The 57,671-nt window shown below is 47.2% G+C and carries 47 protein-coding genes and 1 pseudogene (2 of these 48 only partly in view); 33 read left to right on the forward strand and 15 right to left on the reverse strand.

Translation table 11 applies throughout. The features are described 5' to 3' along the window. The 3 genes from HGH90_RS13580 to HGH90_RS13590 form a co-directional block, all read left to right on the forward strand. Positions 1-526 carry the 3' portion of a tetratricopeptide repeat protein gene (locus HGH90_RS13580; protein WP_168761945.1) on the forward strand. The gene continues 962 nt to the left of window position 1, outside the view, so the window shows 526 of its 1,488 coding nt (coding positions 963-1,488); its start codon lies beyond the left edge, outside the window; its stop codon occupies positions 524-526. Positions 527-558: 32 nt separating this feature from the next. After that, entirely contained in the window at positions 559-2,217 is a 1,659-nt protein-coding gene (gene recN, locus HGH90_RS13585) for a DNA repair protein RecN (protein ID WP_169191317.1), read from the forward strand. A 170-nt stretch (positions 2,218-2,387) separates the two neighbouring features. Further along, entirely contained in the window at positions 2,388-3,200 is an 813-nt protein-coding gene (locus HGH90_RS13590) for an enoyl-ACP reductase (RefSeq protein ID WP_168761947.1), read from the forward strand. Between the two features lie 203 nt (positions 3,201-3,403). Here HGH90_RS13590 and HGH90_RS13595 read toward each other — a convergent pair whose 3' ends face one another. Then, entirely contained in the window at positions 3,404-3,625 is a 222-nt protein-coding gene (locus HGH90_RS13595; RefSeq protein WP_012794455.1) for a DUF2795 domain-containing protein, read from the reverse strand. A 100-nt stretch (positions 3,626-3,725) separates the two neighbouring features. Here HGH90_RS13595 and HGH90_RS13600 point away from each other — a divergent pair, with 100 nt between their 5' ends. After that, entirely contained in the window at positions 3,726-4,385 is a 660-nt protein-coding gene (locus tag HGH90_RS13600) for an ABC transporter ATP-binding protein (protein WP_168761948.1), read from the forward strand. Here the strand turns inward: HGH90_RS13600 and HGH90_RS13605 are convergent. Genes HGH90_RS13605 through HGH90_RS13615 form a run of 3 tightly spaced genes read right to left on the reverse strand, consistent with a single transcriptional unit; the run spans position 4,382 to position 8,432 of the window. After that, positions 4,382-5,284, reverse strand: a complete 903-nt coding sequence (locus HGH90_RS13605; protein ID WP_247679780.1) for a histone deacetylase — start codon at positions 5,282-5,284, stop codon at positions 4,382-4,384. The two genes, HGH90_RS13600 and HGH90_RS13605, sit on opposite strands and share 4 nt — an antisense overlap. A 9-nt stretch (positions 5,285-5,293) precedes the next feature. Continuing rightward, the gene (pdeM, locus tag HGH90_RS13610) at positions 5,294-5,950 is read right to left on the reverse strand and encodes a ligase-associated DNA damage response endonuclease PdeM (protein ID WP_168761949.1); all 657 of its coding nucleotides are present in this window, start codon (positions 5,948-5,950) and stop codon (positions 5,294-5,296) included. A gap of 28 nt (positions 5,951-5,978) precedes the next feature. Continuing rightward, positions 5,979-8,432: a ligase-associated DNA damage response DEXH box helicase gene (locus HGH90_RS13615; RefSeq protein WP_168761950.1), complete on the reverse strand. Its 2,454-nt coding sequence runs from the start codon at positions 8,430-8,432 to the stop codon at positions 5,979-5,981. A 51-nt stretch (positions 8,433-8,483) separates the two neighbouring features. Here HGH90_RS13615 and HGH90_RS13620 point away from each other — a divergent pair, with 51 nt between their 5' ends. Further along, positions 8,484-9,809 carry an NCS2 family permease gene (locus HGH90_RS13620; protein WP_169191318.1) on the forward strand — a complete coding sequence of 442 codons (1,326 nt, stop codon included), beginning with the start codon at positions 8,484-8,486 and terminating at the stop codon, positions 9,807-9,809. Here HGH90_RS13620 and HGH90_RS13625 read toward each other — a convergent pair whose 3' ends face one another. The 4 genes from HGH90_RS13625 to HGH90_RS13640 all read right to left on the reverse strand — a co-directional run bounded on the left by HGH90_RS13625 (position 9,810) and on the right by HGH90_RS13640 (position 12,870). Beyond that, positions 9,810-10,841 carry an LD-carboxypeptidase gene (locus HGH90_RS13625; RefSeq protein WP_168761952.1) on the reverse strand — a complete coding sequence of 344 codons (1,032 nt, stop codon included), beginning with the start codon at positions 10,839-10,841 and terminating at the stop codon, positions 9,810-9,812. 31 nt (positions 10,842-10,872) lie between these two features. Further along, a complete protein-coding gene (locus tag HGH90_RS13630) occupies positions 10,873-11,268 on the reverse strand; it encodes an ester cyclase (protein WP_168761953.1) in 396 nt (131 codons plus the stop codon). 60 nt (positions 11,269-11,328) lie between these two features. Beyond that, positions 11,329-12,186: a helix-turn-helix domain-containing protein gene (locus HGH90_RS13635; RefSeq protein WP_168761954.1), complete on the reverse strand. Its 858-nt coding sequence runs from the start codon at positions 12,184-12,186 to the stop codon at positions 11,329-11,331. Positions 12,187-12,285: 99 nt separating this feature from the next. After that, the gene (locus HGH90_RS13640; RefSeq protein WP_168761955.1) at positions 12,286-12,870 is read right to left on the reverse strand and encodes a porin family protein; all 585 of its coding nucleotides are present in this window, start codon (positions 12,868-12,870) and stop codon (positions 12,286-12,288) included. A gap of 190 nt (positions 12,871-13,060) precedes the next feature. Between HGH90_RS13640 and HGH90_RS13645 the strand changes: the two genes are divergently transcribed. Then, positions 13,061-13,645, forward strand: a complete 585-nt coding sequence (locus HGH90_RS13645; RefSeq protein ID WP_169191319.1) for a hypothetical protein — start codon at positions 13,061-13,063, stop codon at positions 13,643-13,645. Positions 13,646-13,711: 66 nt separating this feature from the next. Here HGH90_RS13645 and HGH90_RS13650 read toward each other — a convergent pair whose 3' ends face one another. Beyond that, the gene (locus HGH90_RS13650) at positions 13,712-14,206 is read right to left on the reverse strand and encodes an Lrp/AsnC family transcriptional regulator (protein ID WP_169191320.1); all 495 of its coding nucleotides are present in this window, start codon (positions 14,204-14,206) and stop codon (positions 13,712-13,714) included. Positions 14,207-14,317: 111 nt separating this feature from the next. Here HGH90_RS13650 and HGH90_RS13655 point away from each other — a divergent pair, with 111 nt between their 5' ends. Further along, a complete protein-coding gene (locus tag HGH90_RS13655) occupies positions 14,318-15,673 on the forward strand; it encodes an MFS transporter (RefSeq protein WP_168761959.1) in 1,356 nt (451 codons plus the stop codon). A gap of 71 nt (positions 15,674-15,744) precedes the next feature. Here HGH90_RS13655 and HGH90_RS13660 read toward each other — a convergent pair whose 3' ends face one another. Next, positions 15,745-17,058, reverse strand: a complete 1,314-nt coding sequence (locus HGH90_RS13660) for an ABC transporter substrate-binding protein (RefSeq protein ID WP_168761960.1) — start codon at positions 17,056-17,058, stop codon at positions 15,745-15,747. Between the two features lie 170 nt (positions 17,059-17,228). Beyond that, positions 17,229-18,767, reverse strand: a complete 1,539-nt coding sequence (guaA, locus tag HGH90_RS13665; RefSeq protein WP_169191321.1) for a glutamine-hydrolyzing GMP synthase — start codon at positions 18,765-18,767, stop codon at positions 17,229-17,231. 93 nt (positions 18,768-18,860) lie between these two features. On the opposite strand from guaA, the gene HGH90_RS13670 reads away from it, so the two are divergent. The 10 genes from HGH90_RS13670 (at position 18,861) to HGH90_RS13715 (ending at position 28,398) form a co-directional block, all read left to right on the forward strand. Next, positions 18,861-19,598, forward strand: coding sequence for a head GIN domain-containing protein (locus tag HGH90_RS13670; RefSeq protein ID WP_169191322.1), 738 nt, complete (start codon positions 18,861-18,863; stop codon positions 19,596-19,598). Positions 19,599-19,920: 322 nt separating this feature from the next. Beyond that, complete coding sequence (locus HGH90_RS13675; RefSeq protein ID WP_169191323.1) at positions 19,921-20,841, forward strand: dialkylrecorsinol condensing enzyme; 921 nt, start codon at positions 19,921-19,923, stop codon at positions 20,839-20,841. Positions 20,842-21,024: 183 nt separating this feature from the next. Next, entirely contained in the window at positions 21,025-22,161 is a 1,137-nt protein-coding gene (locus tag HGH90_RS13680; RefSeq protein WP_168761963.1) for a beta-ketoacyl-ACP synthase III, read from the forward strand. A gap of 24 nt (positions 22,162-22,185) precedes the next feature. After that, positions 22,186-22,584 carry a hypothetical protein gene (locus HGH90_RS13685; RefSeq protein ID WP_168761964.1) on the forward strand — a complete coding sequence of 133 codons (399 nt, stop codon included), beginning with the start codon at positions 22,186-22,188 and terminating at the stop codon, positions 22,582-22,584. 101 nt (positions 22,585-22,685) lie between these two features. Further along, positions 22,686-23,690 carry a BtrH N-terminal domain-containing protein gene (locus HGH90_RS13690; RefSeq protein WP_168761965.1) on the forward strand — a complete coding sequence of 335 codons (1,005 nt, stop codon included), beginning with the start codon at positions 22,686-22,688 and terminating at the stop codon, positions 23,688-23,690. 12 nt (positions 23,691-23,702) lie between these two features. After that, on the forward strand, positions 23,703-24,449 hold the full coding sequence (locus HGH90_RS13695; RefSeq protein ID WP_211092839.1) for an ABC transporter ATP-binding protein: 747 nt from the start codon (positions 23,703-23,705) through the stop codon (positions 24,447-24,449). 46 nt (positions 24,450-24,495) lie between these two features. Further along, complete coding sequence (locus tag HGH90_RS13700; protein WP_168761966.1) at positions 24,496-25,788, forward strand: ABC transporter permease; 1,293 nt, start codon at positions 24,496-24,498, stop codon at positions 25,786-25,788. Between the two features lie 91 nt (positions 25,789-25,879). Continuing rightward, a complete protein-coding gene (locus tag HGH90_RS13705) occupies positions 25,880-26,137 on the forward strand; it encodes a phosphopantetheine-binding protein (protein WP_145664939.1) in 258 nt (85 codons plus the stop codon). A gap of 13 nt (positions 26,138-26,150) precedes the next feature. Next, the gene (locus HGH90_RS13710; RefSeq protein WP_168761968.1) at positions 26,151-27,365 is read left to right on the forward strand and encodes a beta-ketoacyl-[acyl-carrier-protein] synthase family protein; all 1,215 of its coding nucleotides are present in this window, start codon (positions 26,151-26,153) and stop codon (positions 27,363-27,365) included. A gap of 16 nt (positions 27,366-27,381) precedes the next feature. After that, complete coding sequence (locus HGH90_RS13715) at positions 27,382-28,398, forward strand: beta-ketoacyl synthase chain length factor (RefSeq protein WP_169191324.1); 1,017 nt, start codon at positions 27,382-27,384, stop codon at positions 28,396-28,398. 3 nt (positions 28,399-28,401) lie between these two features. On the opposite strand, the gene HGH90_RS13720 is transcribed toward HGH90_RS13715, so the two are convergent. Then, positions 28,402-30,126, reverse strand: coding sequence for a M14 family metallopeptidase (locus HGH90_RS13720; protein WP_169191325.1), 1,725 nt, complete (start codon positions 30,124-30,126; stop codon positions 28,402-28,404). A gap of 73 nt (positions 30,127-30,199) precedes the next feature. Then, the gene (gene rpsT, locus HGH90_RS13725) at positions 30,200-30,454 is read right to left on the reverse strand and encodes a 30S ribosomal protein S20 (RefSeq protein ID WP_168761971.1); all 255 of its coding nucleotides are present in this window, start codon (positions 30,452-30,454) and stop codon (positions 30,200-30,202) included. Between the two features lie 241 nt (positions 30,455-30,695). On the opposite strand from rpsT, the gene HGH90_RS13730 reads away from it, so the two are divergent. The 4 genes and pseudogenes from HGH90_RS13730 (at position 30,696) to HGH90_RS13740 (ending at position 36,426) form a co-directional block, all read left to right on the forward strand. Then, entirely contained in the window at positions 30,696-33,455 is a 2,760-nt protein-coding gene (locus tag HGH90_RS13730) for a 2-oxoglutarate dehydrogenase E1 component (RefSeq protein WP_169191326.1), read from the forward strand. 93 nt (positions 33,456-33,548) lie between these two features. Next, a pseudogene (locus tag HGH90_RS32265) lies at positions 33,549-33,764 on the forward strand (biotin/lipoyl-containing protein); the annotation flags it as partial. A gap of 144 nt (positions 33,765-33,908) precedes the next feature. Beyond that, the gene (gene odhB / locus HGH90_RS13735) at positions 33,909-35,120 is read left to right on the forward strand and encodes a 2-oxoglutarate dehydrogenase complex dihydrolipoyllysine-residue succinyltransferase (protein WP_410493688.1); all 1,212 of its coding nucleotides are present in this window, start codon (positions 33,909-33,911) and stop codon (positions 35,118-35,120) included. 100 nt (positions 35,121-35,220) lie between these two features. Beyond that, positions 35,221-36,426, forward strand: a complete 1,206-nt coding sequence (locus tag HGH90_RS13740; RefSeq protein ID WP_168761974.1) for an RsmB/NOP family class I SAM-dependent RNA methyltransferase — start codon at positions 35,221-35,223, stop codon at positions 36,424-36,426. Between the two features lie 134 nt (positions 36,427-36,560). Here HGH90_RS13740 and mnmA read toward each other — a convergent pair whose 3' ends face one another. Further along, complete coding sequence (gene mnmA / locus HGH90_RS13745) at positions 36,561-37,670, reverse strand: tRNA 2-thiouridine(34) synthase MnmA (RefSeq protein ID WP_168739923.1); 1,110 nt, start codon at positions 37,668-37,670, stop codon at positions 36,561-36,563. Positions 37,671-37,866: 196 nt separating this feature from the next. Here mnmA and HGH90_RS13750 point away from each other — a divergent pair, with 196 nt between their 5' ends. Genes HGH90_RS13750 through HGH90_RS13770 form a run of 5 tightly spaced genes read left to right on the forward strand, consistent with a single transcriptional unit; the run spans position 37,867 to position 43,742 of the window. Further along, positions 37,867-39,345 (forward strand): tagaturonate reductase, encoded by a 1,479-nt coding sequence (locus HGH90_RS13750; RefSeq protein ID WP_248277006.1) that lies wholly within the window; start codon positions 37,867-37,869, stop codon positions 39,343-39,345. A 20-nt stretch (positions 39,346-39,365) separates the two neighbouring features. After that, positions 39,366-40,760 (forward strand): glucuronate isomerase, encoded by a 1,395-nt coding sequence (gene uxaC / locus HGH90_RS13755; RefSeq protein ID WP_168761975.1) that lies wholly within the window; start codon positions 39,366-39,368, stop codon positions 40,758-40,760. Next, positions 40,760-41,758 (forward strand): sugar kinase, encoded by a 999-nt coding sequence (locus HGH90_RS13760; protein ID WP_168761976.1) that lies wholly within the window; start codon positions 40,760-40,762, stop codon positions 41,756-41,758. The genes uxaC and HGH90_RS13760 overlap by 1 nt, the downstream gene beginning before the upstream one ends. Positions 41,759-41,761: 3 nt before the next feature. After that, on the forward strand, positions 41,762-42,424 hold the full coding sequence (locus HGH90_RS13765) for a bifunctional 4-hydroxy-2-oxoglutarate aldolase/2-dehydro-3-deoxy-phosphogluconate aldolase (RefSeq protein WP_168761977.1): 663 nt from the start codon (positions 41,762-41,764) through the stop codon (positions 42,422-42,424). Positions 42,425-42,452: 28 nt separating this feature from the next. Then, complete coding sequence (locus HGH90_RS13770) at positions 42,453-43,742, forward strand: MFS transporter (protein ID WP_168761978.1); 1,290 nt, start codon at positions 42,453-42,455, stop codon at positions 43,740-43,742. Between the two features lie 84 nt (positions 43,743-43,826). Here HGH90_RS13770 and HGH90_RS13775 read toward each other — a convergent pair whose 3' ends face one another. Beyond that, the gene (locus HGH90_RS13775; RefSeq protein ID WP_168761979.1) at positions 43,827-45,473 is read right to left on the reverse strand and encodes a UxaA family hydrolase; all 1,647 of its coding nucleotides are present in this window, start codon (positions 45,471-45,473) and stop codon (positions 43,827-43,829) included. 449 nt (positions 45,474-45,922) lie between these two features. On the opposite strand from HGH90_RS13775, the gene HGH90_RS13780 reads away from it, so the two are divergent. The 7 genes from HGH90_RS13780 to HGH90_RS13810 all read left to right on the forward strand — a co-directional run. Beyond that, positions 45,923-48,982, forward strand: coding sequence for a SusC/RagA family TonB-linked outer membrane protein (locus tag HGH90_RS13780; RefSeq protein WP_169191327.1), 3,060 nt, complete (start codon positions 45,923-45,925; stop codon positions 48,980-48,982). 18 nt (positions 48,983-49,000) lie between these two features. Further along, entirely contained in the window at positions 49,001-50,545 is a 1,545-nt protein-coding gene (locus tag HGH90_RS13785; protein ID WP_169191328.1) for a RagB/SusD family nutrient uptake outer membrane protein, read from the forward strand. A gap of 161 nt (positions 50,546-50,706) precedes the next feature. Next, positions 50,707-52,662, forward strand: a complete 1,956-nt coding sequence (locus HGH90_RS13790; RefSeq protein ID WP_169191329.1) for a heparinase II/III family protein — start codon at positions 50,707-50,709, stop codon at positions 52,660-52,662. Between the two features lie 119 nt (positions 52,663-52,781). Next, positions 52,782-54,047 carry a DUF2264 domain-containing protein gene (locus HGH90_RS13795; protein WP_168761983.1) on the forward strand — a complete coding sequence of 422 codons (1,266 nt, stop codon included), beginning with the start codon at positions 52,782-52,784 and terminating at the stop codon, positions 54,045-54,047. A 30-nt stretch (positions 54,048-54,077) separates the two neighbouring features. Beyond that, positions 54,078-54,920: a 5-dehydro-4-deoxy-D-glucuronate isomerase gene (kduI, locus tag HGH90_RS13800; RefSeq protein WP_168761984.1), complete on the forward strand. Its 843-nt coding sequence runs from the start codon at positions 54,078-54,080 to the stop codon at positions 54,918-54,920. An 18-nt stretch (positions 54,921-54,938) separates the two neighbouring features. Further along, the gene (locus tag HGH90_RS13805) at positions 54,939-57,155 is read left to right on the forward strand and encodes a glycoside hydrolase family 88 protein (RefSeq protein WP_169191330.1); all 2,217 of its coding nucleotides are present in this window, start codon (positions 54,939-54,941) and stop codon (positions 57,153-57,155) included. 49 nt (positions 57,156-57,204) lie between these two features. Continuing rightward, positions 57,205-57,671, forward strand: the 5' portion of a protein-coding gene (locus HGH90_RS13810; RefSeq protein WP_168761986.1) for an SDR family oxidoreductase. 295 nt of this gene lie beyond the right edge of the window; only the first 467 of its 762 coding nucleotides appear in the window; it begins with the start codon at positions 57,205-57,207; its stop codon lies beyond the right edge, outside the window.

Below are 57,671 nucleotides of genomic sequence, written 5' to 3' on the forward strand. Positions count from 1 at the left end.
ACTCAGCTGGTATTATTACCTGGAAGGCAACCAGGCGGCGGCAGATAAATACCGGGCCCTGATCCTTACGAAAGGCGGTGTGGAAACTGACGCAGACAAACAGGCGCTGAAAGAGGCCAAAGCGGGTAAATGGCCGAATCCATTTCTGCTACGAGTGCGGTTATTAAGCGATGGCGGATATTTCAGCAAAGCGTTAGGGATGTTGCTGACAAAGAAAGCAGCCGATTTTCCTGCCATGGAAGATAAGCTGGAATATGCCTACCGGCTGGGACGGATATACGATGAGAGCGGACAGGACGACCAGGCCATTGCCATGTACGATGTAACCGTAAAAGTGGGTGTTAACCGGCCGGAATATTATGCGGCCAGGGCTTCCCTCCAGATGGGTTATATTTATGAAAAAAGAAATGAAAAAGCCAAAGCACTGGAATGTTATCAGCGTTGCCTGAGCATGAAAGGGCATGATTATAAGAATTCCCTTGACCAGCGGGCCAAAGCAGGCATTCAGCGGGTAAACGGAACCTGAGCTTTCAACATCATAAAGGAATTTCCTTACTTATGTTACAGCGATTAACCATTACGAACTACGCCATTATCGATCACCTGGAAGTAGATTTTTCAGGAAACCTGAATGTGATCACCGGTGAAACCGGTGCAGGTAAATCAATATTACTGGGCGCACTCTCCCTAATCCTGGGTGAAAGGGCCGACCCTGGAGTATTGTTTGATAAAACCGGGAAATGCATTATCGAAGGCTTCTTCAAAGTAAAGAAGTCACAGGTGGCCGCTTTCTTCCAGGAACATGAACTAGACCTGGAAGACCAGTTAATCATAAGAAGAGAGATTAGTGCTACCGGTAAGTCGAGAGCTTTTGTAAATGATACCCCCGTTAATATCTCCCAGCTATCGGAACTGAGCAGCTACCTGGTGGACCTGCACCAGCAATTTGATACCCTGGCGTTGGGTAACGCCGATTTCCAACGGGAAGTGATTGATGCCCTGGTGAATAAACCGGCGGAAATGCAGCAATATCACCAGGTATATGTACAGTACGTACAGGTACAAAAGAAATACAAGCAACTGTTTGACAGCCGCGACAGCGCCAATAAAGAACTGGATTATAATCGCTTCCTGCTGGAAGAGTTAACCGATGCGGGTTTCAGCACACACGAAATAGAAGACCTGGAGTCAGAGTTGCAAACGCTGAGCCATGCAGAAGAAATAAAGAATACGCTGAACCGGGTATATTTTCAGCTGAAGGAAGATGAACAGCCTATTCTGCAACAACTAAAGCAGTTGCAGTCTTCCCTGCAGGGATTATCTGCTTTTCATAAGGAGATGCCTGCCATTGCTGAACGGTTGTTGTCGTCTTACCTGGAATTGCAGGATATTGCAGGCGAGGTGGAACAAATCAACGACCAGGTGCAGTACGATGCACAACGCATTGAGCTGGTGAATGAAAGAATGGCATTGGGATATCGCCTGTTTAAAAAGCATGGCGTACAAACCACCGATGAGTTGCTGGTCATCAAAGAGGCATTGACCGTAAAAGTGGAAAATGTACTGAACCTCGATGAACAGCTGGCGAGCCTGGAACAGGAACAGGCCCGTTTAAAAGAACAACTTCTGCAGCTGGCGGGCGTCATCAGTACCTACCGCCAGGAACAGGCCATTCCGTTCGAAAAACAGGTGAATGTACTGCTGGCACAGGTAGGCATGCCTAATGCGCGATTAAAGGTAGATATCGTAACCGGTGAGCTGAATCCATATGGGCAAGACACTATCGACTTTTTATTTGATGCCAATAAGAGTAACCAGTTTGCGCCGGTTGGGAAAGTAGCATCCGGTGGGGAGTTAAGCCGCCTGATGTTGTGTATTAAATCGTTGGTAGCTCAATCTGTTTCCTTACCTACGCTTATTTTTGATGAAATAGACACCGGTATTTCGGGAGAAGCTGCCCGCCAGGTAGGTATCATTTTGAAAGGCCTGGCTAAATCGCACCAGATTATCTGTATCACGCACCAACCGCAGATAGCCGGAAAAGCAGACGCACATTACTTTGTATACAAGGAAGCCAAAGCGGAGAAAGTAACCACCAGCGTGCGCTTACTATCGGAAGAGGAACGGGTGAACAAAATTGCCCAGATGCTGAGTGGAGAGAAGCCTACAGCAGCGGCCCTGGAGAATGCGCGGGAGATGCTGGCGATTCCTTCCTAGAGTTTAAATAGCCAAAAAGCCGTGGCAGGCTTGGGAAGCATATTTAGCTGTTAACCACTGGTAATGCGGCTTTAGCGGGTAAGTCCCCAGCTAAAACCGTTTCACCGGGAGTTAACAGCTTTTTTTTTCAACTATAACGACTATTTTTGCCGAAATTAATTTTTGACCAAATGGCTCATAACTTATTAAAAGGGAAAAAAGGTATCATCTTCGGCGCACTGGATGAAAAATCTATTGCATGGAGAACTGCCCTGCGTTGCGTGGAAGAAGGCGCTGAAATTGTGCTTACCAATGCCCCTATTGCCCTGCGTATGGGAGAGATCAACAAACTGGCCGAAACCTGCAAAGCACCTGTTATTCCGGCTGATGTTACCAACATGGATGATCTGACCAACCTGTTCAACAAATCTATGGAGCACTTTGGTGGTAAAGTGGACTTTGTTCTCCACTCTGTAGCAATGGGTATGAATATTCGTAAAGGCAGAAGCTATACCGACCTGGATTACGACTTTAATCACAAAACATTTGATATCTCTGCGATGTCATTGCACCGCGTACTGCAAACAGCTTACAAACTGGATGCATTGAACGAATGGGCCTCTGTCATTGCATTGTCTTATATCGCTGCACAACGGGTATTCCCTGACTATGGCGAAATGGCGGATGCCAAAGCCTTGCTGGAATCAATTGCCCGCAGCTTCGGTTACCACTACGGTACTGCTAAGAAAGTGCGCGTAAACACCATCTCTCAGTCTCCCGTTAAAACCACCGCAGGTGGCGGCGTGAAAGGCTTCGATGGCTTTATGACCTACGCAGATGCAATGAGCCCGCTGGGTAATGCTACCGCCGATGAATGCGCTAATTATGCAGTCGCCATGTTCTCCGACCTTACCCGGATGGTGACCATGCAGAACCTGTTCCACGACGGCGGTTTCTCTTTCACAGGCGTTTCCAAGCCAGTGATCGATCAGATGGAAAAATAAGCGTAAGCTGAAAGCATAAAGCAAAAAGCTATTGTGGAAAATAATCTTAGCGGGTACTTAAAATCGCTTTGGTTATTCTCCACAATAGCTTTTTGCTTTATGCTTTCAGCTTTACGCTATAATAAAAAAGCCGCACCCTGTCCGGGAGCGGCTCAAAAATTATGTGTCATAGTATGAACGGGAGTCGCTATCAGCAGCGCTGGTTAATATTCATCTTCATTAAAGAAGAAGTCGTCTTGCGACGGATAATCAGACCAGATATCTTCAATCCCCTCGTAAATTTCTCCCTCATCCTCCAGTTCCTGGAGGTTCTCGATTACTTCGATCGGTGCACCGGAACGAATGGCGTAGTCGATAAGTTCGTCTTTAGTAGCTGGCCATGGAGCGTCCTCCAGGTATGAAGCTAATTCTAAGGTCCAGTACATCGTATTAAAATTTTTACTTTTTAATTTTTCGCAAAAGTATTATTTAATTTGAAATAAACAACTTTTACTATTTTATCGGTTAATTACTTTTCTTTGGGTTATGCTAACCGCTCGCAATGTTACCAAAAATTATTCCAATTTACCCATATTAAAAGGGGTAGATATTACTGTCAGTAAAGGAGAGATTGTCACCATAGTAGGGTCTTCCGGAGCAGGTAAAAGTACCCTTCTGCATATACTGGGAACCCTGGATACACCTTCTGGTGGTGAAGTATGGCTGAATAATGTCAATCTGACCGGTTTGAAGGGAAACGCCCTGGCTGATTTCAGGAACCGTCATATTGGCTTTATCTTTCAGTTCCATCACCTGTTACCCGAGTTTACCGCCCTCGAGAATGTATGTATTCCTGCTTATATTGCCGGTACCCGTAAACAGGATGTCAGGAAAAGGGCGGAGTTTCTCCTGGAAACCCTGGGATTGAAAGACCGGCTCGATCATAAGCCCAATGCTCTTTCTGGCGGAGAGCAGCAAAGAGTAGCCGTAGCCCGCGCCCTGATCAATAACCCGGACGTGGTGATGGCCGATGAACCTACCGGTAACCTCGACTCCCGCAACGCCCGGGAACTGCATAACCTATTCCTGGAGCTCCGGGATAAGCTACAGCAAACCTTTATTATCGTTACTCACAATGAAGAACTGGCGCCGTTGAGCGATCGGCAGCTGGTAATGAAAGACGGCAAAATTATTTCCGGTGATTAATACCCGTAAATGCTGATACCTGCCTTGAAGGTATTACAGTGAGCATTTACAATGTCCTTTATATGCCTGGAATAGCCGCCGCCCATGGCCACGGCGCAGGGGATATCATGCTTTTTCAGCGCATGGAATACCATTTCATCCCGCTCGCGGCATCCCTGCGGCGTTACTTTCAGTTTCCCGAACTTATCAGTATTCAGTATATCTACGCCCGATAGGTAGAAAACAATATCGGGTTTTACCTGGTCGATGAGCAGGGGTAATGCCGATTCCAGTAGTTGCAGGTAAGTAGCCGTGTCCATACCATCGGCCAGGGGGATATCCCAGTCGGACGTTTCCTTATGAAAAGGATAGTTATGCGCCCCGTGCATGCTAAACGTATATACCTGCGGGGTATTGGTAAAGATAGCTGCGGTGCCATTGCCCTGGTGTACGTCGAGATCCAGTACCAGCGCCTGTTTGATCTTTTTCCAGTGCAACAGATAGTTGGCAGCGATGGCAAAATCGTTCAATAAACAGAATCCTTCCCCATGGTCAGCAAACGCGTGATGAGTGCCCCCGGCTACGTTGAACCCGATGCCATGATCCAGGGCGTGAAGGGCAATATCGATTGTACCTTGCGCAATAACGATTTCGCGGTGAGTAAGGGCAGGGGATTGTGGAAAACCTATTTTCCGCTGCTCTTTAGGTGTTAGGGTCTGGTCTTCCAGCTGCTGCCAGTAGTCGGCGGTGTGGGTAAGCAGGATCACCTCTTCGGTAGCAGGCTGCGGCTCAAATAGTTGTTCATGGGTAATAACGCCCTCCCGGAGTAGCTGTGCAGGTATGAGCTCGTATTTGAGCATCGGAAAGCGATGGTCGGCTGGTAAGGGATGCGTATAGCTATCGTGAGTGGCAATTTTCATGAGCATGGTTCATTGTGCCCGGATAATCGATTTTCCGGCGATTACGAACACCGGATCATTGGCGGCAGGGTCAAGTGTCGCGGAGCCGGTAAAGTGTCCAAAAGCGGGTAAAATGCCGCAATGGGGGCCAAAATAAAAGCAGGGTAAACGCAAGCGTTGTTTGCCAGTGCCCTGCATCACAAAAGCAGGATGAAAATGTCCTGAAAAGGTATATTGAAAACCGTTATGATCTTCACAAGGCTCATGAATGAAATGAATGCCTGAAATAGTCAGCGTGTTATTTACCTGGATCTGCAGCTGTTCATAAACTTCATCCGGCATAATATCATGATTCCCTTTTACCAGGTTGATGGAGATGTTGGCAAACTGCTGCCGCCATACGCGGAAATATTGTACGTCGTTGTTTTCGGTACTATGAAACATATCTCCCACGATGATGATGCGTTGCGGCAGGTAACGGGTAATCAGCTGTTGCAGGCGGAAAAGATCTTCCTGTTCTATCCCCGCAGGTACGGCAATACCGGCTTTCCGGAAATGCGTTGCCTTGCCCAGATGCATATCTGACACAATCAGCGTTTTTTCTTCCTCCCAAAAAATAGCCCGTTGGGGCAGTAAATGCCAATGCTGTTGTTGAAAATGAAAAATTTCCCCGACCACTGAATCCATTTTTTATGAGCTGCAAATTATTAATTTCTTAATCGTTTGTGGTGATCAATTTTTTGATGCGATCTTCCAGCTTTTCGCTGGTCATCGTATCCCGCAGACTGTCTACCTTAATAGGAAAGCAGAAAGGAGTAAGTCGCTGTGGGGCAGTGATCACAATTTTACTCACTGCAATGCGCTCCAGCGTTTCGCGCAGGCGGGCTTCTTCCATCTGGTAAAAGAAAGCTTCATTGAAAGCCTGTTTTAGCAGCAGGTTTTGCGGATCATAATCTTTAAACACATTAAACAGCAAAGAGGCCGATGATTGCAGGTGCCGGTTGGCTTTATGTTTCCCGGGGTATCCCTGGAAGATAAGCCCGGCTATCACGGCGATATCCCTGAACTTGCGCCGTGCCATTTCAGTAGCATTGACGCTGGTTTGCAGTTCTATCAGCAGGTTATCGGTGGTAAATAATTGCTTGGCATTTTCCTGGGTGAGCGGAATCGGTTGATCTGACAATAATTCAAACCCATAGTCATTCATTGCAATAGAAAAAGTAATAGGCTGAATGAGACTGAGGCGATAGGCCAGCAACGCCGCCATTACTTCGTGTACCAGCCGCCCTTCGAAAGGATATACGAAGAGATGGTAACCATCTTTGGTGTTTATTTTTTCAATCAGCAGTTCGTTGTCTTTCGGAATATGTGATAATGTTTCCTGCAACTGGAACAAGGGCTGCAGCGCTATCAGTTCGGCATCGCGGGATTTGCCCGAGAGAGCCTCATTGAATTTCTGCCGGAGCATGCGTCCCAGGTTGGATGACAATGGAATACGTCCGCCCTGGTAGCTGGGTACGATAGATCTTTTGGAATTTGACTTGCGTACCAGTACGGTCATATCTTTGATGAGCGTGAATTCCAGGTTGCGGCCGGCCAGGGTAAATGAGTCGCCGGGTTGCAGGCGGGAGATGAAGCTTTCTTCAATGACGCCGATATAGCCACCTGTCATAAACTTTACCTTGAGCATGGCATCACTGACGATGGTGCCGATATGTAAACGATGGCGCATGGCCATCATGCGGCTGCGGCAGATAAAGAAGTCGCCCTCACGTTCTACTTTGCGGAACTCATCATAACTACCCAGGGCTTCGCCGCCGGTAGTGAGGAAGGAGAGTAGCCACAGCCATTCATCTTCCGTAATATGCTGGTAGCAGAAAGTCTGTCTTACTTCCTCCCATATTTCCGCGCCGTGAAAGCCATCGGAAACGGCCAGTGTCATTAGGTATTGCAACAATACATCATAAGCGAGCAATACCGGCATGCGGCTTTCTATCAGCTCTTCTTCCATGGCTGCTTTTAGCGCTGCTGCTTCTACCAGTTCCAGGGCATGGGTGGGCAGGAAGAAAATCTTACTCACCGCGCCCGGCTGGTGTCCGCTACGGCCGGCCCTTTGTAGGAAGCGCGCTACGCCTTTTGGACTTCCCACCTGGATGACGCTGTCTACCGGGCGAAAGTCCACGCCCAGGTCCAGGCTGGCGGTACATACCACCGCTTTCAGGATGCCGTTGTGCAGTGCCTCTTCCACCCAGATGCGGAGCTCCATATCGATAGAGCCATGATGCAATGCCAGGGCGCCGGCCAGCATGGGATCTTCTTTTAACAGCGCCTGGTACCAGATTTCCGACTGGGAGCGGGTATTGGTAAATATGAGGGTAGTTTGGCTGTCATGAATCACTGGTAGCGCCTGTGGCAGCATCTTAATGCCCAGGTGTCCGGCCCAGGGATAGTTTTCGATTTCATGGGGGATCACACTTTTCAGCGCAATATTTTTTTTCAGTTTGGCGCGGATAATCAAGCCATCATTGTGATATGGGCCCAGCAGTACTTCCAGCGCTTCATCCAGGTTGCCGATGGTGGCTGATATGCCCCATATCTTCAGCTGTTTCTTACGCAAGCCTTTCAGGCGGCTGAGTCCCAGTTCCACCATTACGCCGCGTTTGCTGCCAATGAGCTCGTGCCATTCGTCCACCACTACGGTATGCAGGTGTTTAAACAAGTTGGGATATTCCTTCTGGGCGAGCAACAGGTGCAGGCTTTCAGGGGTAATGAGGAGTATTTCCGGCATCTGCTTTTTCTGTGCAGCGCGGGCGGCCAGGGAGGTATCTCCGCTGCGTATACCCACCTGCCAGGGAATGTTTAGTTCCTGGAGCACGGCTTCCATCGCCCGGGCAATATCTTTGGCCAGGGCTCGCAGCGGGGTTATCCACAGCAACTGTAAACCGTTTTTGGTTTTGCGGGTATAATCTTTCGGATGGGCGTCTATCCAGGCAATCAGTACACCGAGGAACAGGGAAAAGGTTTTACCAAAGCCGGTGGGGGCATTTACGATACCCGACTTCCCCTGCAGGTAAGCCTTCCAGGCATCTTCCTGAAATTTAAAGGGTTTAAATTCATTTCCCTCCAGCCATTGATGGATCACTTTCCAACCTCCCGAACGTTGTTGCATAACAATGAAATTAGGATAAAATGGTAAATCGCGAAACGCTATTTTTGCAGCATGCTCGCAAAATTTTTCCGGCTCTCCGAAAATAATACAACGGTTAAGAAAGAAGTACTGGCAGGGTTAACTACCTTTTCTACGATGGCGTATATACTGGCGGTAAATCCCAGTATCCTTTCGCAAACAGGAATGGATTTCCAGGCGTTGATCACGGCTACCGCCCTGGCTGCTGCTATTGGCACCCTCGTGATGGCCTTGTACGCGAGGCTGCCCATTGGCGTGGCGCCCGGCATGGGTCTCAATGCTTTCTTTGCCTATACGATTGTATCGGCCATGGGTTATAGCTGGCAGTTTGCACTGACAGCTGTTTTCCTGGAAGGACTTATTTTTATTGTGTTATCCATGTTCCGGATACGGGAGGCTATTATCAACAGCATCCCGGGTAACCTGAAATATGCCATATCAGTGGGTATTGGGTTATTGATTGCATTGATAGGCATGGCCAATGCCGGTATTATTGAAACAGGCATGCATCATGTGGGAGATGGTAAACTGGGCGGTGTGATCCTGAAAATGGGAAATATCACCAGTGTAGGACCGCTCATTGCGTTGATAGGACTGATTATCAGCGCTGTACTAATGTATAAGGGAGTGAATGCGGCCCTGTTGATAGGCATCCTGGCGGCGACTGTAATCGGTATACCCCTGGGCATTACCCATCTTCCCGAAAACGGGCACTTGGTGAGCTTACCGCCATCATTAGCGCCTGTAGCGTTTAAGCTGCAATTCGATAAAATATTTTCGCTGAATATGGTGATGATCCTGTTTACCTTGTTGATGGTAAATTTGTTTGACACCGTAGGTACCCTGATAGGACTTTGCAATAAGGCGGGATTGCTGGATGAACAGGGACGTTTGCCCCGCGCCAAGCAGGCGCTGATGGCAGATGCCATTGGTACCACCGCTGCCGGGCTGCTGGGTACCAGCGTAGTAACAGCTTATGTAGAAAGTGCCAGCGGTATTGCTGCCGGCGGCAAAACGGGATTAACCTCGTTTACCGTAGCCATCATGTTTTTGTTATCCTTGTTTTTTGCCCCGGTGTTTGCCATGATACCACAAGCTGCTACGGCGCCTGCTTTGATTATAGTAGGTATGCTCATGATGGGGGCCGTTACCAAAATAGATTTTAACGATGTAACGGAAGCTATTCCTGCTTTCCTCGCTATTGTAATGATGCCTTACAGTTATAGCATCGCAGAGGGGATTGTATTTGGTATGCTGTCTTATGTGCTACTGAAGGTATTAACCGGGCAGTATAAAAGAATCAGCCCGGTGATGTACATATTGGCGGTGCTGTTTATCATTACTTTTCTCGTAAAATAATTATTCCGCCAATGTGGTTCCGCTATCAGTAACGTTGAGCGTATGCATCATGCCACATTTGAGTGCATAGTTATTCTTCTGGTGCCCTACGGGAAAATTGAAGCAAACCGGGAAACTGGTATGCTTTATTTTTTCGAAGACCATATCATAAACGGTTCTTCCGAATTCTTCGCCGGGGTCATCTGGTTTAATCTTATTAAATCCGCCAATGACAAGGCCCGCGAGGTGGTCTAGCTTATGTGATCGCTGCAGGGTGCCCAGCATACGATCCAGGCTATACAGGTATTCTCCTACTTCTTCGAGAAACAATATTTTACCATTGGTATCTATTTCAGAATCGGTGCCACACATACTCTGGATGATCGACAGGTTGCCGCCAATAATTACGCCCCTGGCTTTCCCTTTCCTGTTTTGGGCATCGGGAGGCGCGCTGTACTGCATTCTTTTGCCGGTCAACGCCTGGTAAATAGACATGATGGTGTCTTGCACCACCGGTTCGGCTTTGCTGAATTCATCGGGGAAGCTATTGCACATTTTTGCGTGCAGGGAGGCAATCCCGAAGTGCCGGTTAATATGACAATGTAATACCGTAGCATCACTGAAGCCGATAATCCATTTTGGCTTGCGCCGAAACCGGGAAAAGTTGAGCTGGTCGATAATACGTGCGGTGCCATATCCGCCACGCCCGCACATAATGGCCTTGATGCTGTCGTCGTCCAGCATAGCCTGAAGGTCTGCCAGCCGCTCTGCATCAGTGCCACCAAAACTGAAATCGCGTGCCCCTACGGCTTTGCCTATACGAATATTAAATCCCCAGCTTTCCATAATACGGATGGCGGGTTGTATCTCTTCTCTTTGAATATAGCCTGCCGGACAGGTAATGCCGATAATGTCGCCAGGTTTCAGATAAGGAGGCGCGAGTGGCTTTTCAACATCTGAACTAGCTGGCAAATCAATTCCGGCAAGCGTTTTCAACGACGATAAGGCCGCGCCGGAGGTAATAAGGGAGGATAAAAAATGCTTACGGTTCATACGTTTAATGTAAGCATAATTTGGCAAACAATCAGGTGGTGATTAGTTCTCGTATCGACCAGTGGGCAATATATTGTTCGTTCTTCAACTGGATAATATCAATGATACGCAGGGTAGCCTTACGACCAGTAGGAGCTTGTCCCATGAACGATGCCTGCAGTGTACCGGTAAATGCTTTGTGGGTAACTACTTTATCATCTTCTGCAATCATATCAAAAATCTCCAGCTGGATATCTGGGAGCGCAGGATGCAGGAGCTGGGTAATAAAATTGCGGGTACCTATGCGATCGTTATAGCCTGGTACGCCGGTGTGATTAATGAATCCGGGCGCTACTATTTCTTCGAAGGCATCGAGGTTACCTTTAATAATAAATTCTTCATTGAAGCGTCTTACTATGGCTTTGTTTTTTTCTTGTATCGTCTGCATGTTATCTTTTTATAACTGCAAAGCTACCTGGAAGTCATACAGGCCAGTAACGGAAAAAGCTCAGATCATTGCTTTTTTGGCTCTCGTATGATTAGGGGTGACACCGTAGGTTTGTTTAAAAATCCGGATAAAATGCGAAGTGCTTTCAAATCCGCATGACAAGGCTATTTCCGCCACTTGTAATGGGGTAGTTTGTAATAAGGTGTGGGCATAAGAGAGTCGTTGTTCATTGATCCACTTGCGGGGGGAAGTATGAAATTGTTGCTGGAAATCCCGTTTAAAGGAAGCGAGGCTGCGGCCGGACAGTCTGGCCATCTCTTCCAGTGTCAGGGGTTGAAATAAATGTTGCCGTACAATAAAGGCCAGGTCCTGGGGCTGGGCATGTACAATTTGTTGCAGGAAAGCGAGTATGGCAGCGTGTTGCGGAGTAGCTAACAACAGCAGGAACAGCTCATATAATTTTACCGGTAAAAGTGCCGGTAAGGTAGCGGGTTCCTGGTGGAAATAGTGGACGTATTGTTCCCGGAATGCTTCTATTAATGGATTAACCGGTACTACCAAATGATCTGTTGCAGTAGTTTTCTGGGGAGTGATATAGTTGAATTTGTGAAGGAACCGGCGTAGCAGTTCATCAGAAAAGTAAAGCAACAGGCTTTTGAATTGCAACCCTTCTTCCACAAAGTCGGACATCACATAAAAGCCGCGTTTCATTAGCAGCAGCGAGCCGGCTTCTACTTTTATGGTTTGCTGATCAAAATGTAGCAGTTTATACCCGGAGAGTACAAAAATGATCACATTTTCTTTGAGGAAGATGGTGCGTTTATTGGCCATGCTGCGTTGTTTCAGCATAGCAAAATGGGTGTTGCCTGCTTTGAGTATTTGTTGTCCGTCCTGGTCTTTCGGGAATTTGAGTAACATGTTTCAAATGTAAGCATTCCCGGGTTTTTAAAGGCAGTGGTATAGTCAACGTGACTATACCACCGGGTGACAGTAAAAGGTTAAATGGATGCGGCCGGCTTATTTTTTCCCGAAGGTATAGTCGATACCAACTCTTAGATTTGAGTTGTATTCGGCGCCGATTGATTTCGTAATGCCATGCATATACCTGGCGGAAACACCGAGGCCGAAGGGCAGTTTATAACCAACGCCGACAGATCCAGCCAGGGTAAACCGGTTGTAATAGCTGGTATAGTGCTGCCAGTTGCCGGCGGAACCCTGTTTGGCATCCAACAACATGCTTACTTCCGGACCGGCCTCCACGTAGAGCTTGGGCGTAATATGATATTGTACCATTACGGGTATGCTGAGATATTGTTCCCTGGTTTTGAATGTCAGGGTCTGAAGTGGTTCTCCCGGATGAAGCACTATAAATTTTTGGTTTTGACCATTATAAGAATATATTACTTCGGGTTGCAGTGACCAATGGTCATTCAATTTGAAGTTGGCAAAGCCACCTCCGTAAAAAGACGGAAATACCGGGTTCAGTTTGGAGGTTTTAGACGAAAGTCCAAGTCCCCCTTTAATGCCATAGTGAATGGTTTGGGCACGGGTTGTCAGGGCTGCTGCTACGAACGGAAGCAGGAGCAATAGAATTTTCTTCATGTCTGTAAGTTCTCAGGTGATAGTTGAGTGATTTAATTAAAAGTTACTACAGTAAGGCCTTACAGGGATAAAATTAGAGTTGTAAATGTTAAGAAAATCCTTACTTTATTTTTTTTACATCACTTTAACTATCAAAATTTTCATGTAAGGATGGCAGTGTTTTTGTCTTACTTTATCAAATACTCTTGTTATGCGATATCTTATCTTATTCTTATCCACCCTGTTGTTTACACTGGAAACCAGTGCACAGCAAAGCGCCTGGACGATTGTTCCCGGACAACGCATCGGGCAAATAAAGCTGGAAGCGCCTGCACAGAGCCTGGCAGTATTAGGTAAGCCGGATGGAGGCGATGCTGCTATGATGAAAGCCTGGCGTATCTGGTATAGCCGGAAGAAAGATAACAGCATTGATTCAACGCATATGCTGGCGGTATTCACCGCTATGCGTACACAGGATACGCAGTATGTAAAGCAGATACGGGTTAATTCACCCAAGTTCAAAACTGCAAAAGGCGTGGGGGCCGGCAGCACGTTATCGGCTATCAAAAAAGCTTATCCGGGTGTTAAACTGGTACGGCTATACGAAACGGCCAATAAGGCAAAACGTATTGCTGTGTATGAAGATACCCAACAGGGTATTGCTTTTGAAACGGCTAATTCACGCAGCCGGAAGCCAATTTGCGCTATGGTAGTAGTATTTGACCCTGGCGAATCGGCCGCAGGTTATCTTGATTTTCACGTTGGCTTCGACCTGATGAACCCCGTGGAGCCTTAGTTATCTTGGTGCGCCAGGGTTAGTGTATAACAGTATGGGTAGGTACCGGAAGTTTAGCACATGCGGCTAAAAAACTACCTGGTGGGTAGCTTTGATCACTGAAATCACAAATATACTTTGCGTATGACTCAGGTTATCCAGCTCTCCTAATTTATTTACATAAAATTCACGGTATTCGTCCATGTCCTTTACCTGTACTTTTATCATGAAGTCAAATTCACCAGAGATATTAAGACATTCGGTTACTTCTGTGAAATTCAGTATTTCCTGGATAAACTTCTTGCCACATTTTTTATTATGCTCTTTGAGTGTAATATAACATAACACCGTGAGGCTTTTATTTATTTTCCGGGGATCTACAATAGCGGCGTATTGCTTAATAACTCCGGCCTGTTCCATTTTGCGGATACGTTCATATACGGGTGTGGTGCTCAGGTTAAGCTGGGCCGCGATATCGCGGATGGTCATCTTGGCATCTTTCTGTAACAGCTTCAGGATGCCCATATCTTTCTCGTCGAGGGAAAGTGGGGTGTCGGTAGTATTTTCTTTTTTGTTGACCATCTTGTTTTCTATTTTAAGACAAAATTCTATTTTACTTGTTAATTATAGTCATTTGTTCTAAAATTTTTGCAAAAAAATTACATATGAGATGATTTATTAAGTTTGCACCCAATGAAGCAACGTATTATTTTAACGGTGGCCTGTATGGCTATTTTTTTCGAAGCACTGGATGTATCTGTATTAAACATGGCAATTCCCCAGATGGAGGAGTTCTTTCATTTTGGGGCGGATGCTATTCAGTGGGTGCAAACGGTATATGTGTTGTGCTATGCGGGGTTGGTGCTGCTGGGCGGGCGCCTGGCCGATACCCGTGGCAGGAAGCGTATTTTTATTGTGGGTGCACTCATTTTTGTATTGGCGTCATTGGCGGCAGGATTTTCTTTGAGCTTTGCCTGGCTCCTGGTATGCCGTGCCTTGCAGGGGGCTGGCGTAGCATTAGCCATTCCTGCGGCTATGGCGATTATTACCAACACTTTTACCGAGGCCAGTGCCCGGAACCGGGCACTGGGAATTTTTGGTGCAATGGCGGGAATTGGGTTTGCTACTGGCCTCGCTATCGGGGGACTCATCAGCAACTACCTGGGATGGCAATGGGTATTTTTCATCAATGTACCAGTGATTAGCGTAGCCATTCTCCTGGCGGTAATATATATTCCTGCCGATAAAAAGCCCGTGGTAAAAGCCGAGAACAACGCTGTCAGTGCCTTGCTGATTACTATACTGATGATGCTGGCGGCCTGGTTGATACATGACCTGGTAAACATCGGACAGCACTATACGAAATATGGCATATGGCTGTTGTTGTTTATTGGCGCCGCCATAATTTTCGTGCGCAGGGAACTTGCTCATGAGTCGCCATTGGTCGATTTCCGTTTATTCCGGCTGCGGGGAGTCATGACCGGTAATGCCGGTGCGGCGTTGCTGGGCAGCATGTTCCTGAGCTACATATTTATGCTGACGCTATACCTGCAGCACGATCTTCACTTCAGCCCGTCGCAGGCAGGGTTGTTGCTCTTTCCTTTCAGCATTTTATCCGGCATCGTTTCAAAGTTTGTATTACCGCGGTTATTTACCCGGCTGGGAGTAGCGAAAACAGGGATTTTAGGCTATGCATGTATGTTGGGAGGAATCCTGTTTTTTGTGGCCAGTTATTTCACCGCTTATCCTTTTCTATTCATCTTAGGGGCGGTAGCCTGTATCAATTCGTTCGGGATGGCCATCACTTTCCCTTGTGTTACTATCCTGGCAGTGCAAAGTGTACCGGAGCGGCAGCAGGGGCTGGCATCAGGTATTAATGGTACGGCCAATGCGCTGGGCGGTGGCTTGGGATTGTCGTTGGTAGGGTTGGCAATGGAATTGGCTACGTTGAAAGGATGGAGTGCTTATGGTGCCGGTTTGAGTATCCTGGTGGCCATCGGCTTACTGGCTATTGGGCAGCTGTTATGGTTTTACCGGAGAATGGGTTAGTATAAAGCAAAGCGCCCCCACGCCTTGGCGTGGGAGCGCTTTGCTTTATATAAAGTACGCAGGTATTGCGTCTACTGTTTATTCATTTTGATATCCGTGCTATCTCCTTTCTGGATGATAAAGATATTTTTGTTTTCAAAATAGGAAGGGGTTTGCTCGCCTTCTTTCAGGTAAACCGGCTGAAAGTTATAGCTGGTAATTACCTTAGGGGCTGTTTCTACCATACCATTGAAATAAACGCCGTTACTGTGCAGCAGCCTCACAAAGTAATAGGTCAGGTCAAAGCCTTTGTAGGCCATGTCTGAAGGACGGGCTTTGTAGGTTCTGCGGAAATAGTCGTTTATATACTTGCTGTAAGCATCTGTTTTATCGTTGAAGTATGGCGAAGAGTAATAGATCTGCAGTCCTTTGAATTCAGGTTCTTTCAGTTTAAATACATCCCAGGTGGGCATACCAAATATCTGCAGAGGGTAGGTAGCCGCAGAAACGCTCAGTTTACGCAGCAGGCTTTTCGCGCCAGCTTCATCCAGGGCGGTTACCAACACTACGTTGGTGCGGTCGGTGAGCAGGTACTTGGAAATTTCATCTGTAGAGGTGCCGTCGTTCCAAACTACTTCTTTGATCCTTACTTTTTTAGCGCTCTGCATTTTTTCGTAGGATGCTTTGAAGTCAGCTGCGAGGCGGGCTTCGAAAGCGGTATTCCTGCGGAACAGCACGATGTTTTTATTGGCGAAAGCAGCCTGTACATAGTTCTGAAGGGCCTCGCAGTGTGTTTTGAGTGTGCTGTTGGAGATGTATAAAAATGGATTATCAGTAATGCCGGCATCATTGGGGAAAGTACCGGACACTAGTGTGATTTCTTTTTCTTTGGCAAAATCGGCCAGCTCCTTCAGTTCGGGATTATTGACAGCACCTATGATGAGGTCTGTTGCATCCAGTGCTTTACTCCGGATAAGGGAAGACACACTTTGCCTGGCTTTGCTGTCATATACGTTTACTTTCAGGTTATACCCTTGCTGTTGTAATGAATCGAGGGCCAGTTGGGCGCCTTCGTAAAATTCGAGCCCGGGTAATACATATCTTGGAATTGTGCGGCCAGGAATATCTGCAGAGTTGGCGAAAGCGGAATCCAGGTACAGCGGTGCAAAGAAGGCGATGTTGTAAGTACCTTTTTTTACTTCCTTCGCAAATGCTGGTACGTTGAAGGGCGCTGCTTTGGCGGTTTCTTTTTTCTCTTCCGGCTTTTTGGCCGGGGAAGGTTTACTCAATGATGGCGGTGGCCCGTCTACCCGGGAAGTACTTTTCCTGGAGGAAGAACAGGAGCTGATCAACGCCAGGAGTACGAAGCCGGATAACAGGTTTTTTATGGAAACTAAATGGTTCATAATGGCCGCTAATTTACAAAAATCATTCCTAGTAGTTCTAAAAAGCTAAAAGCTTAAAGCAGAAAGCAAAAAGCTATTGAAGCGAATGACCAGTGTAACATTAATATTTGCACAAATCTCCGCTTCAATAGCTTTTTGCTTTCTGCTTTAAGCTTTCAGCCTTAAATTAATTACTCCCACTCTATGGTAGCCGGTGGCTTGGAGCTGATGTCGTATACTACGCGGTTAATACCTTTTACCTTGTTAATGATGTCGTTAGACATTTTAGCGAGGAATTCGTATGGCAGATGCGCCCAGTCGGCGGTCATACCATCTACGGAGGTTACTGCGCGTAATGCTACTGTAAATTCGTAGGTGCGTTCATCTCCCATTACACCTACACTTTGTACCGGCAAGAGGATGGTACCTGCCTGCCATACTTTGTCGTACAGGCCGGCTTCTCTCAGTCCCTCTATATATACGGCATCTGCTTCCTGCAGCATATGTACCTTTTCGGGGGTAATAGCGCCCAGGATACGGATGGCCAGGCCAGGACCAGGGAAAGGATGACGGCCCAGGAATATTTCGCTGATACCGATTTCGCGGCCTACGCGGCGTACCTCATCTTTGAAGAGGAAGCGCAGGGGCTCTACCAGTTGCATGTTCATTTTTTCCGGTAAGCCACCTACGTTGTGGTGCGATTTGATCGTCACAGAAGGACCATTCACAGAAACGGATTCAATCACATCAGGATAGATTGTACCCTGGCCGAGGAAGGAAATGTCTGTCAGCTGGGTAGCTTCCTGCTGGAAGACTTCTATGAAGAGGCGACCAATGATTTTGCGTTTTTGCTCGGGGTCGGAAACACCATTAAGCTGACCATAAAACAGGGCTTTCGCATCCACTCCCTTTACATTTAATCCCATATGTTTATAGGATTCAAGTACGGTTTCAAACTCATCTTTTCTCAGAAGGCCGTTGTCAACAAAGATGCAGAAGAGGTTTTTGCCAATGGCTTTGTGGATCAGTTCAGCCGCTACGGTAGAATCTACACCACCGCTGAGCGCCATTACTACTCTTTTTTCGCCTACCTGTGCTTTGATCTTTTCTACCGTTTCGTGCACAAAAGCAGCCGGTGTCCAGTCCTGTTGACAATTACAGATATGTACCAGGAAGTTGCGCAAAATTTGTTTGCCTTCCAGGGAGTGGGTTACTTCCGGGTGGAATTGTAAACCGAATATGGGATTAGCTGCAGCAGTGGTGCTTTTGAAGGCAGCTACCGGGATATTTTCTGTAGTGGCGATGATATCGAAATTTTCCGGAATACGTTTAATGGTATCGGAGTGGCTCATCCATACCTGGCTCTTGGGGGAGATATCATATAATAATTTCTCTTCCCTGTCCTGGTGTTCCATAAAAGCTCGGCCATATTCGCGGATGTTGCTTTTAGCTACGTCTCCGCCGAAATTTTTGGCCATCATCTGGGCGCCGTAGCAGATGCCCAGTACAGGTACTTTTGCTGCAATGGCTGCAATGTCGATGTTGGGCGCTTTTTCATCATTTACGGAGAAAGGACTGCCTGATAATATAACACCTTTGATCGTTTCATCCCAGGCGATGGGCTGAAGGCAAGGCTTAATTTCGCAATAAACATTCAGTTCACGGATGCTGCGTGCAATCAGCTGTGTATACTGGGAACCGAAATCGAGGATAAGTATCTTTTCTGTCATGGTGGTGCAAAGATAAAGCCCTTCGGTCAATTTCAGATTTTGAAATTCGAAATTCAGAAATCTGGCGTATCTTTCTACTATAATTCTTGACCCATGATATCAACAAAATCTCTCCTATGTCAGGCCACTGTGGCTCTTTCTACTGTTTTACTGTTAAATTCCTGCGATGTAATCGGCCAGAACCGGGTAAAAGGTAACGGGCATGTTACTAAAGAAGAAAGACAGTCGGCAGCTTTCCATCAACTCAAGGTAGAAGGCAGCATGAATGTATTCTTGTCCCAGGGCGAGGCTAAGCCAGCCGTTATTGAGGCGGAGGATAATATTATACCGCTGATAGAATTTGCCCGGGAGGGTGACAAATTGGTAGTACGTTTTAAAAGAGGTATTTCTGTCAGTACACATAAAGACATCAATATTTATTTAACCACCCCGGAGGTAGACGAGGCTAGTTTGGCCGGGGCGGGCGACCTGAAATTAACGGATAGGTTTAACACCAAGTCCAACGTGAAGTTCAGCCTCACCGGTTCTGGTAATCTCAGTGGTGAAATTAATGCGCCGGCTGTAAAAGCATCTATTGCCGGTTCGGGTAATATCCAGCTGAAGGGCGAAACCCGGGATATGGACCTGGTGATTGCCGGCAGCGGTAATTTTGAGGGAGATAAGCTCCTGGCGGAAAACGCCAGCGTAAAAATTGCGGGTAGCGGCGATGCAGATGTGTATGCCAGCGTGAAGCTGGATGCAAAGATTACAGGTTCTGGAAATGTAAACTACGGAGGCACCCCTTCCGTTAATTCTTCCGTTACCGGTTCAGGTACTGTACAGAAGAAATAAAATCAACATTTGCAAATTTTTAACACTTCGCATATCATAATTCGTACCCTTTCGCTGTTTATAGTGGAAGTTTTACAAACATAACAAGTCCTTGAGTCCAGGTACAGCATTCGCAATTTTATGCCGGCTGATGCTGTACCTGGCTGGGGCACAAGCAGTTACCTCAATTAAAAATACCCCATCCCATCAACGATTCGCATCAAATTATCATTAAATCACATGAATGATGACCGTTTTTTTGTATGTTTACGGTTTGATTTGTAGTTTTCGCCAATTAAGTTGTTGGAATTACGTTTTGAATTGTTGAACTCCTATTCCTTTTATGAACGAAAGACCGAGGATCCTGGTGGTATATTATACCCAGACAGGGCAATTGAAAAGGGTTATTGATCATGTGCTGGCTCCGTTGGAAGGCAAAGCCGATATTACATTTGAGCAGCTGGTACCCGTAACGCCGTTTCCTTTTCCATGGGGAAAGCAGCAATTTTATGATACTATGCCGGAAACGGTGCAGCTGACACCGCGCGCCATACAACCGCTGAAAGTAGATGTGAATGCACATTTCGACCTGGTGATCATGGCCTATCAGCCCTGGTTTTTGTCGCCTTCCCAACCTACGGCTGCTTTTCTGCAAAGTGATGCTGGCAGGCAATTATTAAAAGGGAAGAAGGTCGTTACCTTGCTGGGCAGCCGGAATATGTGGCTCAATGCGCAGGAGAAAGTAAAAGGGTATTTGCAGCAGGCCGGCGCCCAGCTGGTCGGTAATATTGTACTGGTAGATAAATCTCCTAATCTCATCTCTGTAATCACCATCCTCCGTTGGGCATTCAAGGGAAAGAAGGAAGCCACCCGCTTTTTACCACAGGCAGGTATACAGGAAAACGAAATTATAACCTCCAACCGTTTTGCCGCACCCCTGGAAAAAGCTTTACTGCAGCAGCAATGGAGTAATTTACATCCACAGTTGCTGGCGCTCGACGCCGTAGAGCTGAAACCTAACCTGGTGGTGCTGGAAGCCAAAGGAATCAGGGCTTTCCGTTTCTGGGCAAAATTCATCAGCGCCAAAGGCGGTCCAGGAGCGGCTTCCCGCCAGGGCAGGGTAAGTATGTACCGGGGATTATTGTTAGCCGGTATCTTTGTATTAACACCCATTAGCCTGATTACTTCTCTTATAAAACTCAATTTGAAGAAGAATCAACTACGCAGGGAAGTGGATTACTATAAAGGTATTTCTTTGCGGTAACCTGCTTTATTAGCTAGCTTTACGCTGCGGCGTGATAATTGTAATTCCGATTAGAGTTCTATATTTACGTCCGGTATATAACGCATTTTAAATAAAAAACATTTATCTCTGAGCGCTGTCTGGCAAGGCAAGCAGTGTTGATCAGGTTATTATATGTAGCCTTTAAAGACGAATAATTTTCAAATGAAGGAAGTTTATATTACCAGGCTGTCGAAATTTTTACCTAACAAGCCTGTTGAAAATGATGAAATGGAGAGCATTCTCGGCATGGTAGACGGAAAACCTTCTCGTGCACGTTTAAAGATTTTGGGTAACAATAAAATCAAGACGCGTTACTACTCTTTAGACAAGGATGGCCAATCAACGCATTCCAATGCCGAAATGACGGCAACAGCAGTAGAACAGTTGTTCGATGAGAAATTCCCCATCAACAAATTAGAGTTGCTGGCTTGTGGTACCACCTCTCCTGACCAACTGCTCCCCAATCATGCTGCTATGGTACATGGTATTTTAAGATGCCAGCCCTTAGAACTGATTGCGGCTACAGGTGCGTGTGCAGCTGGTATGCAGGCTTTCAAATATGCCTGGATGTCTGTTCGTTGTGGTAATACTTCCAACGCGGTAAGTACCGGTTCAGAAAAATTTTCTGCCTGGATGCTGGCACAGAAATTTCAGCCTGAAGCAGAAAACCTGAAAAGCCTCGACGAAAATCCCATCATCGCTTTTGAAAAAGACTTCCTCCGCTGGATGCTGTCCGATGGCGCCAGTGCCGCACTGTTCCAGGATAAACCTAATGACGAAGGATTGTCGCTGCGGGTGGACTGGGTAGAAATACTGTCTTACGCCAACGAGCTGGAAACCTGTATGTATGCAGGGGCTATCAAGCAACCAGATGGTAACACTACCGGCTGGATAGATATGACGCCGGAAGAGTGGGCTCAACATAGCGTTTTCTCTTTTAAACAGGATACCCGTTTACTGGGCAAGAATATAGTTCCTTCGGGAGCAAAGATGTGGAAAGAATTGGTAGAACGGCACCAGATTAACCTGGATGAAATAGATTTCTTCCTGCCGCATTTATCTTCTGAGTTCTTCAGATTAAAGATCGATGAGGAAATTACCCGGCTGGGCGTACCTATTCCATTGGACAAATGGTTTACCAACCTGGCTAATGTAGGTAATGTAGGTACGGCATCGCCTTACCTGATGCTGGAAGAGCTGATGAATACCGGCCGCCTGAAGAAAGGACAGAAAGTAGTGTTGATGGTACCGGAGAGCGCGCGTTTCTCTTATGCTTACGCGCATATTACCGTAGTATAAGGATCACTTCTAAAAACTGCTATCATGAAAAAAGAGGAAGTACCGCAAGACAGCGACAACCTGCATGAAGGTACATTCAAACAGATTATGTATGCGGTGGATAATTCCGGTAATTATGTGCAGGTGCAAAGTGCAGGCTGGGAGCCGGAAAACATTGCAATGGACCAGGCCTGGGAAGAAGTGAATGAAAGAATAAAGACTGCCCGTGCCCGTGTGGAAGCAGGGGAAATCAGCCCGGTAGCTTACTACATGGAAAAGAACCTGATGGACCTGGCGCTATTGGCCAGTTATGTTGGAAAATTCCAGTGGCAGGTAAAAAGGCATATGAAGCCCGGCGTCTTTAAAAAGCTCTCGCCTAAAATGGTGCAACGGTATGCTGATGCCTTTAAAGTGAGTGTAACGGAGCTGTTACAGATAAAATAAATATCACGCAGGGGCGCAAAGCAGCAAAACGCGCAAAGAACCGATTGTTTATATTTTCTTTGTGCGTTTTGCTGCTTTGTGTCTTTACGACCAACAATAATATGAGTAATTCTATTTTCCAACACAAACAGACAGCTCATTGTGAGAGTGGAGTAATATCAAACCTGCTGGGACACCAGGGTTTGCAAATCAGCGAACCAATGGCATTTGGTATTGGCGCCGGTATATTTTTTGGACACCTGCCCTTCGTAAAGGTCAATGGTGTGCCCGGTACTACCTATCGTATCTGGCCGGGCGCTATTTTCCAGCGGGTATGTAAACGCCTGGGCGTGAAAATGGAATCAGAAAAATTTTCCACGCCGGAGAAGGGGATGCTGGCGCTCGACAAAGTAGTGGCAGCAGGTATCCCGGTTGGATTGCAGTCCAGCGTATATTATCTGCCCTATTTCCCGCCTTCCTATCGTTTTCACTTTAATGCGCATAACCTGGTGGTATATGGTAAGCAGGAGGATCAATACCTGGTGAGCGACCCGGTGATGGATACAGTGACTACCATAGATCCGGAAAGCCTGGCGCAGGCGCGCTTTGCGAAAGGATTTCCCGCCCCTAAAGGAAAGATGTATTATCCGGTGTATGTACCGTCGAAAGTATCACTGGAAAAACCAATCCAGGAGGGCATTGCACAGGCCTGCCACTTTATGCTGAAAGTGCCGCTGCCTATGTTTGGCGTAAAAGGAATACGTTTCCTGGCTAAAAGAGTAGCCAATTATGCCACCAATCCGGGCGACCGTAAAGCCACGTTGTACCTGGGAAATATTATCCGTATGCAGGAAGAAATAGGCACCGGTGGTGCAGGTTTCCGCTTCCTGTATGCCGCTTTTTTACAGGAGGCGTCAGTAGTATTGAAAAATGACCAGTTGAGCAAACTGGCGGGAGAGCTTACCCAAACCGGTGATTTGTGGCGTAATTTTGCATTTGCAGCAGGACGGGTATGTAAAAGCCGGTCAGCCAGCGATGTATCTTATAAAGAATTAAGTGAGATGTTGATGACTTGTGCTGCCTCCGAGGAGGCTTTCTTCCGGAAGCTGGCACAGGTGAAGTTTTAAATACGAATAAGCATGTCCGGCATAACTGTCAACGAACTATATAAAACCTACAAAGGAAGCGCAGCGCCTACCCTGAAAGGGTTGACGTTTCAGTTTGAAAAGGGAAAAATTGCCGGTTTATTAGGACCAAATGGCGCAGGAAAAACCACCACTATTTCTATCTTATGTGGTATTGTGAAGAGTGATACGGGAGAAGTGTTCATTCACGGTTTAAAACAGGATGCTGCACACCGGGAAGCTATTAAGCGGCTTATCGGGATAGTGCCCCAGCAGATTGCACTATATCCACAATTATCTGCTGTGGAAAACCTCACCTACTTTGGTAACCTCTATGGTTTCAAAGGCAAGTCATTACAGCAGAAAATTATGCATTACCTGGAGCTGTTTGGATTAGAAGCGAGTGCACATAAAGAAATTCATAAATATTCCGGTGGCATGAAGCGGCGGGCAAACATTATTGCCGCTATTTTGCACGATCCCCAATTGCTGGTGCTGGATGAGCCCACCGCAGGGGTAGACGTGCAATCCCGCGGTATGATATTACAGTTTCTGCGTGACTACAACCGGCAGGGAGCCAGCATACTTTATACCTCCCACCTGCTGGAAGAAGCCCAGTCTTTATGTGAAGAAGTGGTGATCATGGATGCGGGCAAAATGATTGTACATGGTAATCCGCTTACCCTGATCCGGGAGCATGACACCTGTAATAACCTGGAGGATGTGTTCCTGCATTTCACGGGACATGGGGTGAGAGACTAGCTTTTGGCATTTAAATTAAACGAATACAAAAAGCGCTGTAACAGCTATGTTAAGATTACTGGCAACAATAAGGAAAGAATGGCAGCTGCTGTTGCGCGATAAAACAGGATTGATATTGCTGTTTGTAATGCCCGTAGTATTAATTACGGTGATGGCGCTGATACAGGATGCGCCGTTTAAAGATTACCAGGATATCAAATTTGACATATTAACGGTAGATAATGACCATGGCCGTTTGGGCCGGTATATCAGGGAAGGATTGGAATCTGGCGGGCAATTCAATATTATTGATTCGCTGGAAGGCAAACCGGTCACGGCAGAGCGGGCCCGGCAACTGGTTAATGAAGGCAAATACAAGATCAGCATCATTGTGCCGGAAGGGGCTACCGCGGCTATTGTGAGTAATGCCAATCATATTGTAAACGATATTACAAAGCGAATGGGCATGTCGGTATCTTTGCCAGTAAAGCAGCAGGCCGACTCATTGAATGTGATCATTTATTTTGATCCGGCTGCAAAGAAAGCTTTCAAAGGGGCTATTCACCAGGCATTGGATAATTTCCTGACACAGGTAGAAACTGACATGCTGCTGGGCCGTATCAAGCAGCAGCTGAAAAGCAAAGATTCGGTGGCCAATGCTACAGATACACTGCCTATCCGTTTGCAGGCCGTTGGATTACAGGAACACAGCACCGGTACAGGCAAACAGTTGGATGTTATTTCCAACTCGGTACAGCACAATGTGCCTGCCTGGAGCATTTTCGCGATGTTTTTTATCGTTATTCCCATTGCAGGGAATATGATCCGGGAACGGGAAGATGGCAGCCTGCTGCGGATGAAGCTGATTCCAGGATCTTACCTGGCGATACTGGCTGGAAAAATGCTTTTTTTCGTAGGTATCTGTGTATTACAATTTTACCTGATGATGCTGGTAGGTATTTACGTAATGCCTCTGCTGGACCTGCCTACTCTGCAAATGGGTCAGCATCACGGGGCTACCTTACTGGTGGCGGCAGGCATCGGGCTGGCAGCTACGGCTTATGGCATCCTGGTAGGCACGATATTTAAAACGCCTAACCAGGCGCTTAATTTCGGGGCTATCTCCATTGTCATTTTATCGGCCATTGGAGGTATATGGATTCCTTTGGAAGTGATGCCGGCAAAAATGCAGCTGCTGGGGCATTTATCCCCGCTGAGCTGGGGACTGGATGCGATTAACGATATTTACCTGCGTAACGGAGATATTGATTATGTGTGGAAGAATGTAGTAAGATTAATACTCACAGGACTGGCTATGCTGGCCTTAGCCGGGTGGATGGAAAAACGGAGATTGAACTGATAAATGTTTTCAAAACAATAGTAAAACTGTATTTTTACCCCCCACAAGGGCGTTCGCCTGTGTGAACAGCAGGTGATAAACCTACAACATTATGGAAGAATTAAAAAAGAAACTGAAAGAACAAATCATTGAGGCACTGAACCTGCAGGATACCAAACCAGAAGACATTGACGACAATGCACCCTTGTTTGGCGAAGGTTTAGGACTCGATAGTATTGATTCCCTTGAACTGATGGTATTACTGGAAAGACAATATCATATCAAGGTGGAAGATCCCCGTGAAGGTCGTAAGATCTTACAGTCTGTTCAGTCAATGGCAGAATTTATTACATCCAAACAACCCGCATAGGTAAATTGGCGGCATGGCGGAAAGAGTTTTTATAACAGGGGTAGGAATGATCACCGCCATTGGTGATGATGTGGCCGGAAACCTGCACAGTCTGCGGTCTCAGCGCAGTGGCCTGGGCTATACCGAATATATTGATACCATTTACCGGCAGGTGTTGCCCGTGGCAGAAGTAAAGCATCCCAGTGAGTCGCTGTTTGCACTGGCTGGTGTGCCGGTGAAAGAGGGCTATACCCGTACTACCCTGCTGGGATTAATCGCCATGCAGGAAGCTTTGCGGGATGCCGGAATAGAGGACGTGCAATCTGCTCCTACCGGCTTTATCAATGCCAGCACGGTGGGTGGAATGTGTGATACCGAAAAAGTGTACTTCGATATCATAGATCCGGAAAAAACAGGCACCTTTTTACAATACATTGATACGCTGGACTGCGCCGACTGTACACAACGTATAGCCGATATTGTTGGATTCAGCGAACATATTGCCACCATTAGTACTGCCTGTTCATCTTCCGCCAATGCATTGATGTTTGGCGCGCGTATGATCAGGCAGGGCATGTTGCCCCGCATGGTATGCGGGGGCACAGAAGCGCTGACCCGCTTTACACTCAATGGTTTCAACTCCCTGAAAAATGTAGATAAGCAGTTTTGCCGTCCCTTTGATCAGCAGCGTACGGGGTTAAACCTGGGAGAAGGTGCTGCCTACCTGGTGTTGGAAAGCGAGTCGTTTGCCAAAGCCAACAATAGCCGCATTCTCGCGGAACTGAGCGGGTACTGTAATACCAATGAAGCTTTCCACCCCACTTCACCGTCGCCGGACGGAGATGGCGCTTATGAAGCCATGAAGACCGCGTTGGCCATGAGTGGCCATTCCCTGGAACAGGTGGAATATATCAATGTGCATGGTACTGCCACGCTCAATAACGATGTATCGGAAGGAAAAGCACTCGAACGGTTGTTTGGTGACAAAGTTCCCCTGTTCAGTTCCACCAAGCCCTTTACCGGGCACACTTTGGCAGCAGCAGGCGCTATAGAAGCCATATATTCCATATTAGCTATACGACACGGGTTAATATTCCCAAATCTCAATTTTTCGGAAAAAATGGAAGAATTGAGCGTTACACCGGTAACACAACTACTGGAGGGATATCCCGTTAATAATGTTATTTCAAACTCATTCGGCTTTGGGGGCAACAATGCTTCCCTGGTGATCAGTAAATATGAAGGGTAAGTGTTATATACAAGGAATGGCAGCCATTTCTCCTCAGCCAACTTTTGAGGGAGACATTTTTCAGGCGCCACTGGTGCATACAGATAGTAACCTGCTTGCCTGTATAGAACCTGATTACAAGCCGTTTATTCCCGGCAACAGCCTGCGTCGCATGACGCGCACGCTGAAAATGGGGCTCACCGCCGCATTGAAATGTATACAGGATAGCGGGATCTCTTCGCCAGGTCCTATTATCACCGGCACCGGGAAAGGTAGTTTACAGGATACCGAAAAGTTCATTAAAGAAATTGTTGAGTATAAGGAAACAGCTTTAAATCCTACGCCATTTATTCAATCTACCTACAATTCGGTAAATGGCCTGATTGCTCTCCAGCAAAAATGCACAGCCTATAACAATACATTTGTACACCGCGGTTTCTCCTTTGAAAATGCTTTGCTCGACAGTATCATGATGATACAGGAAGGAGCATCCCATACGCTGACCGGTGCTTTTGAAGAAATTACCCAAGAACATTTTTATATCAAGAGCCGGATTGGTTGCTGGAAGTCGGCACCTGTCAACAGCCAGGATGTATACCAGCAACTATCTCCGGGTACTATAGCAGGCGAGGGGGCCACCTTCTTTACGCTTACGGACGCTGCAACTCCTCAGAGTTATGCGGCTATTTCCGGGTTCAGGATGTTGTATAAACCCAGTGAGGAAAAGCTGGCAACCACCTTGCGGAATTTTAGTCAGAGTGCAGACCTGGTTATTTGCGGCCGTAATGGCGACAGTAACCACGAACATTATTACGAAGTAATGGATGCTTGTTTCCCGGGCGTACCCCAATTACCTTTCAAGCATTTATGCGGCGAATATGATACGGCAGGTGCATTTGGTCTCTGGTTGGGAGCCTGGATACTGAAAGCGCAGCAACTGCCTGCTTCCTGGTTTCCCATGCAGGAGCAATTGACTGCGCCGGTTCATTCCATTTTATTTTACAATCACTTTTTTGGAGAGCAGCACGTGATGCTCCAGCTGGAGCGGGTATAGCATTTAATGCACCCTGTATACAGGGTAGCGCATGTACTCCGGTTCTGCATAGGGCGAGTTTTTAAAAACAAACTCCAGCTGCGCGCTGCCATTATGGGCAAAGGCGGTATCTGCCGCTTTTTTCCTGTTTAGCAACTCCTGTAATTCCGGGTGCTCCTTCAGGTACGCTGCCCCAGTATCTTCAAATACATAAGGCGAATAGCCTTCTTTTTGCCCTAGTACCGCATCAAAAAAGTTCCAGGCGAAGAACGAATCGCCGCCGGTAGGTTCCAGCGTTTCCATGAGGAAGCGGTTGGCTGCCTGGTTCATGGGAATATACCAATCACCTTTTCGGAAGTGTATGGAATCCTTGCTGGCAATGACTTTAATGTTGGTATGCAGGTAGTGTTTTTCGAACGGTTTGTTATAGGTCTGAAAGTCGGCTATATGATATACTTCCACATACAGGGTGGTATCCCTGGGTAGCGGTTGCATTTGTACGTTATTATTTTTAAGGAGATGAATAACGGTCCACCACCCCTGGGGGATGATATATGCTGCCGGTTTTTCCACGAAATTGGTAGCTACGGCCTGGTTATAGAATTTGACCTGTCTGACATAGGGTCGGGTTCTGTCGTAATATAACCTCGGTAGGCCGGAAATGGCGCTGGGTCTGTGTCCGGAAGCGAAGCCACGGAACGTAATGTTTGTGTACTGCTTCATATCAAACTGCCAGGCCAGTGGGAAGCTGGACTGGGTAAGGGAAGTTTGTTTAGCCTGTTCCCGTAGCTGCCTGATGGTTTCGCTGTAAATGGAAGTAAACTGTATAAAGCATTCCATCAGGGCGTAAGTGGCTTTTACGCGTTGTGGATAAGGTTTGAGCATGTGTGTTTCCGGCACAAACCCGAAGGAATGAAAGAGGGTGGTATAGCCGGTGGAGTAGCGTGGGCCGTCTGCAAACTCTACCCATCCGCTGTCGGGTGTTTCACCGAAATGGTTGACGTAGGGAACGAGGTCGTAGCCTTTTTCTTTCATAAGGCTATACAGGCCCGGTTCAAAGGTTTTGTTCATGAATTCGCCCATGGGGCCGCCCAATTTATTGTGCTGGGTAGTGAGTAGGGTCATGATATGCTGATAGTCGGCTCCGTTGCTCACGTGGTTATCCACAAATACATCAGGGTCGGTCAGGTGATAGATTTGCTGGAACGCCAAAGCGTTCTTTGAATCGGCCTTGATAAAGTCGCGGTTCAGGTCAAGGTTTTGCCCGTTGCCCCGGGATCCGAAGGCATCCGGGCCGTTTTGGTCAACACGGTACCAGGGTGAACGGTTGAGCATGCCACCGATATTATACACCGGGATCACTGCCAGGATCACGTTATCGGGCAGCTTGGTTTTGCCCAGGGCCAGGTCACGGAGCAGCATCATGCTGGCATCTATTCCGTCGGGCTCTCCGGGGTGTATGCCGTTATTAATGAGTATAATACGTTTATTCTTCTTATGCAGGCTTTTAAAATCGAAATCCCGTTGAGGGGAGTAGGTAACCAGGTGGAGCGGGAACCCGGCATCGGTGGTACCGATGGTACGGAGGTTGATTTGCGGGAATCTTTTGGCTAGCAGTTGGTAGTATTGAATAACTTCCGGGTAGGTAACTGTTTCGCGGCCATTGGTTTTTTCGTACCGGGTGGTGAGGTCCTGGGCGAAGCCGCCATATGGTAACAGGGAGGCGAGGAGGATAAGTATCTTTTTCATATACGATCGTGATAGGAAAAACAAAAAGCCCTTCCTTTTAGAGGAAGAGCTATAAATATTGTTACTGAAACAATTAAGCGAGGGCCAGAACTCTCTTAGCCAGCTTGCTTTTCAGGTTTGCAGCTTTGTTTTTGTGAATAACGTTACGTTTAGCCAGCTTATCGATCATGGAAGCTACCTCAGCTAAATCTTTCTCCGCTGTTGCTTTGTCAGTCACTGCTTTCAGGTCACGGATGGCGTTACGGGTAGTTTTACCATAGTAACGATTACGCTCATTACGCTTTCTGCTTTGACGTACGTCTTTTTTTGTTGCTTTATGGTTTGCCATTTTTCAAATTTCAAGTTTCGGACGGCAAAGGTAACTATATTCCATTTACAAAACAAACTAAATGTAGTTTTTCCGTCAAAGTGCAAATATAAGGCTGATTTATCACAGATAATCACTTGATTTTTTCTCATTTTTTCCAACCAGCGTATCGAAAAACGAGCGATATTTGCAATCCCATATATTAATGTATTGGGACCAACAGAAAAGTATTTGAACTGAAGATCAGCAAAACTCGTTGTAAATGAAGGACTTCTCATTCGTCACTAACTCACATCCTGCTTACATAGAATCGTTATACCAGGATTTCCGCAAAGATCCCAACTCTGTAGACCCGGATTGGGTTAAATTTTTCGAAGGATTTGATTTTGCAGTATCCAATGTAAACGGTCACGCAGGGGCAGCAGCACCGGTAGCAGGGGGCAGCACTTCATTGCCGGTGAGTGACGACCAGTTGGCGAAAGAACTGGGTGTATACCGCCTGATACAGGCGTATCGCAAAAAGGGCCATTTGATTGCTAAAACCAACCCCATCCGTGAGAGAAAAGACCGGAAGGCCAACCTGGACCTTGCCAGTTTTGGATTAGGGGATGCTGATCTTAAAACTGAATTCTTTGCCGGTACTACCATCGGTGTGGGTAAGGCTACGCTGGAAAAAATCATAGCTTACCTGAACCAGATCTATGCTGCTTCCGTAGGCTTACAATACACTTACATTAACGATCGCACGAAAGCGAAATGGCTGGAAAAGGAGTTTGAAAGTATCATGACCCAGCCCCTGTCGCTCGAGCAGCGTCGCCGCATCCTGCAGAAGCTGAATCAGGGTGTTATCTTCGAAAAATTCCTCCACACAAAATATATCGGACAAAAACGTTTTGGCCTGGAAGGGGGCGAATCTACCATTCCTGCGCTGGATGCGATCATCAACGTGGCCGCAGAATATGGCGTACAGGAATCCGTGATCGGCATGGCTCACCGCGGCCGTTTGAACGTATTGGCCAACATTCTCGGAAAAACATACGAGCAGATCTTCAATGAATTTGAAGGCCTGGCTACCCCGGATATGACCATGGGTAGCGGTGACGTGAAATATCACCTGGGTTTCCGCTCACAGGTAACTACTCCGGCCGGCAAACCGGTAAACCTGCAACTGATGCCTAACCCTTCCCACCTGGAAGTGGTAGATCCGATTGTAGTAGGTTTTGCCCGTAGTAAAGCCGATGTAATCTATAACAGCGATTATGATAAAATACTGCCTATCCTCATTCATGGTGATGCTGCCGTAGCTGGTCAGGGTATTGTGTATGAAGTAGAGCAGATGAGCAAACTGAAAGGCTACTACGTAGGTGGTTCCATTCATTTTGTTATCAATAACCAGATCGGTTTTACGACCGATTTCGATGATGCCCGCTCATCAGACTATTGCACCAGCGTGGCTTCTATCGTACAGGCGCCGGTATTCCACGTAAATGGCGATGATGCAGAAGCGGTGGTAAAAGTATCACAGCTGGCTGCCCGTTACCGCCAGGAATTCAATGAAGATGTGTTCATCGACATGGTGTGTTACCGTAAGCATGGGCACAACGAGGGTGATGAACCTAAGTTTACCCAACCAAGCCTGTATGCATTGATTGAAAAACACGCCAATCCGCGTGAAGTATATACCCAGTTCCTGCTGAATAATGGAGAGTCTGATGCCCAGGCATTAGCCAAGGAAATGGAAACAGTATTCTGGGCCGATTTGCAGGCTCGTTTGGATGAAGTGAAACAGCATCCGCTGCCTTACGCCAACCAGAAACCGGAACAATGGTGGCTGGCCCTCCGCAAAGCCACGCCACAAGATTTTGAAGCGTCCCCGGCAACTGCTATCAAGGAAGAAGATTTCAAACGTCTGTTCGACGGATTGATGAAATGGCCGGAAAACTTCGTACCACTGCGTAAAGTGAGTAAACTGCTGCAAGATAAAATAAAGCTGTACCAAGAAGAAGGTAAAGTAGATTGGGCCACCGGTGAACTGTTGGCCTACGCCAGTCTCCTGATCGAAGGAAAAGATGTAAGAATGAGCGGGGAAGATGTGAAGCGCGGTACTTTCTCTCACCGTCATGCGGTTTTATTTGATGAGAATACCAATGAAACATATAACCGTCTCAGTCACTTCCAGGAAAACCAGGGTAAATTCAGAATTTATAATTCTTTGTTGAGCGAATATGGTGTGTTAGGCTTTGAATATGGTTACGCCATGGCCAATCCTAACAACCTGGTATTATGGGAAGCACAATATGGCGACTTTGTTAATGGTGCGCAAACAGTGATTGACCAGTATATCAGCAGTGCAGAGCAAAAATGGACAACCCAGAATGGTTTGGTGATGTTGTTGCCTCATGGATATGAAGGAGGTGGACCTGATCACTCCAATGCCCGTCCGGAGCGTTTCTTACAGCAATGTGCAGAAGAAAATATGGTGATTACCAATATCACTACGGCAGCCAACTTCTTCCATGCGTTGCGTCGTCAGCTGACCTGGCAGTTCCGTAAGCCGCTGATTAACTTCTCGCCTAAAGCCAACCTGCGTCATGTAGGAGCTTACTCTACTATGGCAGAATTTACACAGGGCGGATTTAAAGAGGTGCTGGACGATCCGTTTATCGATGATGCTGCGGTGGTGAAAAAAGTATTGTTGTGTACTGGTAAAATGTATTTCGACCTGAGTGATAAACAAGCCAAGGATGACCGTAAAGATGTGGCCATCGTTCGCCTGGAACAACTGTATCCATTGCCGGTAAAACAGCTGGAAGTGATTGCTCAGAAATATAAGGGAGCTACCTTCTTCTGGGTACAGGAAGAGCCATTGAATATGGGAGCTGCAGCGTACCTGCAAATGAATCTGAAACAGATCAATTATGGCGTTATCAGTCGTAATCCGAGCGCTTCGACTGCTACCGGTTATGCGAAAGTGCATGCACGCGAGCAGCAACAGATTATTGATACGGCTTTTAACATCTAAAAAAATTAAACGAATAAACAGAATAACCGGGGTTTGTGTTGACAAGCTAGCGCCGAAAGCAGGAAGCCCGGTATCACCATCAACTGATTAAATATGGTTATCGAAATCAAAGTCCCTACGGTAGGAGAATCTATTAGCGAGGTAACAATTGCAAAGTGGTTGAAGAAAGACGGAGATTATGTGCAGCAGGACGAGGTATTATGTGAAATGGAATCTGAGAAGGCAACCTTTGAACTGAATGCAGAAAAAGCGGGTATCCTGAAGATTGCAGCCGCAGCCCAGGAAGGCGCTACTTTGAAGATTGGTGAGGTAGCCTGTACTATTGATACAGACGCCGCCGCTCCAGCTTCCACAACAGCACCGGCCGCCGCCGCTCCTGCAGCTACTGCTGCACCTGTAGCAGCAGCACCAGCTGCTCCTGCAGCACCGGCAGTGAACAAAGGGACGATTGACATGAAAGTGCCTACAGTAGGAGAGTCTATCAGTGAAGTAACCCTGGTAAAATGGATACGGAAAGATGGTGATTATGTAGAGCGTGATGAAGTGGTATGTGAACTGGAATCAGAGAAAGCTACCTTCGAACTGAACGCAGAAGAAGCTGGCGCCCTGATTACGGTAGCTAAAGAAGGAGATACATTAAAAATTGGTGATGTAGCCTGTAAGATTGATACCAGCGTAGCAAGACCAGCAGGTAAAGCAGCGCCGGTGGCCGCCGCTTCTGCAGCCCAGCCAACCGCTGCTCCACAGCCACAACAGACGCCTGTTACCAGCATCCCGAATGATATTAAAACTACACCAGTAGCTGCAGCCGTTATTGCGGACAAACAGGTAGATCCATCCAGCATCAAAGGTTCCGGTGCACACGGTAAAATCATGAAAGACGATGTATATGCTGCCCTGAAAAATCCGGGTGTAGCTATCGGACAGGAAATGTTTACCCGCCAGGAACGCCGCGAGAAGATGAGTAACCTGCGTAAAACTGTTTCCCGCCGCCTGGTGGAAGCTAAAAATACTACTGCCATGCTCACTACCTTTAATGAGGTAGACATGACAGAGATTATGGCATTGCGTGCTAAATACAAAGACGTCTTCAAAAAACAGCATGAGGTAAACCTGGGCTTTATGAGCTTCTTTACAAAAGCCTGCTGCTTTGCTTTACAGGAATTCCCTTCTGTAAATGCGTATATTGATGGCGATGAGTTGGTATACCATGACTTCTGCGATATTTCCATTGCTGTTTCTGCTCCTAAAGGCCTGGTAGTACCGGTTATCCGCAATGCAGAAAGCCTGGATATGGCCGGCATCGAAAAAGCAGTGTTGGAGCTGGCTACCAAAGCCCGCGATAACAAATTAACTGTACCGGAAATGACTGGTGGTACCTTTACTATCACTAACGGTGGTGTATTTGGTTCCCTGATGAGCACACCTATCATTAATATCCCGCAATCTGCTATCCTGGGTATGCACAAAATACAGGAACGTCCGATGGCCATTAATGGACAGGTGGTGATTCGTCCGATGATGTATGTAGCGCTCAGCTACGATCACCGCATCATTGATGGGCGTGAGTCTGTAAGCTTCCTGGTAAGGGTGAAAGAAATGCTGGAGAATCCTGAGCAACTGCTGTTCGGTAAAGATCCGCTGAAAGCGTTATTGAAACTGTAAGATAGTTAAGGAGCATAAAGCGATTGAGGCGAATGATCTAAGCGGATAAATAATTATTCGTTGAGGTTATTCGCCTCAATCGCTTTATGCTTTTCGCTTTATGCTCCTTAACTATGGGCTGACGTTGACAGAAGCCGTATCTTCGCGTATGACCCGTTGGGAAAATTATTTAGCATCCGCAGAAAAAATCATTGGCGCCTACACTGGCAGCTTGCCATTACACCATTTCCTGAAATCTTTTTTCAAGGAACATCCTTATATGGGTGGGCGCGACCGGCGCTGGATATCACAGTTGGTATATCATTATTTCCGGTTAGGACATTGGGGGAAAACGCTTCCTGTAAAGGAGCGTATTATTGCAGGAACCTTTTTGTGTGAAACCGCGTCCAACGATTTCCTCGCGGCATTGCATCCCGATTGGAATGAGCGGGTTGCGTTGCCATTATCTGAAAAAGCGGCCTTGTTACCGGCGGCACTAACGCCAGCTGCTCTTTTTCCACTTATCACCTCCTTGTCTGATTCTATTGATGCTAACGCTTATGCCTATACGATGTTGACACAGCCCCGGTTATTTATACGGGTGCGTCAGCAGAAGCTGGATAAGATAAAAGCGCTGCTGGATAAGGCGGGTATTACATATGAGGTGTTTGCCAATAATACTACCATTGCTTTGCCCAATGGTACCAAGATAGAAACCATTGTAGCAGAGAAGAGCTGGTACGAGGTACAGGATGCTTCGAGCCAGCAAACGGGGGCGCTCTTTTTGCCAGCTGCCGGGCAGCGTTGGTGGGATTGCTGTGCTGCCAGCGGGGGAAAGTCTATTCTTCTGAAAGATCAGCAGCCAGGCGTACAATTACTGGTGTCTGATGTAAGACGCTCTATCCTGGAAAACCTGCAGCAGCGCTTCACGGCAGCGGGTATCAAACATTATGATGCCCGGGTTGCAGACCTTACCGCGCCTGGCTTTGCCGCGTCTATGGGGCATCAGCAGTTTGATGGCATTATACTGGATGCGCCCTGCAGTGGCTCTGGCACCTGGGGACGTACACCCGAGAGTATCAGCTTTTTTAAGCCCGAAGAGATTGGAAAGTACCAGCAGCTACAGCAAAAGATTGCCCATAATGTGGTGCCTTTCCTGAAGAAAGGAGGTGCGTTGATTTACATTACCTGTTCTGTGTTTAAGCAGGAGAATGAAGAAGTAGTGAGCTATATAGAAAGTATGAGTGATTTGCGCCGGCAGGCGGGTGGAGTGATCCCGGGGTATGATCAGGGAGCGGATACGATGTATGCGGTAAGGCTTTCGTAATCAGCTGATTAGTGTTTTGGCAATAAAATTATTGTCAAAAGATATTTGAAAGGGTGATAGTTTGTAAACATCCAACAAAAAAGGTGAGAAGATCTCTCTTCCCACCTTTTTCTTTATCTATCTTATGAAATTAATCACTTTAAGATTGATGCGCCGCGCTGGATAATTCCTCCGGCTATTACATCATCGCCTTCATAGAAAACGGCTGATTGGCCGGGGGCGATACCTTTTACATTTTCATAAAAGCTCACTTTCACCTGTCCGTTTTCGTTGTAAAGGTTACTGAGTGCGCCTTTGTCTTTGTAGCGGATTTTGGTAATGGATTCCATGCCGTCGGGGATGGTTTCGTATTTACCCATGTTGATGCCACTTACAAACATTTCGCTTTTCTGCAGTTCATCTTCGTTGCCTAGTACTACGGTATTGGTTTCGGGGATAATTTCGGTAACAAATACCGGGCGGCCGAGTGCAATATCGAGTCCTTTCCGTTGCCCTACTGTGTAAAAAGGATATCCTTTATGATGACCAACAATGGTGCCATCTGCTAATACAAAGTTACCACCATTCACCTTTTCTTCCAATCCATCTACTTTACGTTTCAGGAATCCGCGGTAGTCGTTGTCCGGTACGAAGCAGATCTCATAGCTTTCTGCTTTTTTGGCCAGTTCGGGGTAGCCGAAATCGAAGGCCATTTGCCGGATGGCGGTTTTGCGGTAGGTGCCGAGTGGGAGGAGGGTACGTGACAGTACGTCTTGCTGGATGCCCCAGAGCACATAGCTCTGGTCTTTGGTTTCATCGATACCTTTGCTGATCACATAACGGCCATTGTCGTGCTGGCGGATCTGGGCGTAGTGACCTGTTGCAATAAATTCGCAGTCCATGGCGTCGGCGCGTTTCATGAGGGCGCGCCATTTTATATGGGTATTGCAAAGCACACAGGGATTAGGTGTACGTCCTGCAATATATTCATCAACAAAGTTATTGATCACAAAATCACCGAATTCATCGCGGATGTCCAGCACAAAGTGTGGGAATCCGTGATGTACTGCCGCTGCGCGGGCATCGTTAAAAGAATCCAGGTTACAGCAGCCGGTTTCCTTTTTACTGGAACCTGCAGATGCATAGTCCCAGGTTTTCATGGTGATACCCACCACTTCATACCCTTGCTCATGCAACATCAGCGCTGTAACAGTACTGTCTATACCACCGCTCATGGCTACCAGTACTTTACCATGCTTGCTCATTTGAAATAGTTTAAGGATGCAAAATTACTTAAATTCCGGTCATCAACCAGCTACCGGGTATTGATCCTGACAATGTGATGATTGATTCTGACTATATAATGACCCGGATGGATGATTATTTCACCGGGAGCTATAATTTCTTAATTGTGAATAATATATTTATTAGTTTTAGCCACCTTTTAGGCATAAATCCGTTATGATGCTTCCTATATTAAACAAAGAATTTATATTAAAACGACCGGAGTTCGGCGTTACAGCAGAGGTATTCACCTACCCGGAAAAGATCCTGCAATTCGGCACCGGCGTGCTGTTGCGCGGACTGGTCGATTACCTGGTAGATCAGGCCAATAAGCAGGGCATTTTCAAGGGAAGGGTCGTAGTGGTGAAATCCACCGATGGCGATACCCACGATTTTTCCAGCCAGGATAGCTTGTATACTACGCATATCAAAGGCGTTTCCCAGGGGGAATTGGTAGATAAGGTACTGATTAACGCTTCTGTTAGCCGGGTTTTGCAATCGAATGCACAGTGGCAGGAGGTTTTACAGACAGTGCATGAGCCTGCTATGCAGATAATTGTCTCTAATACTACCGAAGTGGGTATTCAATATGTTCCCGAAAAGATAACTTCCGGAGTACCTGATTCTTACCCCGGCAAGCTGCTGGCCGTACTATGGGAGCGGTACCACCACTTCCAGGGAAAAGCTCACACCGGTTTTGTGATTGTGCCCACGGAACTGGTGGTAGACAATGGCCGGTTGTTAAAAGATATTGTATTACAGCTGGCTGCTTACAACGATATGCCTAAGGCGTTTACCGACTGGATACAACGGGAAAATCAGTTCTGCAATTCCCTGGTCGACCGCATCGTACCGGGCAAGCCCCGTAACCTGGCGGAGATCAACGAAAAAGCAGGTTATACCGACCAGCTGTGGATAGAAGTAGAACCTTACCTGTTATGGGCCATAGAAGGCGGCGATGATATCCGTACTGCATTATCTTTCTGCCAGGCCGATAACCGGATGTTAATTGCAGATAGTATTACGCCTTACCGGGAACAAAAGCTCCGGCTCCTCAATGGTAGCCATACGGCTGCCGTGCCCCTGGCTTTCCTGTCGGGCTTGAATACGGTGTATGAAGCCATGCAGGATAATTATATGCGTCATTTCTTCCAGGAAGTAATATTGCGGGAAATTCTGCCAACCATTGCCGCTGATTGTCCTACCGCTACTGCCTTTGCGCCCGAAGTGCTGGACCGTTTTGCCAATCCTTTCATTGCACATAAACTGATCAGCATCACTTTCCAGGAAAGCTCGAAGATGAATGCACGCAACGTGCGTACATTGCTGCGCTATCACGGGAAATTCCAGACCTTACCACCTTACCTCTGCCTGGGATTTGCTGCGATGCTGCTGTTTTTACGGCCGGAAAAGCAGGAAGAGGGTAAGTATATAGGCATCAGGGATGGGGAAAGTTATACCATTACAGACGACAATGCCGCTATCTTTGCGGCGTGGTGGCAGGAACAGGATACTTCTACCATGGTAAACGGTATCTGCAGCGATAAACGCCTGTGGGAAGCCGATCTGACCACCATCCCAGGTTTTGCTGAGCAGGTAACGGATTTGCTGATGGCATTGAAAAGCAAAGGGGTAAAAGCATTTATTCAATTGTAGCATAGATAAATATCATCGTTATGAGAACGTTTTTATCCGCAGACTTTTTACTACAAACAGAAACGGCTAAACGGTTGTATTTCGATTACGCGGCCTCCATGCCCATTATCGATTACCACAACCACCTGCCGCCGGATGAAATAGCCAGCAATAAAACATTTGATAACCTGTATGCCATCTGGTTGAAAGGGGATCACTATAAATGGAGGGCCATGCGCGCCAATGGTGTTTCGGAAGAATTTATTACGGGAAGCGCCGATGACTATACCAAATTCCGCCACTGGGCGGCTACAGCGCCGTATACCATGCGAAATCCGTTGTACCACTGGTCGCATATGGAGTTGAAAAACCCGTTTGGAGTAACAGACTTGCTAAGCGGGCAAACCGCGGAAAAAATTTACCGGGATTGTAATGCACAATTACCGCAATTAAGCACCCAGGCTTTGTTGCAGCACTATAAAGTAGAAGCCTTGTGTACTACCGATGATCCGGTTGATTCATTAGAGCATCACCGGGTTATTGCCAGCCAGCCCTTTGGTACACGTGTGCTGCCTACGTTCCGGCCCGATCGCGCTATGGCTGTTGATAACCCGGCTGCCTTCAACCAGTTTATAGATCAGCTGTCGGCCGTTACCAATAAAGACATCCGCAAGTTCGATGAGCTGTTGGAAGCACTGGAAAGCCGGCATACTTATTTTCATGAAGCCGGAGGAAGATTAAGTGACCATGGGTTGAGCACCTTCTACTTTACGCCTGCCAGCGTTATAGAATTAGATGCCATTTTCCAGCGGGCACGCCGGCAACAGGCTGCCACGCCGCATGAAAATGCACAGTTTAAAACCGCCGTACTATTGGCAATTTGCCGCTGGAACCATGCGAGGGGCTGGACCCAGCAATTTCATGTGGGCGCTATCCGCAACAACAACTCCCGTTTACTGCAACGCATCGGCGCGGACGCCGGCGTAGACTCTATTGGCGACTGGAACGTGGCCGAAGCGATGAGCGCTTTTTTTGATACGCTGGATAAATCTGATCAACTGGCTAGAACCATTGTATATAACCTGAACCCGGCTTATAACGAAGTATTTGCTACCATGGCCGGCAATTTCCAGGACGGTACCGTACCCGGTAAGATCCAATATGGATCGGGCTGGTGGTTCCTTGACCAGAAAGATGGCATGGAAAAGCAAATGAACACATTAAGCAATATGGGTTTATTGAGCCGTTTTGTGGGGATGCTAACAGATTCCAGAAGTTTTCTATCTTATTCCCGGCATGAATATTTTCGCCGTATTTTGTGCAACCTGGTGGGCAATGATGTGGAACAGGGAGAACTACCGAATGATATTGCCTGGTTGGGAAAGATGGTACAGGATATTTGTTACAATAACGCAAAAGCATATTTTGGATTTTAATGAAACCGGTAAAAGTCATCACATTCGGGGAAATATTATTGCGCTTGTCGCCCGAGCTGTCACAACATACCGCTGCTATCTATGTAGGCGGTGCAGAAGCAAATGTAGCCGCGGCGCTGGCCAACTGGGGTACCGACGTAGCCTATATCAGCAAAGTGCCGGAGAATGGTTTATCAAGAGATGTATTGCAGCAGCTGAATCATTTAGGCATTCATACCGACCGGATGCTGTGGGGAGGCGAGCGTATAGGTATTTATTACCTGGCGCAGGGCAGTGACCTGAAACATGCGGAGGTGGTGTATGACCGGGCCTGGTCGGCATTTAGCCGGATTACGCCGGGTACTGTCAACTGGGATGCCTTGCTGGGCGATGCCCAGTGGTTTCATTGGAGTGCTATTACGCCTGCCTTGAACCCCGATGCGGCAGACGTTTGCCGGGAGATATTACAGGCGGCCAGCAGGAAAGGATTGATCATTTCCACCGATCTTAATTATCGCAGCAAGTTATGGCAATATGGAAAGAAGCCGGTGGATGTTATGCCGGAGCTGGTGCAATATTGCGATGTGGTGATGGGGAATATCTGGGCAGCCAACAATATGCTGGATACCACCCTGGATACTGTTGCCCTGGAAGCCAATACCAAAGCGGTATACTTGGAACAGGCAGAGAAGGTAGCAGCAGAAATCACCCAACGTTTTCCGCGTTGTAAACGTATTGCCTTTACCTTCCGCTTCAGTGATGCCCCTACGCATAATCGCTATTACGCATTTTATTATCATGCCGGACAGGTAAGTATTTCCCGTGAATACGATACCCATGATGTGGTAGATCGTGTCGGAAGCGGCGATTGCTTTATGGCAGGGTTAATACACGCACAGTTGGCGGGATTGGACGATCAGCAGATTATTTCCTATGCTGCCGCTGCTGCTTATTCTAAATTTTTTGTGAAGGGGGATTTTAATACCACTTCTGCTGAAGACATTATAAAACTGATATAACATATGGCACCGAGTCCTGACGTAATTATTGCTGCGTTTGAGCAAAGCGGGATTATTCCTGTTTTCTACCACGATGATGCAGACATTTGCCTGGAAGTATTGCAAGCCTGTTATGATGGAGGTTTGCGCGTATTTGAGTTTACCAGCCGGGGAGCGAATGCCCGTAAGAACTTTGAGATCCTGCGCGACCGCAAGCAAGCCACTATGCCTGATTTATACCTGGGGATCGGTACTATTAAGCAAGCCACGGATGCTGCGGCGTATGCGGCGCTGGGCGCCGACTTTATCGTATGCCCGGTAACAGACCCGGAAACAGCCGCCTGGTGCAAAAACGCAAATATTGTGTGGATACCGGGTTGTATGACGCCTACCGAAATAAGTGTTGCAGAAAAAAATGGAGCGCAGCTCGTGAAGTTATTTCCGGGCAATGTGCTGGGACCGGGATATGTAAGAGCTATTATGCCATTGTTCCCGAACCTGAAATTTATGCCTACCGGTGGCGTAGAACCTACACAGGTAAGCATGGACGCCTGGTTTGATGCGGGCGTGGTATGCGTAGGTATGGGGTCTAACCTGTTGTCGAAAACCCTCATTGAAAACATGGACTGGCAGGGGCTGAAAGAGAAAATTATGCAAACGTTTGCAATTCTCCGTGCTATGAAGTAACTTAAGCACTTTATAAATTCCATCAACAATGAATTCCACAACTTTAGGTAAGTATCGCTGGCGGGTGTGTGCGCTGTTATTCGTAGCTACCACCATCAATTATATAGACAGGCAGGTACTGGGGTTATTAAAAACCGATTTATCGTCAGAGTTTAACTGGACGGAAAAGGATTTCAGTAACCTGGTCATGGTGTTTTCTGCAGCCTATTCTATCGGGTTGCTTTTTTTTGGTGCATTGGTAGACAAGATCGGTTCCAAGTTGGGATACAGCGTTTCTATTGTGGTATGGAGTTTATCTGCCATGGCACATGGGTTAGTACGCACCACGCTGGGTTTTGGCTTCGTAAGATCGATATTGGGCGTAAGTGAGGCAGGCAATTTCCCTGCGGCCATTAAAGCTACGGCCGAGTGGTTTCCCAAGAAGGAGCGTGCATTGGCGACAGGCATTTTTAATTCTGGATCTAATATTGCGGCGGTGGTAGGTCCGGTGATGGTATACTGGCTGGCCAGGAATCATGGCTGGAGAAGCGCATTTGTATGGACCGGCGCCATTGGTTTCATCTGGCTGGTACTATGGTGGTTTTACTATGAAGTGCCCAGTCGTCATAAAAAGTTATCCAAGGCAGAATTCGACCATATTCACTCCGACCAGGAAGTAGAAGTAGAAAAGCCTAAGCCGGTTAAATGGGGCCGTTTGCTGGGCATCCGGCAAACCTGGGCATTTGTATTCGGCAAGCTGCTTACCGACCCGGTATGGTGGTTTTTCCTTTTCTGGTTGCCGGGATACCTGGAGTCTATCTTCCATGTAGATATGAAAACCAATCTTGGATTACCAATTATCATCATCTACTCTATCACCAGTTTCGGTAGTATTGGCGGGGGCTGGTTGTCTTCCCACCTGATTAAATCCGGTTGGCCGGTGTTCAGGGCGCGTAAAGTGTCTATGTTGATTTTTGCGCTTTGCGTAGTGCCTATTATGCTGATACAGTATACCAACAGTTTATGGCTCGCCATTGCATTAATCAGCCTGGCTACAGCTGCGCATCAGGCTTGGTCTGCCACTATTTTTACTACGGCATCTGATATGTTTCCCAAGCGGGCAGTGAGCTCTGTGGTAGGTATTGGTGGTATGGCGGGATCTATTGGAGGTACTTTGTTTCCCATAGTCATTGGTACTATGTTGGATCATTATAAGGTGATCGGAAATATTGGTATCGGCTATAATATTCTATTTACCATGTGCGGTGTGGCTTACCTGTTGGCCTGGGGAGTAATGCACCTGTTTGCACCGAAAATGGAGCAGGTAAAACTGGATTAATAACTTTTTATAACACAACTACTAAAACAAAAAACGTCCGTGCAGCTGCGCGGACGTTTTTATTATGATTAGTTTTTGTTTTGTTTAGAGAGAAACGCCTCTTTTCCATGGAATAAAGTCATCCTGGTGCAGTTGTTCTGCTTTGGTATGCACTTCGCCGCTGGCGGTGCGGATTACAAATTCCAGGATATCCTCACCCATTTCAGCGATGCTTTGTTCACCACTAATGATAGTACCAGTATTGATATCGATGATATCTTTCATACGGGTAGCCAGTTTGGTATTGGTGGCCAGTTTCACTACCGGGGAAATAGGGTTGCCGGTAGGGGTACCCAGGCCGGTGGTAAACAGTACCACGTTGGCGCCGGATCCAACCTCTGCGGAAGTAGATTCCACATCGTTGCCGGGAGTGCAAAGGAGGTTGAGTCCTGGTTTGGTAACGTATTCTGTATAATCGAGTACATCTGTTACCGGGGAAGTACCGCCTTTCTTAGCTGCTCCGGCAGATTTGATCGCATCGGTAATAAGACCATCTTTGATATTTCCCGGGGAAGGGTTCATATAAAAGCCAGAACCTACAGATTGGGCCTGGTTTTCATACGCCCGCATAATGCGGATAAACTTATCAGAAGTAGCATCGTTTTGGCAACGGTTGATCAGCTCCTGTTCCACGCCACAAAGTTCGGGGAATTCAGACAGAATAGAAGTACCGCCCAGGGCCACGATCAAATCAGAGGTATGTCCCACCGCAGGGTTGGCAGAGATGCCGGAAAAACCATCAGATCCGCCGCATTCCAGGCCTATTACCAGTTTGGAAAGAGGCGCAGGCTGGCGGGTTTGTTTGTTGGCTTCTACCAGTGCCAGGAATGTATCTTTGATAGCGGCCGACAACATTGCAAATTCAGAAGGGCTCTTCTGTTGCTCATATACCAGTACCGGTTTATTGAAATTCGGATTCAGCTTTTTCAGGGATTCCTGTAAAATTGACACTTGTGCGTGCTGGCAACCCAGGCTCAGGATGGTGGCGCCTGCCACGTTGGAGTGGTGGATATAGCCTGCCAGCAGCGCGCAGAGCGCGTCAGAGTCCTGGCGCGTACCGCCGCAGCCACCTTCGTGGGTAAGGAATTTAATACCGTCTATATTAGGAAATACCGGATTGCGTTTATACGTTTCCGTTAGTGTTCCCGCTTCATAGTTTTTCACTGCATCCAGGTTGCCGCTTTTGTATAGGTTTACGAGGTCGGTTACCTGTTCATTGTATACTTCTGCGGGAGCGAAGCCCAGTCCTTTTTCGAAGGCAGTTTTAATAACGCTTACATTCCTGTTTTCACAGAAAACAAGCGGAATAACCAGCCAGTAGTTACGGGTGCCTACCTGTCCATCGTTACGGTGGTAGCCCATAAAGCTGCGGTCTTTCCATTTGGTTACATCAGGCGCCTGCCATTCCAGGGAACTGTCTTTTTCATGGAAAGCGTTCGCATCATGTACCACGTTTTCGGTGGTGATGCTTTCTCCCTGCAAAATGGTTTTATTGGCCTTACCTACCAGTACACCATACATGATGATAGGATCACCTGCCTGTATGTCTTCTATGAGAAATTTATGTTTGGCGGAAATATTTTGCTGCGTTTGAATGTCGTGCCCGTTGAATGAAATGTTGGTTCCAGCCGGTATATCCTGAAGAGCTACCAGCACGTTGTCACTCGGATGAATTTGTAAATAAGTGTTCATAACAGCTAAAGTAGTAAATATGTGCTCCGGCTGGTGATACTAAAATATTAATCCTTGATGAGATTTTGACTATTTGCCGAAACAGCTGAAAGGGCGGTTGGTGGCATGTTAGGAAAGGATTATAAAATGTTAAACGGCTATCATCCATTTAACCCCGTTCGGGATAAACTTATCCGCTGCCGGAAGAAAATATTTATGCAAACGTTTGTAATTTTAAAATAATTCGATATTTTTGATTTCAACAGGCCGTCCAATAGAGCAAATTAACGAGAGAAAACGGTGTTTATAGCTTCGTAAGTAGTTTACAAACAGGTGTTTATATTTTTTTTAAAGCCAAATCTAACTTTAGTTCCATTTTATAGAAACATGCAGGATCAGTGAACAATCAGGTGAACAAAATTTTGTAGTCTCATTCATTTTAATGCAAACGTTTACATAAAAACACGTTTATGAAAAAACTGCTAGGGGCATCGCTATGCATATGGGGAATATGTGTACTTCAGACAGCCAATGCCCAGGAAAAAAAATCAATCAAAGGAATTGTCAGAGATGAACAAGGCGCTACCGTTCCCGGCGTAACCGTGGGAATTAAGCACAGCGGCACCGGTACGGTAACAGGGCCCGACGGCTCCTTTCACCTCAATGTTGCAGAAAAAGATACCCTGGTATTCAGCTTCGTAGGGTATAATAAAAAGGAAATAGCTGTTAACAATCAAACAGATCTGAAAGTAAAGCTGGAATCCAGCGCCACCAGTCTCAATGAAACCGTAGTCGTAGGATATGGTGTACAAAAGAAGATAAACCTCTCCGGCGCTGTTACCAGCGTAAATTTTGATAAAACCATGCAAAGCCGCCCGGTAACTGATCTGAGCACCGCGCTCAGTGGTATGGCGCCCGGTGTAAGCGTATCGCAGGCATCCGGACAGCCGGGCCGTGAAAATGCTACCATCCGTATCAGGGGCGTAGGCACGCTGAATAATGCAGATCCCTTTATCCTGGTAGATGGTATTGAAAGCAGCATGAGCGATGTAAACATGGCCGATGTGGAAAGCATTTCGGTACTGAAAGATGCCTCCGCAGCCGCAATTTACGGTTCCCGTGCAGCGAACGGCGTAGTGCTCATTACTACCAAAAAAGGAAGGAAGGGCAAAGCAACGGTATCCTACAATGGCTACTATGGGGTACAGAAAGCCACCAGGCTGTTTAATGTGGTCAGTGACTATGCCACCTATATGCAACTCATGAACCGCGTTGCCACAGCCGATAATCCAAGCAATACCCCGCCTTTTAAACAGGCTACTATTGATGCCTGGAAAAATGCCACCGACAGAACCCTGTATCCCAACACCGACTGGATGGACGTACTTTTTGGACAGGGAAAACTGACAGGTCATACGGTATCAGTATCCGGCGGCTCTGAAAAGAATAGCTATTATATGTCGCTCGACTACCTGCGTAATGACGGTATCGTCAAAAATACCAGCCAGGACAGGTATATGATGCGCCTGAATGCAGACCAGGAGATCAGCAAAAAAATTAAAGTAGGCGCCAATATCGCCTTAACCTGGAAAGAACGTCGCGAACCACAGGATGTAGGCAGCATACTGTCGCTTGCGGGCAGCACTACGCCCGGTATGACGCCCAAAGTGGTGGATGCCAGCGGTACCCGCTATGGTGGCCGTAATACCGACGATGAAAACGGGCAGCTGGATAATCCCCTGCAATACATAGAAACCTGGTCCCGCCCCAACCGCCAGCAGCGCGCATTTGCCAAAGTATGGGGGGAATGGAACATCATCGATGGCCTGAAATTACAGGTAAATGGAGCAGGCGATTATTTTAATATGGGCCAGAAAAGCTATGCCTTAGCCGGCGCTATCCAGAACAGGTGGAACTTTCAGAAGAACGTAGTGGCACAACAGCTGGATCAGCAACCGGCTACCCTGGCACAACTGGATAGTACCAATCTGCATCTGACCTACTTCGCTACACTGAACTACAACAAGAACTTTGGAGCAGATCATCATATCAATGTGCTGGCAGGGATGAGTACAGAATCTATCAGGGGCACACTCTTTACCGGTAGCATACAGAATTTTCCTACCAACAATACCTGGGAACTGGGCGCCGGACTGGAACAACCGAAAGTAGGAGGTACTTCCGATATTTATAAAATTGTTTCCTATTTCGGACGTATCAACTACGACTATAAAGGTAAATACCTGCTGGAAGCCAATCTCCGTAGAGACGGATCTTCTAAATTCCGCTCCGGCCTGCAATACGGCGTTTATCCTTCCTTCTCTGCTGCCTGGCGCCTGATAGAAGAGCCTTTTATCAAGGATGCGATACCAGGGTGGGTGAATAATTTAAAGCTGCGTGCTTCCTGGGGAAAACTGGGTAACGACCGGATTCCGCTGAATGCCTTTATGAGCCTATATTCTGCCGGCGTAAACTATAACTACGGCGGTACCATCTCTGCTGGCCTGGCGCCTTTGGTGATGGCCAATCCCAACATCACGTGGGAGAAAACAACAACCTCCAACCTGGGGTTAGACGCTAACCTGTTTAACGACCATTTCAACCTCACTTTCGATGTATTTAATCGCCGTACTTCCGATATCCTGGTACGTTTGAACCTGTCGTCGCTGTATGGCGGCCTTACGGCTCCTTTCCAGAACGTAGGTATTGTGGATAACAAAGGGTGGGAGCTGACCTTAGGTTACAACAACAAAGCCGGCGATTTCAGCTATGGCATATCCGGTAATGTCAGCAACATCAATAACAAAGTGGTTAAATACCAGGGCAATGCCATTGGTACGCTCGGAGGCGCTTCTGTACTGAAAGAAGGCTGGTCTATCGGTACCCTGTACGGATTGCAGACAGCGGGCATTTTCCAGAACGACGATGAAGTAAAAGCCTGGGCTAAACAACGTACCGCCGGATCAAATAAACCTGGCGACCTGAAATTTGTGGACATGACCGGAGATCAGATAGTAGACGGTAATGATCGTATCAACATGGGTAACACCATTCCTAAATGGTACTATGGCCTCAACCTGAATGCGGGTTACAAAGGATTTGACCTGGCGCTGTTATTCCAGGGTGTGGGTGGCGTAAACCGTTATTACCAGGATAACTGGTATACCACCGGTATCCGTGCCGGCCGCGAAATTAATGCCGACTTCCTGAACGCGTGGACACCAGACAATCCTAACACCAATATACCGCGGTTGACCGCTGCCGCCAATACAGACAACACGCAGGCGAATACTTTCTGGGTACAGCATGCTTCTTTCGTGCGACTGAAGAATATCCAGTTATCCTATACCCTGCCAAAGAAAATGTTTACCAGCACTATTTCCAGCATCCGTGTATATGTGAATGCACAGAACGCATTTACCTGGACTAAGTTCAAAGGGCTGGATCCGGAAGTAAGCGATTATACGCAGCCGGGCATACAGTATCCTAACGTGCGGGTGATAACAGGTGGTGTAAACGTGATCTTCTAACTATTTAAAGGGTAAGTAATGAACAAGATATTAACCGCAATATGCGCATGCAGTTTATTAGCACTGGGTGCCTGCAAAAAAGATTTCCTGAATACTACTCCTTCTGATAAAGTATCTGATGCAAATTTCTGGAAAACAGAGAAAGACGCGAATGCAGGTGTGAGCGCCATTTACAACGATCTTCAGAACAATGATATTTTTGGGTTGTATGTATACAACGACGGATTAACACCATCTGCTTATATCTGGGATGATGGGGGCACTGGTATGGGGCCTATTACAAAGGGGAATATGAATCCATTTACCAGCGCAGTAGTGAATAAATTCAAAGCGTTGTACAACGGTGTTTTCCGGGCTAACCTGGCGCTGGAAAAACTGCCAGGTATCAGTAACATGAGTACTTCAGTTAATCACCGTTTGATAGCAGAAGCTACTTTTTTAAGGGCATTGTATTATTATCAACTGACAGATTTTTATGGTGATGTACCGCTGATCACCAAAACGCTGGCATTGGGAGCGCCATTGCCTGCCAAAGAAACGAGAGCCAACCTGTTGGCATTTATCATCAAGGAAGCAGGTGCAGCAGCCGATTCACTGCCGGTAAGCTACCCGGCATCGCTGGTAGGTCATGCTACCCAGGGCGCCGCGCTCACCTTGAAAGCCAAGGCACAGTTGCTAGCGAAGCAGTATACAGATGCTGCCGCCACCTGTAAAACCATTGGTGGGTTGGGATACGATTTATACTCCGACTATAGAAGTATGTTTATTTCTACCAGTGCGGAAAATAACGTGGAAGTGATTTTTGACATACAATACCTGGCGCCGGGATTAGGGCAGGGTAGCTTACTGGATAAGCGTTTATCTACCCGAAGCTCCTTTTCCAGTGGCTGGAGCAACGTGTATCCTTCTGTGAACCTGGTGAATAATTATGAGATGAAGAATGGTAAGATGATTACAGATCCCACTTCCGGTTATGATCCTGCCAACCCGTACAATAACCGTGATCCACGTTTAGACTATACCGTAGTAAGACCTGGATCTACCTGGAAAAATATTCCTTACGCCAACCTGAGACTGGATAATGCGGCTACTTTTACCGGTTATCTTACCCGGAAATACGTATTGGAAGTAGATGGCTTTGGCGCGGGTGATTCACCACTGAACTTTATTATCTTCCGTTATGCCGATGTATTGCTGATGCTGGCAGAAGCAGAAAACGAAACAGCTGGCCCGGATGCTACCGTGTACACTGCTGTTAACCGGGTAAGGGCCCGTAAAGGTGTAGATATGCCGCCTATTCCTGCCGGTAAATCGAAAGAAGAGATGCGGGATATTATCCGTCATGAAAGGATGATAGAATTTGCCATGGAAGGAACCTACTATTCGGATATTCGCCGCTGGGGCATTGCTACACAGCTGATGAATGGCCTGGTGGTGACTAATATTGCCGGTCAGCAGATTGACAAGATTAATTTTGTAGATGCCTTTAATTTATGGCCTATTCCACAGGTGGAGATTGATTTGAATAGCAACCTGGTACAAAACCCGAACTATGTTAAGTAGAGCTGGAAGCTAAAAGCATAAAGCTGAAAGCTATTGAAGCGAATAATTGAAGCGAGTATTTCATAATAAGCTATCCGCCTGCATTATTCGCTTCAATAGCTTTCAGCTTTGTGCTTTTGCCTTTTTGCTCATTTTGTTATCTTTCTGAAAATAAATGTCCTATGTACATTAAAAATATTGTTGGTGCATTAATGCTTGCGGTGAGTTCCGGGATGTTTACTGCTGCAATAGCACAGGAACAGGCGAAAGAACGGAACTACCTGTACAACGAATATCAGCGGGAAGGTGGGGAGACTGTTTTCAGGAATATCGCCGGATGGAGAGCGCAATGTTTGCAGGGCCTTGTCGGGAAAATGAACAATTTGCCGGTGTCTGTAAAGGCAAACCTGTTAAAGGAAGCTGATAAAGCCATGTCTTTTAACTGGCCTGCTTTGCCGGCTACGCTATACCTGCAGTACCGGGATAATGGTAACCGGGTCAACTTTGAGAATGCGCAATTTGAACGACGTAAGGTATTGACAGCCCTGGTAGCAGGAGAGCTGGCAGGGGGCAATGGCAAGTATATACCGCAGATTGTAAATGGTTTATGGGTTATCCTGGAAGAGAGCACCTGGGTATTGCCAGCGCATGTGGGCGCCCAAAAGGCTGGTACCGATTTACCGGATCCCACGGAGCCTGTGGTGGATTTGTTTGCCGGTGAAACATCCGCCACCCTTAGCTGGGCGCAATTCTTACTGCATGACCAGCTGGACAAATTTTCCCCCATTGTGAACAAGCGGATCACGTATGAGCTACAGCACCGTATTGTAGCGCCTTACCTGCAGCGCACTGATTTCTGGTGGATGGGCTTCAAAGGCCAGACGGTGAATAACTGGAATATCTGGATTAATACGAACGTTTTACAAACTGCCTTACTGAGTATAAATGAAACGGACATACGTAATCAAGTAATTGAAAAGGCGATTCACAGCGCCGATAATTTTCTCAATGGCTATCCGGAAGATGGAGGGTGCGATGAAGGGCCTACCTATTGGGGACATGCCGGTGGCAAGTTGGCAGAGTTTACTACCTGGCTAACAGATGCTTCGGGGGGTATGCTAAACTGGAGAAGTAATGAGCTGATTCATCGCATAGGCGCCTATATTTATAAGATGCATGTTGACAGTAGCCGGTTTGTGAATTTTGCAGATGCTTCTGCCAGCACTATTCCTCCGCCGCACACCGTGTATCTATATGGAAAAGCTTTTGGTGATCTCTCTCTGAAAAGTTTTGCAGCTTACCTGGCGGCGTTGGACAATCCGGATACCACGAAGATAAAAGCGCCGTCGCTGGCTTTCTTTCTTTATAACATGGCATTAAGGGATCAGCTGAGGGGAGTACAGCCAGCAGCACCTTATACCACCGAAAACTGGTTACCTGATTTACAGGTATTATCGCTCCGCTCGAAACAAGGTACAGCCAAAGGCCTGTTCTTTGCGGCACAGGGCGGCCATAATGCAGAGAGCCATAACCATAATGACGTGGGCAATTTTGTGTTGTATATGGATGGCGCGCCGGCGTTGATAGATGTAGGGGTGGGTACATATACGAAACAAACGTTTAGCGCAGACCGTTATCAACTATGGTTTATGCAATCGCAATGGCATAACTGTCCTACTGTAAACGGCGTGCAGCAGCACGATGGGCGCCGGTTTGGGGCAAAGGATGTACATTACGGCAATAATAAGCTTAGCATGGATATTGGTGCAGCTTATCCTGAAACGGCTATGATACAGTCGTGGAAACGCACTTTTACTTTTAATCCGGCGAAGCAATCGTTGCTGCTGGAAGAGGCTTACCAGTTGACCGCCTGGAAAGAACCGTTCTTATTGCACTTTATGACTTGCCTGCCAGCAGACACTCATACGCCGGGTAAGGTAGTTCTACAGGGGAGTACAGCTAACCTGGAGATGACTTATGATCCCGCATTATTCGAGGTGATCACAGAAAGGCAGGAAGTTACCGATGGGAGGTTGTCGCCGGTATGGGGGGATCATGTTACCCGTATCAGTTTAAAGGCACGTAAACAGGCTTTATCGGGGCAGCACAGCGTTAGTTTTGTAATGCGCCGGTCCTAGTGGATTTCCGGTTTTTTTATGAAAAAGCTTGAATATTGCAAACGTTTGCATTACATTAGTGCTGTTACAGCTGTATATCCGCGAAAGAGTCACATTAACCACGTCAAAGTAATTCTACATTGGAACGCAGAAACTTTATCAAAATAGCGCCGCTGGCTGGATTAGCCGGGGCTATCGCGCCGGCCGGCGTACTGGCCTCTGCCATGAATGCGCGTAGCGCTTCCGTTATGGGAGCTGCCATGCCTGACCGGCAGTACCAGGTAAATTTATTACATCGCATTGCTCGGCCGGTAGTAGAAAATATGAGTAGAGGCACGTTAAAGAAAAACATGCCTTTGGAGAAAGGCCCGGGATATGGATTGGCAGTAGAGAAAGTGACTTATCTCGAGGCATTTGCCCGTTGTATATCAGGCCTGGCGCCCTGGCTGGCATTGCCCGACGATACTACAGCGGAGGGCAAACTGCGGCAGGAAGTACGTGGGCAGGTATTACAGGGCATTGTGAACGCCGTGAATCCCTCTTCTCCTGACTATCTTAACTTTCGCTCAGAAGGCCAGCCACTAGTGGATGCTGCTTACCTGTGCCAGACTTTTATGCGGGCGCCGGAAGCGCTGTGGCAACCCCTGGATAATGCTACCAAAGCTAATGTAGTGAAAGAACTGAAAGAGCTGAGACGTATCCGTCCGGCTTATAATAACTGGTTATTGTTTGCCGGTATGGTGGAGGCTTTCCTGTTGTCGATCAGTGAAGAATGGGAGCCAATGCGCACCATGGTAGCCACCAGGAAAATACAGGAATGGTATGCAGGGGACGGCTTTTACAGCGATGGGCCGCAGTTTTCACTGGACTACTATAACGGCTATGTAATACATCCTATGTTTACAGATATGCTGAAAGTATTGGTAGATAAAGGACAGTGGGCGAAGGCCGATTTAGAACAGGGTATCAAACGCATGCAGCGCTATGCCGAACTACAGGAGCGCATGATTGCGCCGGATGGCACTTACCCTGCATTGGGAAGGTCAATGACCTACCGCACGGCTGCCTTTCAGCCGCTGGTACAGCTGGCGCTTCAGCACCAATTGCCCGAAGGTGTTACACCTGCACAGGTACGTTGTGCCATGACCGCCATTATGAAAAATATTTTCGAAATGGAAGGCACCTTCGATAAACAGGGATGGTTACAGCTGGGCATTTGCGGACATCAGCCGGAAGTAGCGGACGTATATACTTCCACCGGTAGTTTGTATATCTGCACCAATGGCTTCCTGGCATTGGGGTTGCCTGCCACAGATCCTTTCTGGACCGATCCTGCTGCAGAATGGACGGCGCAAAAAGTATGGTCAGGAAAGAAGATAAAGAAAGATTACCACGTCAACTATTAGTATCAGGTATTATAAAACATTGAACACTATATGAGCACCACGTTAGCATCCAGGTACGCCAGCAGCCCCACAGAAGTGAAGCACATGGATACCGCACAGCTGAGACAGGCTTTTTTAATGGAGAAACTTTTTGAAGCAGATCATATTCACTGGACGCATACACATTATGACCGCTACCTGTTTGGCGGCGTTATGCCCGTGAATGGTGCGATAACACTGGAAACCGTCGATCTCCTGAAAGCCAGCTATTTCCTGGAAAGAAGAGAGCTGGGTATGATCAATGTTGGCGGCGATGGCATCGTAACAGTAGACGGTGTAAGATATGAGCTGGCATTTAAAGAAGCGCTCTATATCGGGAAGGGAAGTAAAGACATTGTTTTCCAGAGCAGGAATGCACAGCATCCGGCTAAATTTTACCTGAACTCTACCCCGGCACATCATACGTATCCTACCCGCAAAGTATCTAAGAAAGAGGGGGAAGTGGTAACGCTAGGCACATTGGAAACTTCCAATCATCGTACTATCAACAAACTATTGGTGAACAGTGTACTGGAAACCTGCCAGCTGCAAATGGGAATGACAGAGCTGCAACCTGGCAGCGTATGGAATACCATGCCGGCACATACGCACGACCGGAGAATGGAAGTATATTTTTACTTTGAAGTACCGGAAGGACAGTCGGTTTGTCACTTTATGGGACAGCCACAGGAAACCCGCCATATCTGGATGCAAAATGAACAGGCAGTGATTTCACCTCCCTGGTCAGTACATGCTGGTGCGGGCACCAGCAACTATACCTTTATCTGGGGAATGGCTGGTGAAAACCTGGATTACGGTGATATGGATCATTGCAAGATCACGGATTTACGTTAACTGATAATAGCTGTTATCATGATGAAAACAATTATCGCAGGGAGCCTGCTGGGCTTGTCTCTCCTGCCGGCCGGCCTACCGGTATATGCTGCCGGTCTGGCTACAGCAAGGCATGCCACGGTATTCGAAGATGTGTTTACAGCGCCTGCTGTAAGAGCACAGATGGAGAAAGTAGCCTCCTGGCAATGGCGTTACATTACAGAGCGTGGCTGGAATCATGCGCCTACCGACTGGACCAACGGTGCTATGTATGCAGGTATGATGTCGCTGGCACAGGTAACCGGCCGTTCATTTTTTATAGACCGCTTGCTACAGGTAGGAAGGGACAACGAATGGAATACGGGGCCTGATCGCTTTTTCGCAGATGAATATTGCGTAGGTCAGTTGTATGCGCAGTTGTACAGCGTATATAAAGACCCAGTGATGATAGACCGCTTCCGTAAGCTGGCCGACAGCATTGTAGCGCAACCACATACCGAGTCGCTCGAATGGAAGAATGGCATTCATCACCGCGAATGGGCCTGGTGTGATGCCTTGTTTATGGGTCCGCCCGCACTGGCTTATTTGTCAACCGCCACCGGCGATCCCCGTTATCTGGAAACTGCCGATAAGCTATGGTGGAAGACGACCGATTTTTTATACAATAAGCAGGATAGTTTGTATTACCGTGATGGCAGCTATATAGGTAAGAAAGAAAAGAATGGTACTAATGTGTATTGGAGCCGCGGTAACGGATGGGTAATGGGCGGCCTGGTACGCATGCTGGATAATATGCCTGCAGGATATGCCGGCAAAGCGCGTTTCCAGGAGTTGTACAAGCAAATGGCTTATCGGATAGCTGCATTACAAACTGCAGATGGCACCTGGCATGCGAGTTTACTGGATCCGGCTAACTACCCTGCCAAAGAAACGAGCGGCACTGGATTTTACGTATATGCGTTGATGTGGGGTGTGAATAACGGGTTACTGCCGGAGAAAGAATTTATGCCGGTGATACAGAAAGGATGGCAGGGATTGGTGGGTTGTGTACATCCCAATGGTAAACTGGGTTTTGTACAGGAAATAGGCGCTGCTCCGGGAAAGGCCACCGCAGATGATACCGAGGTATATGGCATTGGTGCATTCCTGTTAGCAGGGTCAGAGTTGATTAAATATGATTTGAAGAAAAATCCTGTTGCGCTAACCATCTCCAATAACACGGGTATTAACCGGGAAGGAGATCTGGTAGAGATCCCCTATGCTTTGCTGGCAGCTAAGGCAGGAAAGTCTTTGCAGTCGCCTTTTAAGGTAGTGGATGCGTTAAGCGGACAAGAAGTTCCTTACCAGCTGACCTATGAAGGGGGCAAAACGGCTAAGCAGTTGTTGTTGCAGGTAACCGCACCGGCGGCATCGCACGTATATGCCCGTTTGGAAAAGGGTACTCCTGCGCCGGTGAAAACAGCCACCTATGGCCGTTATGTACCGGAGCGTAAAGATGACTATGCCTGGGAGAATGACCGGATGGCTTATCGTATGTACGGAAAAGCTTTGGAACAGGTGCCGAAGGAAATGGCCTATGGTATTGATGTATGGGCGAAGCGGACTACGGATATGGTGATAGATACCTGGTATAAACTGGATAATTATCATCACGACAATGGTCAGGGACTGGATTATTTCAGTGTGGGCCTGACGTTGGGAGCTGGCGATACCGCGCCTGCCGGCAAGGATACCATCTATTATCCAAAGAATTACCGTCAATGGAAATCGCTGGACAATGGGCCGTTGCGTACTACGTTTGCGCTGACTTACGACAGCTGGCAGGCTGGTGGTATACCCGTTATTGTTACCAAAACAATTTCGCTGGATGCGGGTTCGCAGCTCAATAAAATGTCTATACAGTATCATTTCAAAGGAAATGAGCTCCCGGTGGTAACCGGATTGGTGAAGCGTAAAGATCCGGGTGCTATGCTGCTGGATGAAAAAAATGGCGTGATGGGTTACTGGGAGCCGGTGCATGGCGAAGATGGTACTATTGGTACGGGTTGTGTATTTGCCCGCGAAGTACCTGGTATGAAGGCAGATAATATACACCTGTTGAGTCCTGGTACAGCTGGTAATCAGCAGCCGTATGTATATTATTTCGGGGCGGCCTGGAGTAAGGGAGGCCGGATTGCCTCGGCGGATGCCTGGTTCGGCTACCTGGAGGCATTTTCACAGAAGATCAAACAACCTTTGCAGGTGAGTATTCAATAATATTCTCTTCCTTCCGCTACACTTGGAAGGAAGAGCTTAACTTATTTTTATGGACTTATTTCAGTTAAAAGGAAAAACGGCACTGGTAACAGGATGTAAACGCGGCATCGGTAAAGCGATGGCGGTGGCGCTGGCATCGGCAGGTGCGGATATCATTGGGGTTTCGGCTTCCCTGGAGCTGAGCGGCAGTGAGGTGGAAAACGAAGTAAGGGCCCTGGGGCGTAATTTTAAGGCGTACCAGTGCGATTTCTCCAGCCGGGAAGCGCTGTATACCTTTATCGGGCAACTCGGTCAGGAAGCGCCTGTAATTGATATCCTGGTGAACAATGCGGGTACTATCCTCCGGAAGCCGGCAGCAGAGCACCCGGATGAGTACTGGGACGAGGTGATTAACATTAACCTGAATGCCCAATTTATCCTGACCCGTGAAATTGGAAAAGGAATGATTGCACGTGGAAGCGGAAAAGTTATCTTTACAGCCTCTTTGCTCACTTTCCAGGGAGGTATTAATGTACC

The organism is Chitinophaga sp. Ak27 (assembly GCF_012726295.1).
In the GTDB taxonomy this organism is placed as follows: Bacteria; Bacteroidota; Bacteroidia; order Chitinophagales; family Chitinophagaceae; genus Chitinophaga.

What these genes read in the sequence shown, in the direction of transcription:
- HGH90_RS13670 (WP_169191322.1), top strand. Translation starts at nt 18,861, where the DNA reads ATGATATCAACAAAATCTCTCCTATGTCAGGCCACTGTGGCTCTTTCT.
- uxaC (WP_168761975.1), top strand. Translation starts at nt 39,366, where the DNA reads ATGAGAACGTTTTTATCCGCAGACTTTTTACTACAAACAGAAACGGCT.
- HGH90_RS13805 (WP_169191330.1), top strand. Translation starts at nt 54,939, where the DNA reads ATGATGAAAACAATTATCGCAGGGAGCCTGCTGGGCTTGTCTCTCCTG.
- pdeM (WP_168761949.1), bottom strand. Translation starts at nt 5,950, where the DNA reads ATGGATTCAGTGGTCGGGGAAATTTTTCATTTTCAACAACAGCATTGG.
- HGH90_RS13645 (WP_169191319.1), top strand. Translation starts at nt 13,061, where the DNA reads ATGCGATATCTTATCTTATTCTTATCCACCCTGTTGTTTACACTGGAA.
- HGH90_RS13770 (WP_168761978.1), top strand. Translation starts at nt 42,453, where the DNA reads ATGAATTCCACAACTTTAGGTAAGTATCGCTGGCGGGTGTGTGCGCTG.
- HGH90_RS13705 (WP_145664939.1), top strand. Translation starts at nt 25,880, where the DNA reads ATGGAAGAATTAAAAAAGAAACTGAAAGAACAAATCATTGAGGCACTG.
- kduI (WP_168761984.1), top strand. Translation starts at nt 54,078, where the DNA reads ATGAGCACCACGTTAGCATCCAGGTACGCCAGCAGCCCCACAGAAGTG.
- HGH90_RS13620 (WP_169191318.1), top strand. Translation starts at nt 8,484, where the DNA reads ATGCTCGCAAAATTTTTCCGGCTCTCCGAAAATAATACAACGGTTAAG.
- HGH90_RS13660 (WP_168761960.1), bottom strand. Translation starts at nt 17,058, where the DNA reads ATGAACCATTTAGTTTCCATAAAAAACCTGTTATCCGGCTTCGTACTC.
- HGH90_RS13765 (WP_168761977.1), top strand. Translation starts at nt 41,762, where the DNA reads ATGGCACCGAGTCCTGACGTAATTATTGCTGCGTTTGAGCAAAGCGGG.
- HGH90_RS13710 (WP_168761968.1), top strand. Translation starts at nt 26,151, where the DNA reads ATGGCGGAAAGAGTTTTTATAACAGGGGTAGGAATGATCACCGCCATT.
- HGH90_RS13680 (WP_168761963.1), top strand. Translation starts at nt 21,025, where the DNA reads ATGAAGGAAGTTTATATTACCAGGCTGTCGAAATTTTTACCTAACAAG.
- HGH90_RS13715 (WP_169191324.1), top strand. Translation starts at nt 27,382, where the DNA reads ATGGCAGCCATTTCTCCTCAGCCAACTTTTGAGGGAGACATTTTTCAG.
- HGH90_RS13740 (WP_168761974.1), top strand. Translation starts at nt 35,221, where the DNA reads ATGCTCCTTAACTATGGGCTGACGTTGACAGAAGCCGTATCTTCGCGT.
- odhB (WP_410493688.1), top strand. Translation starts at nt 33,909, where the DNA reads ATGAAAGTGCCTACAGTAGGAGAGTCTATCAGTGAAGTAACCCTGGTA.
- HGH90_RS13720 (WP_169191325.1), bottom strand. Translation starts at nt 30,126, where the DNA reads ATGAAAAAGATACTTATCCTCCTCGCCTCCCTGTTACCATATGGCGGC.
- recN (WP_169191317.1), top strand. Translation starts at nt 559, where the DNA reads ATGTTACAGCGATTAACCATTACGAACTACGCCATTATCGATCACCTG.
- HGH90_RS13700 (WP_168761966.1), top strand. Translation starts at nt 24,496, where the DNA reads ATGTTAAGATTACTGGCAACAATAAGGAAAGAATGGCAGCTGCTGTTG.
- HGH90_RS13655 (WP_168761959.1), top strand. Translation starts at nt 14,318, where the DNA reads ATGAAGCAACGTATTATTTTAACGGTGGCCTGTATGGCTATTTTTTTC.
- HGH90_RS13790 (WP_169191329.1), top strand. Translation starts at nt 50,707, where the DNA reads ATGTACATTAAAAATATTGTTGGTGCATTAATGCTTGCGGTGAGTTCC.
- HGH90_RS13650 (WP_169191320.1), bottom strand. Translation starts at nt 14,206, where the DNA reads ATGGTCAACAAAAAAGAAAATACTACCGACACCCCACTTTCCCTCGAC.
- HGH90_RS13635 (WP_168761954.1), bottom strand. Translation starts at nt 12,186, where the DNA reads ATGTTACTCAAATTCCCGAAAGACCAGGACGGACAACAAATACTCAAA.
- HGH90_RS13780 (WP_169191327.1), top strand. Translation starts at nt 45,923, where the DNA reads ATGAAAAAACTGCTAGGGGCATCGCTATGCATATGGGGAATATGTGTA.
- HGH90_RS13630 (WP_168761953.1), bottom strand. Translation starts at nt 11,268, where the DNA reads ATGCAGACGATACAAGAAAAAAACAAAGCCATAGTAAGACGCTTCAAT.
- HGH90_RS13590 (WP_168761947.1), top strand. Translation starts at nt 2,388, where the DNA reads ATGGCTCATAACTTATTAAAAGGGAAAAAAGGTATCATCTTCGGCGCA.
- HGH90_RS13775 (WP_168761979.1), bottom strand. Translation starts at nt 45,473, where the DNA reads ATGAACACTTATTTACAAATTCATCCGAGTGACAACGTGCTGGTAGCT.
- HGH90_RS13690 (WP_168761965.1), top strand. Translation starts at nt 22,686, where the DNA reads ATGAGTAATTCTATTTTCCAACACAAACAGACAGCTCATTGTGAGAGT.
- HGH90_RS13695 (WP_211092839.1), top strand. Translation starts at nt 23,703, where the DNA reads ATGTCCGGCATAACTGTCAACGAACTATATAAAACCTACAAAGGAAGC.
- HGH90_RS13685 (WP_168761964.1), top strand. Translation starts at nt 22,186, where the DNA reads ATGAAAAAAGAGGAAGTACCGCAAGACAGCGACAACCTGCATGAAGGT.
- mnmA (WP_168739923.1), bottom strand. Translation starts at nt 37,670, where the DNA reads ATGAGCAAGCATGGTAAAGTACTGGTAGCCATGAGCGGTGGTATAGAC.
- HGH90_RS13595 (WP_012794455.1), bottom strand. Translation starts at nt 3,625, where the DNA reads ATGTACTGGACCTTAGAATTAGCTTCATACCTGGAGGACGCTCCATGG.
- HGH90_RS13730 (WP_169191326.1), top strand. Translation starts at nt 30,696, where the DNA reads ATGAAGGACTTCTCATTCGTCACTAACTCACATCCTGCTTACATAGAA.
- rpsT (WP_168761971.1), bottom strand. Translation starts at nt 30,454, where the DNA reads ATGGCAAACCATAAAGCAACAAAAAAAGACGTACGTCAAAGCAGAAAG.
- HGH90_RS13760 (WP_168761976.1), top strand. Translation starts at nt 40,760, where the DNA reads ATGAAACCGGTAAAAGTCATCACATTCGGGGAAATATTATTGCGCTTG.
- HGH90_RS13640 (WP_168761955.1), bottom strand. Translation starts at nt 12,870, where the DNA reads ATGAAGAAAATTCTATTGCTCCTGCTTCCGTTCGTAGCAGCAGCCCTG.
- HGH90_RS13605 (WP_247679780.1), bottom strand. Translation starts at nt 5,284, where the DNA reads ATGAAAATTGCCACTCACGATAGCTATACGCATCCCTTACCAGCCGAC.
- HGH90_RS13615 (WP_168761950.1), bottom strand. Translation starts at nt 8,432, where the DNA reads ATGCAACAACGTTCGGGAGGTTGGAAAGTGATCCATCAATGGCTGGAG.
- HGH90_RS13785 (WP_169191328.1), top strand. Translation starts at nt 49,001, where the DNA reads ATGAACAAGATATTAACCGCAATATGCGCATGCAGTTTATTAGCACTG.
- HGH90_RS13600 (WP_168761948.1), top strand. Translation starts at nt 3,726, where the DNA reads ATGCTAACCGCTCGCAATGTTACCAAAAATTATTCCAATTTACCCATA.
- HGH90_RS13750 (WP_248277006.1), top strand. Translation starts at nt 37,867, where the DNA reads ATGATGCTTCCTATATTAAACAAAGAATTTATATTAAAACGACCGGAG.
- HGH90_RS13625 (WP_168761952.1), bottom strand. Translation starts at nt 10,841, where the DNA reads ATGAACCGTAAGCATTTTTTATCCTCCCTTATTACCTCCGGCGCGGCC.
- HGH90_RS13675 (WP_169191323.1), top strand. Translation starts at nt 19,921, where the DNA reads ATGAACGAAAGACCGAGGATCCTGGTGGTATATTATACCCAGACAGGG.
- guaA (WP_169191321.1), bottom strand. Translation starts at nt 18,767, where the DNA reads ATGACAGAAAAGATACTTATCCTCGATTTCGGTTCCCAGTATACACAG.